Origin of the sequence: Methylobacterium sp. J-068 (assembly GCF_022829445.1) — a bacterium.
Taxonomy (GTDB): Bacteria; Pseudomonadota; Alphaproteobacteria; order Rhizobiales; family Beijerinckiaceae; genus Methylobacterium.
In genome coordinates this window covers 1-57671 of the sequence record NZ_JAKSXY010000120.1, presented here as the reverse complement: position 1 = coordinate 57671, position 57671 = coordinate 1, and the positions used below count along the sequence as shown (strand labels likewise).

Genomic DNA, 57671 nt, shown 5'->3' with positions numbered 1-57671 from the left:
CGGCGCGGCCTCGGTCTGCCCCAGCAACTCGGCGAGATCCTGCTCCGTCGGCACTCGGTCGGGCTCGGCGAAGGCGCGGTCCGTGAATCGCTCCCAGAAGGCGCGCCGGTCCGAGAAGCCGTGGAAGCGGGCGGTGACCTCTTCGCGCCAGTCGCGGGCGGCGCCGATCCAGGCCTTGAACCCGCGCGGCAGCATGCCCTCGATGCGCGCCCGCACGGTCTGGCCGAAGACCGGGGCGGCCCCCTCCGTCGAGATGCCGACCACCATCGGCGAGCGGTTGACGATGGCGCCGAACTTCACGTCGCAGAGATGCGGGCGGTCGACGGCGTTGACGATGGCCCCCGCCCGGCGGCCTGCCGCGACGAAGGCGATGCAGTCGGCCTCGTCCTCCATGGCGCCGATGACGAAGGCCGCACCCTGGAGGTCGGCCTCCTGCCACTGGCGTTCGTGCAGGGTGACGGAGCCGGCCACGATCTCGCCCGGCACGGCCCGCAACTCGTCGCTGGGCTCGGGCGCGTAGACGTCCACGTCGGCGCCGGCGGCGGCCAGCAGCTTCACCTTCCACGGGGCGCCGCCGTTGGAGCCTGCGAGCACCGCCCGCTTGCCCTGCAGCGGCACGAAGACCGGCAGGACGGCCAAGGGTTCGAGGCCGGCCGGGCCTGCACCGCGTGTGGATTCGGGGCTGGCGGGCCGGGTTTCGCGGGGCTGGCGGGGGCTGCTCATCAACGTGTCCGTTACGCGAATTCCTTCTCCCCTCTGCGGGAGAAGGTGGCCCGCGAAGCGGGTCGGATGAGGGGAGCGCCGTATCCGGAAGCGTCGCCCCCTCTCCCGGTCGCTCCGCGACCACCCTCCCCCGCAAAGGGGGAGGGTGAGGTTCTTCGTGAAAGTGAGCCTATGCTGCGTTGCGCGCAAGCACCTGCGGCAGCAGCTTGCGGATCTCTGGGATGCACGAGCCGCAATTCGTGCCGGCCTTGCAGGCCGCGCCCACCGCCTCGACGCTGCCCGCGCCTGCGGCGATGACGCCCGTGATGACGTCGAGCCCGACCCCGTGGCAGGCGCACACGGTGGGACCGGCCGAGGCGGTCTCGGCGCGACCGGTGAGGAGGGCGCGCCGGGCGCCGGGCTCCGGTTCGCTCTCCGAGAAGTAGGCCTTGGCCTCCTCCCAGGTCGGGCGCGCCTCGGCCGGCCCCAGGGCCAGGCAGGCGACGAGGCGATCCCCGTCATAGACGGCGCAGCGGTAGCGTCCGCGCGCATGGTCGGCGTACTCGGCGAGTTCGCAGCCCTGGAACAGGCCGCGCATCATTAGCGCCACGGCGCGGGAACTCTCCTGCGTGGCGAATTGCAGCCCCGAGCCGCCGGAAATCGTGGCGCGTGCCCACCACCAACCCTCCGGCAGCGCGTGCTCGCGGCGCGTCAACAGGAAGCCCCGGTTGCGATAGGACACGGGGGCGATGCCGGCCGGCGTCGCCTTCAGTTCGGGCTGGCCCGAGACCGGGTCGGGGATGCCGCGCACCAGGGCGCCGACGCGGGCATCCGAGGCGGTGGCCGCGCTCCAGTGGAAGGCGGCGAACAGGCTGCCCGGCCGCACGGCGTCGGTGATCATCGCCTCCAGGATCGCGGTGCCGTGCGGCGTGGCGATCCGGGCGAGGTCGCCTTCTTTCAGGCCGAGCGGCGCGGCATCGTCCGGGTGGATCTCCACGAAGGGGACGGAGCGATGCGCCGAGAGGCGCTGGCTCTTCCCCGTCCGCGTCATGGTGTGCCAGTGGTCGCGCACCCGCCCCGTGTTGAGGACGAGGGGGTAGTCGCCGCCCACCGCCTGCGCGAGCGCCGGGGGCTGCACGGCGACGAAGCGGGCGCGCTTGTCGAAGGTGTAGAACTGTCCGTCGGCGAAGAGCCGCGCCTTCGCCTTGCCCCGCTTCGGCAGCGGCCATTGCAGCGGCGGCGTGCCCGCATAGGTCGCGTCCGGCATGTCGCTCAGGGCCCCGAGGTCGAAGTCGCGGCTGCCGTTGTTCTCGAAGGCCGAGAGCGCCGCGTGCTCGCGGAAGATCGCGGCGGTGCCCGAATAGGCGAAGGCCTCGCCGTGGCCGAGCCGCTTGGCGACGTCCGCGATGATCCGCCAGTCGGCCCGCGCCTCGCCGGGCGCTTTCAGGAAGCTGCGCTGGCGCGAGACCCGGCGCTCGGAATTCGTCACCGTGCCGTCCTTCTCGCCCCAGGCGAGAGCCGGGAGCAGCACGGTCCGCTTGCCCAGCGCGCGGGCGCTGTCGCTGTCGGCGACCGCCTCCGAGACGACGTAGAGGTCGAGCTTGCGCAGGCTCTCGCGGATCCGGTCGGCGCGCGGCATCGACACGATGGGGTTGGTGCCCATCACCCACAGGGCCTTGATCTTGCCGCGTTCGATCGCCTCGAACAGGGCGACCGCCTTCATGCCCTCGCCGGTGATGATGTTGGGCGCGGACCAGAAGCGGCGCACCCGGTCCACCTCTTCGGGGGCGAAGTGCATGTGGGCGGCCAGCATGTTGGCCAGGCCCCCGACCTCGCGCCCGCCCATGGCGTTGGGCTGGCCGGTGAGCGAGAACGGCCCCGCGCCGGGCTGGCCGATGCGGCCGGTGGCGAGGTGGCAGTTGATGATCGCGTTGCCCTTGTCGGTGCCCTGCGCCGACTGGTTCACCCCTTGCGAGAACGCGGTGACGACGCGCTTCGTGCCGGAAAACAGCGCGAAAAACGCGGCGACGTCGGCCTCACTGAGCCCCGTGGCGTCGGCCGTGGCGGCGACGCTCGGCGCGATGGCGGCGGCGCGCTCCAGCGCGCCGTCGAAACCGCTGGTGTGGTCGGCGACATATCGCGCGTCGACGGCGCCCGTGGCGGCGAGGTGGACCAGCAGGCCCGAGAACAGGGCGGTGTCCGTGCCGGGCTTGAGGCCGAGGAAGAGGTCGGCCTCCTCGCCCGTCTGGGTGCGGCGGGGGTCGATCACCACCAGCTTGGTGCCGCGCCTGGCCCGCGCGTCGATCATGCGGCGGAACAGGATCGGGTGGCACCAGGCGGTGTTCGAGCCGACGAGCACGATCAGGTCGGCCTCGTCGAGGTCCTCGTAGCAGCCCGGCACGGTGTCCGAGCCGAAGGCGCGCCGGTGGGCGGCCACCGCGCTCGACATGCACAGGCGCGAGTTGGTGTCGACGTGGGGGGTGCCGAGGAAGCCCTTCGCGAGCTTGTTGGCGACGTAGTAATCCTCCGTCAGCAGCTGGCCCGAGAGGTAGAACGCGATGGCGTCCGGGCCGTGCGCCTCGGCCACCTTGCGCAGGCCGCCCGCGACCGTGCCGAGGGCCGATTCCCAGCTGACGCGGGTGCCGTCGACCTGCGGATGGAGCAGGCGGTTGTCGAGGGACAGGGTCTCGCCGAGCGCCGAGCCCTTGGAGCAGAGGCGGCCGAAATTGGCCGGATGCGCGGTGTCCCCGGCGATCTCGGCCCCGCCCTGCCCGTCCGGCGTGGCGAGCACGCCGCAGCCGACGCCGCAATAGGGGCAGGTGGTCTTCACGGCGGCGGCGGGTGCCTGGACGTGCGCGTTCATGGCGGGATCCTCGGCGGATTCTTTGTCATTACGGCTGAGAGCAAGAGTCGGGCCGGGCGAGACGGCATGCCCTCTCCCCTCTGCGGGAGAGGGTGCCTGCGGAGCAGGCGGGAGAGGGGCAGCGCAACGGTGTCGATCGAGGCGCCTGTCATCATGCGTGGGGACTTTTCGGAGAGCTCGCCCCCTCTCCCGGTCGCTCCGCGACCACCCTCCCCCGCAGAGGGGGGAGGGTTCTTCGCGCCCTCAGTACACGTCGGCCTGGTAACGCCCGGTCTTCTTCAGGTGGGCGAGGTAGGCCACGGCCTCGTCGGGATTCTTGCCCCCGTGCTGACTCGCCACGTCGATGATCGCCCGCTCCACGTCCTTGGCCATGCGCTTGGCGTCACCGCAGACGTAGAAATGGGCGCCGCCTTCGAGCCACTTCCACAGTTCCGCGCCGTTCTCGCGCATGCGGTCCTGCACGTAGGTCTTCTCGGCCCCGTCGCGCGACCAGGCGAGCGACAGGCGGGTGAGCCGCTTGCGGTCCTTCAGGCCGTTCAGCTCGTCCTTGTAGAAGAAGTCCGAGGCCTGCTTCTGGTGGCCGTAGAACAGCCAGTTGCGGCCCGGCGCCTGCGTGGCGTCGCGCTCGCGCAGGAAGGCGCGGAACGGCGCGATGCCGGTGCCGGGGCCGACCATGATGACGTCCTTGGAGAGGTCGTCGGGCAGGGCGAACCCGTGCGCCTTCTGCAGGTAGACCCGGACCTTCATGCCCTCGGGGATGCGCTCGCCGAGATGGGTCGAGGCGACGCCGAGGCGCAGGCGCGAGCGGTGGCTGTAGCGCACCGCGTCGACGGTGAGCGAGACCCGGCCCGGATCGGCCTTCGGCGAGGACGAGATCGAGTAGAGCCGGGGCTGCAACTCGTCGAGGGCCTCGAGGAAGACCTCCGCGTCGGGGCGCGCACCGGGAAACTTGTGGAGCGCGCCGAGCACGTCGAGATGGGCGGCGTCCCCGTCCGGGTCCTCGCCGGCGGCGAGCGCCTGCGCCTTCTTGCGGGCCTCGCCCGAGGTGAGGAGCGAGAGGAGCTGGTAGAGCCCGTCCGGTGCGCCGCCGAGGGCGTAATCCGTCAGCAGGCGGTCGCGCAGGGTCTTGGCCCCGATCCTGCGCTCGGGCCGGGCGCCGAGTTCGGCGATGACCGCGTCGACCAGGGCCGGGGCGTTGGCGGGGAACAGACCCAGCGAATCGCCGACCACGTACTCGATGGGCGTGCCGGTCAGATCGATCTCGACGTGCCAGGTTTCCTTCTCGCCGCCCGGCGCGTTGAGCCGGGTGCGCGAGACGAAGGTCGCCTCCACGGGGTTCTCGCGGCAGAAGCCGAGGGGGCCGAGCGCGACCGCGGCCTTGGGCGCGTCGTCCTCCGCCTTCTTCGGAGCCGCGCCGCCGGCGGCGCCGAACTCCTCGTCGAGCTTCTTCAGCATGCGGAGCGTGTCCTTGCCGCCGGGCTGGCACAGGTTCAGGCGCTCCTCGTTCTTGAGGAAGATGGCGTTGGCGTAGTCGGCGCAATTGTAGCCGCACTGGCCGCAATCCTGCTGGGCCATGGCGGCCATCAGCTTCTGCGCCTCGGGCCGGTCCTTGGCCATGTCCATGCGCTCGGGCAGCGGCAGGGACGGGTCGTGCCAGGGCGCGTCGTCGTTGTCGGCGAGCTTCGCGCCGGCGCCGGCGGGCGCATCGCCGGGCGCCAGGGCGGTGGCGCCCTCCACGGCGGGGCCGAGGAGGGCTGCGAAGTAGCCCGAGAGCCAGGCGCGCTGATCCGGGTCGAAGGGGGCGGTCTCGGGGATGAGAACCAGGGGGGGCGTCACGTGCTCGCTCATGCGGCGGCCTTCAGGATGGGTTGCTCTTCGGCGATGGTGCGCAGGGATTCCGGGCCGGTTCGGGCCGTGAAGGCCTGGAAGCTCTCGGCCGGGTCCTCGCGGCGGGCGAGGTAGGTCCGCAGCAAGGCCTCGATCCGGGTCGGGCAATCCTCGGCCCGCACGGCCTTCCAGATTTCGGTGCCGATCTTCGGGGAATCGCCGAAGCCGCCGCCGACGACGATGTCGTAGCCTTCCACCGTGTCGCCCTCCTCCGAGACGACGACCTTGGCGCCGATGAGGCCGATGTCGCCGATGTAATGCTGGGCGCAGGAATGGTGGCAGCCGGTGAGGTGCACGTTCACCGGAACGTCGAGCTCCTTCAGGTTCGCCTCGATGTAGTCGGCGATGACGAGGGCGTGGCCCTTGGTGTCGGAGGCGGCGAACTTGCAGCCCTGGTTGCCCGTGCAGGCGACGAGGCCGGCGCGGATGCTGGAGGCCTGCGTGGTGAGCCCGAGGGCCGCCACGCGCGACTGGACCTCCGCCACCTTCGCGTCCGGCACGCCCGAGAACAGGAAGTTCTGCCAGACGGTCATGCGGATGGCGCCGTCGCCGCATTCGGTGGCGATCTTGGCGAGCGCCCGCATCTGGTCGGTGGTGAGCTTGCCCACGGGCAGGATCACGCCGATCCAGTTCAGGCCGGGCTGGACCTGCTTGTGCACGCCCACATGGGCGAAGCGGTCCATGCCCCCGCGCGGGGCGACATGGGCGGGGTCGACCCGGTCGAGCTTGGTGCCCAGCACCTCCTCCACGGCGGCGAGGTACTTGTCGAAGCCCCAGGCATCGAGGACGTACTTCATCCGGCTCTTGTTGCGGTTGGTGCGGTCGCCGTTCTTGATGAAGACGCGCAGGATCGCGTCCGCGACCTTGTTACAATCCTCGGGCTTCAGCACGACACCGGTGTCGCGGGCCAGATCCCGATGGCCCGAGATGCCCCCCAGCACGAGGCGCATCCAGATGCCCGGCTCGACGGCCGCGCCGTCGAGGACCCGGATGGCCTGGAAGCCGATGTCGTTGGTCTCCTCCAGCACCGGCATCACGCCGCCGCCATCGAAGGCGACGTTGAACTTGCGCGGCAGGCCGAACAGCGAGCGGTCGTTGAGGATGTGGTTGTGCCACGATTTGGCCAGCGGGCGCGTGTCGAGCAGTTCCTGCGCGTCGATGCCGGCGACCGGCGAGCCGGTGACGTTGCGGATGTTGTCGGCGCCCGCGCCCCGCGCGGTCAGGCCGAGGTCGATCAGGCCGTCGAGGAAGGGCTGGCCGTGCTCAGGGCTGATCTCGCGGACCTGGAGGTTGGCGCGGGTGGTGACGTGGGTATAGCCGCCGCCATGCGCGTCGGCGAGATCGGCGATGCCGGCGAACTGCCAGTGCTGCAGGATGCCGTTGGGGATGCGCAGGCGGCACATGTAGGAGTTCTGGGCGGGCGCCACCCAGAACAGGCCGTGATAGCGCCAGCGGAAATTGTCCTCCGGCTTCGGCCCCTTGCCGGTGGCGGCCTCCGCGATCAGGCGGTTGTGGCCGTCGAACGGGTTCTCGGCCCGCTTCCACTTCTCCTGCTCGCAGAGCTTGCCGCCGCCCTTGATCGTGGCGTCCTGCGCTTTGACGTGGATGGCGTCGGGGCCGATCGGCTCGGCCGGCGGGGCGGAGGCACCCGGTCCCGAAGTCCCCTGCCCGAGCGCGAGGCCGCCGGTTAGGCGGGCGGCGGAGATGCCGGAGGCGAAACCTTCGAGGTAGCGCTTCTGCTCGGCGTTGAATGCGTCGGCCATGGCGTGGCTCCTCACGCTGCGAGGGGTTGGGGTGCGGACGCGGAGCGCCCGAACATGAGGTCGTCGCGATGGTCGGCGATCGAGGCGCCGGTGCGGATCAGGTCCTTGCACCAGCCCTGCTCGGCGATGTCGCCGACGAAGACCGCGCCGAGGAGCCGGTCCTCGGCGACGATGAGCTTGCGGTAGAGGCCGAGGCCGGGATCGGACATCAGCACGGTCTCGGCGCCCTCGGGCGCCTCGATCTCGCCGGCGGAGAACACCGGCAGCCCCGAGACCTTGAGGCTGGTGGAGAGGGCGGTGCCCAGATAGGCCGCCGCCTCGCCGACGAGGTGGCGGCTCAGGGTCTCGGCCTGCTCGTAGGCGGGCTCCACGAGGCCGTAGACCATGCCCCGATGCTCGGCGCACTCGCCGAGCGCGAAGATGCGGGCATCGGAACTCTGCATGCGGTCGTCGACCTTGATGCCGCGCGCCGTCTCGAGGCCGGCGTTCTGGGCGAGCGCCACGTTGGGGCGCACGCCCACCGACAGCACCACGAGATCGGCCGGCAGCACGGTGCCGTCGGACAGGACCAGGCGCTCGACGCGGCCCTCCCCCTCGATCGCGGCGGTGTCGGCCTTGAGCCGCACCGTGACGCCGCGCGCCTCCATGGCGCGCTTCACGAGGCCGGCGGCGGCGTGGTCGAGCTGGCGCTCCATCAGCCGGTCCATGACGTGGAGGAGCGTGGTGTCGACGCCGAGGCGCGCGAGGCCGACGGCGGCTTCGAGCCCGAGGAGGCCACCGCCGATGACGATGGCCCGGGCGTGCTCCACCGCCGCCCTGCGGATGGCGGCCACGTCCGCGAGGTCGCGAAAGGTCAGCACCCCGGGCAGGTCCATGCCGGGCTTCGGCAGCCGGATCGGCAGGGAGCCGACCGCCAGCACCAGCTTGTCGAAGGGCAGGACGTGGGTCTCGCCGACGATGACGAGGCCGTTCTCGCGGTCGACCTGGGTCACCGGCGCGCCGGTGATGAGGCGGATGCCGTGACTCTCGTACCAGTCGAGGCCGCGAAACGCGCAGCCGGCCTCGTCGACCTCGCCGCCGAGCAGCGAGGAGAGCAGCACGCGGTTATAGGCCGCCTGCGGCTCGGCCCCCACGACGGTGACGTCGTAGAGGCCGGGCGCGCGCTCGGTGAGGCGTTCGAGGAAGCGCAGCGACGCCATGCCGTTGCCGATCACCACCAGACGTTCCCGCATCGTCCGAGATCCGTCCTCAGGCCGCGATCGCGGGCTTGGCGTGGCGCGCGTAGAGGAATTCGAGCACCTCGGCGTGGGCATGGGTGTAGGTCGCGTCCTCCACGAGATCGAGGCGGCGGCGTGGGCGCTCAAGGTCGACCCGCAGGATCTCGCCCACCGTGGCCGAGGGGCCGTTGGTCATCATCACGATGCGATCCGAGAGCAGCACCGCCTCGTCCACGTCGTGGGTGATCATGATGACGGCGTTCTTGAGCCGCGCATGGATGTCCATGAGCGAATCCTGCAGATGGGCGCGGGTGAGGGCGTCGAGCGCCCCGAACGGTTCGTCCAGCAACAGCACCTTCGGCTCCATGGCCAGCGCCCGGGCGATGCCGACGCGCTGCTTCATGCCGCCCGAGATCTCGCTCGGGCGCCGGTCGGCGGCGTGGGTCATGTTCACGAGCGACAGGTTGTGGTCGATCCAGGCGCTGCGCTCGGCCCGCGATTTCCGGCCCTTGAAGACCTTATCGACGGCCAGCGCCACGTTCTCGCGCACCGTGAGCCAGGGCAGGAGCGAGTGGTTCTGGAACACCACGGCGCGATCGGGCCCGGGGCTGTTCACCTCCTTCTCTTCCAGCAGCACGCCGCCGGTCGAGGCCTTGAGCAGGCCGGCCACGATGTTGAGCACGGTGGACTTGCCGCAGCCCGAATGCCCGATCAGCGAGACGAACTCGCCCTTGTCGATCTTCACGCTGACATCGCGCAGCACCTCGTTGGTGCGGCCCGAGCGGGTGAACGAGATGCCGACGTTCTCGATGCTGAGATAGGTCATGAATGCTCCTCAGGCCGTCGCGGTGCCGCGGGTGACGAGGGTGCCGACGAAGGCGACGAAGCGGTCGAGGATGAAGCCGATGACGCCGACATAGACCAGGGCCACGATGATCTCGGAGATGTGGGAGGAGTTCCACGCGTCCCAGATGAAGAAGCCGATCCCGACGCCGCCGATCAGCATCTCGGCCGCCACGATGGCGAGCCAGGACAGGCCGACGCCGATGCGCAGCCCCGTGAAGATGTACGGGGCGGCCGAGGGCAGCATGATCTTGGCGAAGAACTCGAGCGGGTTGAGGCGCAGGACCGCCGAGACGTTGCGGTAATCCTGCGGGATGTTGCGGATGCCCACCGCCGTGTTGATGATGATCGGCCAGATCGAGGTGATGAAGATCACGAAGATCGCGGAGGGCTGGCCGTCCCGGAACGCGGCGAGCGAGAGCGGCAGCCAGGCCAGCGGCGGGATCGTGCGCAGCACCTGGAAGATCGGATCGAGGCCCCGCATGGCCCATTCGGATTGTCCGATCAGGGTGCCCACCAGGATGCCCGCCACGGTGGCGAGGGCGAAGCCGAGGGCCACGCGCTGGATGCTGGCGGCGATGTGCCAGAACAGGCCCTTGTCGGTGCCGCCATGGTCGTAGAACGGGTCGACGATGAGGTCCCAGGCTTCCGTGACGACGCGCGAGGGCGGCGGCAGGCCGGCGCCCGGACGCGAGCACAGCAATTCCCAGATCACCAGGAAGGCGATCATCACCACCACCGGCGGGATCAGGTTTTTCGCGATGGTGTTCAGGGTCGCCATGGTCACCAGGGGCGCGCGCTTCGGCTCGGACGCCTTGGCCGCGATGACGGGGGCGGCGATGGTGGAGGTGTTGGCCATCACGCGATCCTCTTGATGTCGAGGCTGGACAGGTAGGCGGCCGGATCGGCCGGATCGAAGACCTTGCCGTCGAAGAAGGTCTCCTTTCCGCGCGAGGTCGAGCCGGGGATCGTGGTGACGCCCAGCGCCTTCGCCGCCTCGCGCCAGAGGTCCTCGCGGTTCACCTTGGCGATGAGGGCCTTGGTGTCGGTCTGCGCGTCGAACTTGCCCCAGCGGATGTCCTCGGTGAGGAACCACAGGTCGTGGGACTGGTAGGGGTACGAGGCGTTGTCCGCCCAGAACTTCATGACGTGCGGGCTGTTCTCGACCACGCGGCCGTCACCGTAGTCGATGGTGCCCTTGATGCGCCCGGCGACATCCCCCACGGGCACGTTCATCCACTGGCGCTTGGCCGCGATGGCGGCGACCTCGTCCTTGTTCTCTGGCCTGTCGCACCATTGCTGCGCCTCCAGCACCGCCATCAGCAGCGCCCTCGTGGCGTTCGGGTACTTCTCCGTGAAGGAGGCCCGCATGGCGAAGGCCTTCTCGGGATGGTCCTTCCACAACTCGCCCGTGGTCAGCGCGGTGTAGCCGAGTCCCTGCTGCACGAGCTGCGCGTTCCACGGCTCGCCGACGCAGAAGCAATCCATCGTGCCGACCTTCATGTTCGCCACCATCTGGGGCGGCGGCACGACGATGGTCTCGATGTCCTTGTCGGGGTCGATGCCGCCGGCGGCCATCCAGTAGCGGATCCAGAGGTCGTGGGTGCCGCCCGGGAAGGTCATGGCCGCCTTCACCGACTTGCCGGCGGCCTTCTTCTTCTCGACCGCCGCCTTGAACACCCGGGCGTCGAGGGCGACCTTCTGGTCGAGGTATTCCTTGGCCACCGAGATGCATTGGCCGTTGGTGTTGAGTCGGGCCAGGATCTGCATCGGCACGGGCACGTTGTTCTGCGTCACCCGGCCGGCCGAGATCAGGTAGGGCATCGGCGTCAGGATGTGCGCGCCGTCGATGCCGTTGCCCTCGGAGCCGAGCACGAGGTTGTCGCGGGTGGTGCCCCAGCTCGCCTGCTTCAGCACCTCGACGTCGGGCATGCCGTGCTTGGCGAAGAAGCCCTTCTCCTTGGCCACGAAGAGCGGGCTCGCGTCGGTGAGGGCGATGAAGCCGAGCTTGGCGCCCTTCACCTCGGGGCCGGCCCCTTGCGCGAAGGCGCCGCCCGGCAGGGCGGTCCGCGCGAGGGCGGCCAGGGAGAGCGTCGCGGCGGCGCCTTTCAGCAGATCACGGCGGTTGTTGCGAACACCGTCAGTCATCGAACCCGAAACCCTTGAAAGCGATGGGAGTCCGCCAAAGAAAAAACCGCCGACCAAGTACATCCATCGAACGCGAAGCGATGCGTTCCGTGGGGGACTCGGGTCAGCGGCTCTGCCGACGGATAGGGCTCGTCTTCGTTGGCGAGCCCTTGGGGCCTTGCACGCCGCGTGCCAGGGCGATGCCGGGCCTGGGCGCAGATCGAGGCGTGCGGGCCTGGGACGATTCTAAGTTTCTCGAAACGCTGCGGTTTGTCCCGATTGCCTCAGAGCGAATCCGGCCGATCCCTTCGGGATGGCGGATCTGGGCTTCGGTCGGCCCGCTCGTCCGCTCGTCCGCCTTTTCCGTCCGACGAGCCGGTGCTGAAAGCCTGCCCGCGCGCCACCTGCCGCATTGCACAATCCGCGTGCAGATTGCCGGTGCGGGCGGCAGCGCGTCGTCAGTCCGCCAGGGCGGCCTCGTAGAGGTCGGGCCGGTAGATCGCCCGGGCGCGCGCGGCCAGGGCGGGGGTGGGGACGATCTGGCCCGCCTCCCCCATCCGGTCGAGGAGCCAGTCGGCCCGGGCGGGCTCCGGCCGCTCGGCCTGCGCGCCGAACACCACGAAGCGCTCGGCGCGCCGCGCGGTCCCGTCCGGGGCGACCACCACGGTGCCCTCGAGCGCCCGCCGGACGAGGGCCGGGTCGAGGCCGAGATGGTCCGGATGGGCGAGCAGGCTCGCGAGTTCGCGATGGTTCTCGGGCGCCGCGCACCAAAGCCCGGCCCTTCGCACGGCCCGCACCAGGGGGGCGCTGCCGGGGGCCGCATAGGCCGGCAGGGCCAGCACTTTTTCCGGGCAATCGGGCGCGAGTTCGCAGCCGAAGGCCGCGATGCGGCCGTAGCCCTCCGTCACCGCGACGCTGTTCCAGGGCGCGCCGACGCAGAAGCCGTCGACCTGCTCGGTGCGCAGGGCCTCGGCGATCCAGGGCGGGGGAATCACCACCAGGCGGGTCATCGCGTCGAGATCGAGGCCGCCGCGCGCCGCGAACAGCCGGAGCTGATAGGTGTGGCTGGAGAAGGGGTGCACGGTGCCGAGGGTGAGCGGGCGCCCCTGCCCGGCCCGCGCGGTCGCCACCCGCGCGAAGGCGCGCGCCACGGTGTCGAGGTCGTCCGCCTCCGGCGCCATCGCGGCCCAGAGCGGGCGCGCGAGCGTGACCGCGTTGCCGTTGAGGCTGAGCCCGAGGGGGATGGCGAGGTCGGTCTCGGGGCCGCTGATCCCGAGCGCGCTGGCGATGGCCAGCGGCGCGAGCATGTGCGCGCCGTCGAGATGGCCGAGCGCCAGCTTGTCGCGCAGGGTGGCCCAGGAGGGTTCCCGCACGAGGTCCACCGACAATCCCTCGGCGGCGGTGAAGCCGCATTGGACCGCGACGAGGAGCGCGGCCGCGTCGATGAGGGGAACGTATCCGAGCGCGAGTCTCATCCGAGAAGATCCGCCGCCGTGACGATGGCGCGGGCGATGTCGGCGATCTTGCGCTTCTCGTTCATCGCCTTGCGCCGCATCAGGCGGTAGGCCTCCTCCTCGGACAGGCCCTTGGCGGTCATGAGGATGCCCTTGGCCCGCTCGATGAGCTTGCGGTCGGCGAGTTCCCCGCGCGCCTCCGACAATTCGCGCTGCAGCCGTGCGAAGGCGTTGAAGCGCAGGATCGCCACGTCGAGGATCGAGCGGATGCGCTGCGGCTGCAGCCCGTCGACCACGTAGGCGGAGATGCCCGCATCCATCGCCGCCTGCATCATGGGCACGTCGGAGCGGTCGACGAACATCGCCACGGGCCGCTCCACGTGGCGGGAGAGGCCCGACATCTGCTCCAGGATGTCCCGGCTCGGGCTCTCCAGGTGGATGACGACCACGTCGGGGTTGAGGGCGGCGACCCGCGCCGGCAGGTCGGCGGTGTCGGGCAGGACCACGACGCGCGTGAAGCCCGACGCCGTGAGGCCCTCCTCGAGGATCGCGGCGCGGGCGCGGCTCGGGTCGATCACGGCGACGGTGAGGGTCGGCTCGGTCATCGGTGTCCGGGAACGGATCGAATCGGGATGGAGAAAAGGCTCCGGCTGGTCGCATGCCGGCCCGCGGGATGACAAGCTCCCGCGTCGGACGACCGCGATTCGGAACGCAAGCGGCGTGCCCGCACGAATCGTTACGATCGGGAGAGGAAACAGCCCAGGTTCCGCCGCAAACGACCCGGCTTATGGCGAAGGGAATGAAACCGACAGCGAGGTGGTCCGGATGGCAGCGCGCACTCACGCCGACGACGCCGCGTTCGGATCGGAGCCCGCGCGCGGCGTGACCCCGCCCCTCCTGCCGACCCTGATGATGGCGGCGATCCTCGGCGCGGCCTCCTATTTCTGTCATGAGCCCGCCGTGATCGAGGCGCCGGTGCCGGCGACCGCCGTCGCCAGCGCACCGGAGGCGGTGGCCGATGCGCCATTCATTCCGGCGCCCCTCGCCTTCCAGACGCAGTTCCCGATGATCGTCGCGGCGCGGGCCGAGGCCGTCGCCGTGGTCCAGCCCCACAAGGCCCCGGTTCGGTCGGCGCGCATCGCCGCGCCGCGCCGCGCCGACCCGCGCGTCGTCGCCAGGGCGACGGTGGAGAAGGCGCCAACCGACAAGGCGGCAACCGAGAAGGCGGCTCTTGCGCCCGAGAAGGCGCTGCCGTTCGCGGCGGAGGCCGAGGAGCCGGCCACCAGCGTCGCCGCGTCCGACGATGGCATCCTGCCCGAGATCGCCCTGCCCTTCGCGCCCACGATCCGGGCCGTGACGCGGGCGAGCGCCGCGGCCGGGGCCTTCATGGGCGCGAAGGGTGCTGCCCTGGGCACGTTCGTCGGCGCCAAGGGGGCGGTGCTCGGGACCGAGACGGCGACCCTGGGCGCGGCCGTCTCCGGTTGGGTCGACGGCCTGCGCTGACGTCCGGCCGCTCGGCCCGTACGCGCGGGCGCCGCAGGCCCGTTCACGTCACACAAGTCACGTCACACGGGTTCTCTTCACGCAAGTTCGTGACACGGGTCGGCAATTGCCGCGCTGACCCTGGACCCTGCCCGCTTCGAAGACTAGGTGGACGCTGAAGCGCCGATGCGCTGCCGGCGGGCCGTATCGCTCGACGGCGCGGACACGAGGACCTGGATGGCGGGACGGATCGAGGATTACGCGCTCGTGGGCGACGGGCGCACCGCCGCGCTCATCGGCCACGACGGCAGCGTCGACTGGCTCTGCTGGCCCCGCTTCGATTCCGCCGCCTGCTTCGCCGCCCTGCTCGGCACGGAGGATCACGGCTACTGGAAGCTCGGCCCCGCTGAGCCGGCCACCACCACGCGCCGGTATCGCGAGGGCAGCCTCGTCCTCGAAACCCGGCACGAGACCGCCACCGGCAGCGTGCTGGTGACCGATTACATGCCCGCCAACGACGGCTCGCACCTCGTGCGGATCGTCGAGGGCATCGAGGGCTCCGTGCCCATGCGGATGCGGATGCGCGTGCGCTTCGATTACGGGCTCGCGGTGCCGTGGGTCTCGCACAACGAACTCGGGGATCTCCGCGCCATCTCGGGGCCGCACAAGGTGGTGCTGCGCACCCTCGTGCCCACGCATGGCCAGGACCAGACCACCGTGTCGGCGTTCACCGTGGAGGCCGGCCAGAGCGTGGCCTTCACCCTGAGCTACGGCCCGTCCCACGAGGACGACCCGGCGCCGATCCAGCCGCGCAAGGTGCTGTTCGAGACCGACCGCTACTGGCGCGACTGGTCGAGCCGGGCGGCCTCGGGCACGCCGTGGGACGCGATCCTCAAGCGATCGCTCCTCACCCTGAAGGCGCTGATCTACCAGCCCACCGGGGGCATCGTCGCGGCGCCCACCACCTCCCTGCCGGAGGATCTCGGCGGCGTGCGCAACTGGGATTACCGGTTCTGCTGGCTGCGCGATTCCACTTTCACCCTGATCGCCCTGATGGATGGCGGCTACCTCGACGAGGCGCGGGCCTGGCGCGACTGGCTGGTGCGCGCGGTGGCCGGTAACCCGGAGCAGGCCCACATCCTCTACGGCATCGCGGGCGAGCGCATGCTGCCCGAGATCGAGCTCGACTGGCTGCCCGGCTACGAGAACTCGAAGCCGGTCCGCATCGGCAACGCGGCGGTGGAGCAGTTCCAGCTCGACGTCTACGGCGAGATCTTCGATGCGCTCTACCAGGCGCGCCAGCGCGGCCTCCAGGGCGACGCCGACGGCTGGCGGGTCGGCGAGGCGCTGCTGCGCCACCTGGAGAAGGTCTGGTGCACGCCCGACGAGGGCATCTGGGAGGTGCGCGGCGGGCGCCGCCACTTCGTGCATTCGAAGGTCATGGCCTGGGTCGCCTTCGACCGCGCCATCCGCTCCTTCGAGGAGGCCGAGACCCGCGAGCAGGACGAGATCCGCACCACCGGCCTCCACCACCGGCCGAAGGAGGCCCGCGACGTGCCCGTGGCGCGCTGGCGCGAGATCCGCGACCAGATCCATGCCGAGGTCTGCGCCAAGGGCTTCGATCCGGAGCTGAACAGCTTCGTGCAATCCTACGGCTCGAAGCGCCTCGATGCGAGCCTGCTGCTCATCGCCCATATGGGCTTCCTGGCCCAGGACGATCCCCGCGTGGTCGGCACCGTGGAGGCGATCGGACGGACGCTGATGCGCGACGGCTTCGTGCTGCGCTACGACACCGAGAACCAGACCACGGACGGGCTGCCCGGCGACGAGGGCGCGTTCCTGCCCTGCTCGTTCTGGTATGCCGACAATCTCATCGGCCTCGGCCGCTGCGAGGAGGCGCGTGCGCTGATCGAGAGGCTGATCGGCGTCTGCAACGATGTCGGATTGGTGGCGGAGGAGTATGATGTGAAGGCCAAGCGCCTCGTGGGCAACTTTCCGCAGGCCTTCAGCCACGTCACGCTGGTCAACACCATCCTCAACTACAGCCGGGCCAAGGGGCCGGCGAAGGAGCGGAGCAGCGGCTCCGCCGAGGCGTGATCCCCGGGCACGAACCCCTCCGCGCCCCAACGGCGCGACGCCCGTGCGCTGCAAGAGCGCCTGGCGAACAAGCCCCAGATGAAGGACGACGAGAGATGAGCGGAGCAGAGACCCAGCCGAACGCGGCCCTGAGCGAGATCGACAAGCTCAGCATCGACACGCTCCGGACCCTCGCCATCGACGCGGTGCAGAAGGCCAATTCCGGCCATGCCGGCGCCCCGATGGCGCTGGCGCCCGTGGCCTACACCCTGTGGAACCGCTACCTGCGCTACGACCCGGCGCATCCGCACTGGCCCAACCGCGACCGCTTCGTGCTCTCGGCCGGCCACGCCTCGATGCTGCTCTACGGCCTGATCCATCTCGCCGGCGTTGCCGAGAAGGATGGCGGCAACGCGCCCGCGCTGACCATCGACGACCTCAAGAACTTCCGCCAGCTCGACAGCCGCACCCCGGGCCACCCGGAATACCACTTCACCACCGGCGTCGAGACCACCACCGGGCCGCTCGGCCAGGGTGTCGCGAACTCCGTCGGCATGGCCATGGGCGGCCGCTTCCTCGGCGAGCGTCTGAACCGGCCCGACCTGCCGCTGTTCGACTACAACGTCTACGCCATCTGCTCGGACGGCGACCTGATGGAGGGTGTCGCCTCGGAGGCCGCCTCCATCGCCGGGCACCTGCGCCTGTCGAACCTGTGCTGGATCTACGACAACAACACCATCACCATCGAGGGCCACACCGAGCTCGCCTTCTCCGAGGAAGTCGCCGCGCGCTTCCTCGCTTATGGCTGGCAGGTGCTCCGGGTGGCCGACGCCAACGACGTGCACGCGATCGCCTCGGCCCTGGAGACCTTCCTCCAGTCGAGCGACCGCCCGACCCTGATCGTCGTCAACTCGATCATCGGCTACGGCGCGCCGACGAAGCAGAACACCGCCAAGGCCCACTCGGACGCGCTAGGCGAGGAAGAGGTCAAGGGCGCCAAGCGCGCCTATGGCTGGCCCGAGGACGCGCAGTTCCTGGTCCCCGACGGCGTCTACGACAATTTCCGCAACGGCATCGGCAAGCGCGGCGCCGAACTCTATGCCACCTGGGAAGGCTTCTTCCAGGAGGCCAAGGCGGCGGATGCGACGCATGCCGAGGAGCTCGACGCCTATCTCGAAGGCCGCCTGCCCGAGGGTTGGGACCGCGACATCCCGGTCTTCGAGCCGGACGCGAAGGGCCTCGCCACCCGCGAATCCTCCGGCAAGGTGCTGAACGCCATCGCCAAGCACGTGCCGTTCATGCTCGGCGGCTCGGCCGATCTCGCGCCCTCCAACAAGACCAACCTCACCTTCGAGGGCGCGGGCTCGCTCACCCCGTTCGAGCCGGGTGGCCGCAACATCCATTTCGGCGTGCGCGAGCACGCCATGGGCTCCATCGTGAACGGCCTCGGCCTCGTAGGCCTGCGCGCCTACGGCGCCACCTTCCTGGTCTTCGCCGACTACATGCGCCCGCCGATCCGCCTCGCGGCGCTGATGGAGGTGCCGGTCTTCCACGTCTTCACGCACGACTCGATCGGCGTGGGCGAGGACGGCCCGACCCACCAGCCGGTGGAGCAGATTCTCACCCTCCGCGCCATTCCGGGCCTCGTGACCCTGCGCCCGGCGGATGCCAACGAGGTCGCGGAATCCTATCGCGTCATCATGAGCCTGAAGGACCAGCCGGCGGTGCTGGCGCTGAGCCGCCAGCCGCTGCCGACCTTCGACCGCTCGCGCTATGCCAGCGCGGCCGGCACCGCCCAGGGCGCCTACGTGCTGGCCGATTGCGAGGGCACGCCCGAGGTGATCCTGATCGGCACCGGCTCCGAGGTGCAGCTCTGCGTCTCGGCCTACGAGGCCCTCAAGGCCGAGGGCGTGAAGGCCCGCGTCGTCTCGATGCCGTCCTGGGACCTGTTCGAGCGCCAGGACGAGGCCTACCGCAACAGCGTGCTCATCCCCGAGGTGCTGGCGCGCGTCGCCGTCGAGCAGGGCTCGGTCATCGGCTGGGACCGCTACGCGGGCTCGGCCGGCTCCATCGTCGGCATGCACACCTTCGGCTCCTCGGCGCCGATCAAAGACCTGCAGTCGAAGTTCGGCTTCACCCCCGAGAAGGTGCTCGCAGCCGCCCGCGACCAGATCGCGCGGCACAGGAAGTAGGCCGCGAGGGGGCCTATCCCCGACCGGAGCGCGTTCCTCCTCCCCCTCCTGGGGAGGAGGGCCACAGGATCGATGACGTGCGAGGCGCCGCATCTCCCGCGCGCGACTCGCCGATGACGGACGACGAGGAGTTTTCGCATGAACCCGCTCAAGTCTCTCTTCCCCGAACAGGGTCAGGCCGTCTGGCTCGATTTCGTCGCCCGCGGCTTCGTCGCCGACGGCAAGCTCAAGGCCCTGGTGGACGCGGACGGCCTGCGCGGCGTCACCTCCAATCCCTCGATCTTCGAGAAGGCCATCGGCGGCTCCTCAGAGTACGACGACGCCCTGAAGGCCGTGATGGACAAGGGCGACGCCCGGGTCATCGATCTCTACGAGGGCTGCGCGATCGCCGACATCCAGGCCGCCGCCGACGTGCTGCGCCCCGTCTACGAGGCCAGCGACGGGGCCGACGGCTATGTCAGCCTGGAGGTCTCGCCCTACCTCGCCCTCGACACCGAAGAGACCCTGGCGGAGGCCCGCCGCCTCCACGAGACGGTGGCGCGCGACAACCTGATGGTGAAGGTGCCGGCGACCCGGGAGGGCATCCCGGCGATCCAGGCCCTGACGGCGGACGGCATCAGCATCAACGTCACCCTGCTGTTCTCGGTGGACACCTACGAGGCGGTGGCGCGCGCCTTCATCGCCGGCCTGGAAGCCTTCTCCGCCAAGGGCGGCGACGTCTCGCGGATCGCCAGCGTCGCGAGCTTCTTCATCAGCCGCATCGACGTCGCCGTCGACAAGGCGCTCGACGACAAGGGCGGCTTCGACGAACTCAAGGGCAAGGTCGCGATCGCGAACGCCAAGCTCGCCTACCAGCGCTACAAGGCGATCCATGCCGAGCCGCAATGGCAGGCCCTGGCCGAGAAGGGCGCCAAGGCGCAGCGCCTGCTCTGGGCCTCCACGGGCGTGAAGAACAAGGCCTATTCCGACGTGCTCTATGTCGAGGAGCTGATCGGTCCCGACACCGTCAACACGATGCCGCCGGCCACCATGGACGCGTTCCGCGACCACGGCACCGTCAAGGCCGCGATCGAGAGCGATGTCGCGGGGGCCGAGCGCGTGATGGCGCGCCTCGCGGAGGCCGGCATCGACATCGAGACGATCGCCGACACCCTGGTGGACGAGGGCGTGCGGCTCTTCATCGACGCCGCCGACAAGCTGCTGGGCGCGGTGGCCGCCAAGCGCATCGACTTCCTCGGGCCGAAGCTCGACGCCCAGACCCTGGTGCTCGACGAGGCCTTGAGTGCCGCGGCGAAGAAGGCCGTCGAGGAGTGGCGCGCCTCGGGCAAGATCCGCCGGCTCTGGGCCCACGACAAGACCGTGTGGAGCGATGCTGACGAGGATCGCTGGCTCGGCTGGCTGCGCATCGTCGAGGACGAGTTGGAGCACGTCGCCGATTACGAGGCCTTCGCCGAGGAGGTGCGGGCCGGCGGCTTCTCCGACGTGGTCGTGCTCGGCATGGGCGGGTCGAGCCTCGGCCCGGAGGTGCTGGCCGAGACCTACGGCACCCGCGAGGGGTTTCCGACCCTGCGCATCCTCGATTCCACCGATCCGGATCAGGTCCGCGAGACGGAAGCCGCGATCACCTTGGCGACCACGCTCTTCATCGTGGCCAGCAAGTCGGGCTCCACGCTGGAGCCCAACGTGTTTCGCGACTACTTCCTCGGCCGGATGAAGGAGGTCGTCGGCGACAAGGCGGGTTCGCACTTCGTCGCCGTCACCGATCCGGGCTCGGCCATGGAGAAGGCCGCCAGGGCCGACGGCTTCCGGCGCATCTTCTACGGCGTGCCGCAGATCGGCGGCCGCTACTCCGTGCTCTCGGCGTTCGGCCTCGTGCCGGCGGCGGCCTCGGGGATCGACGTGAAGGCCTTCCTCGACAACGCCCGGATCATGGTGCGCTCCTGCGGCCCGGCCGTGCCGCCGGCCCAGAACCCGGGCGTGCTCCTCGGCACCGCCATGGGGGCCGCGGCCCTCACCGCCGGCCGCGACAAGGTCACGATCATCGCTTCGCCGGGGATCGACACCTTCGGCGCCTGGGCCGAACAGCTCATCGCCGAATCCACCGGCAAGGCGGGCAAGGGGCTGATCCCCATCGACGGCGAGCCCGTCGACGTGCCGGCCGTCTACGGCCGCGACCGCTTCTTCGTGTATCTGCGCCTCGACGGCCGGGCCGATGCCCGGCAGGACGAGGCCCTGCGCAACCTCGAGCGCGAGGGCCATCCGGTGGCGCGCATCACGCTCGCCAACGAGGAGCAGCTGCCGCAGGAATTCTTCCGCTTCGAGATCGCCACGGCGGTGGCCGGCGCGATGCTGGGCATCAACCCCTTCGACCAGCCCGACGTCGAGGCGAGCAAGATCGAGACGAAGAAGCTGTTCGACGCCGCCGAGGCCAGCGGCGCCCTGCCCGCGGAGACCCCGATCTTCGCCGACGACACGATCGCGCTCTACGCCGATGCCGGCAATGCGGGCGCCCTGCGCCAGACCGCCGAGGGCCTGGACGCGGCGATCGCCGCGCACCTGGCGCGCGCCAAGGATGGCGACTACGTCGCCCTCCTCGCCTACGTGGCCCGCAATCCCGGCCACCACGCGATCTTGCAGGAGGCCCGCGTGGCGCTCCGCGATGCGCGGCGCCTCGCGACCTGCCTCGAATTCGGGCCGCGCTTCCTGCACTCCACCGGACAGGCCTACAAGGGCGGCCCGGATACCGGCGTGTTCCTCCAGATCACCGCCGACCCCTCGGCCGATCTCGCCATTCCCGGCCGCAGCCTCGGCTTCGGCACGGTGGTGGCGGCCCAGGCGCGCGGCGATTTCGCGGTGCTGGCCGAGCGCGGGCGCCGGGCTCTGCGCGTCCACATCAAGGGCGGCGACGTCGAGGCCGGCCTGAAGCGCATCGCGGCCGCGATCAAGGCGGCCCTGTAGGGCCCTCGAACGCGGTTCGTTGCGCGTGACATGGCGTGTCCCGCCCTGTGATCCTGTCGCCGCCTGATCGAAGCGGAGACAGGATCGCCCAGCCCGCGCGGCGCCCGGGCGAAGCCCAGATCCGTTATCTCGAAGGGATCAACCGGATTTGATCCGAGGCCTCGATTTCCCGTACAATCTCTCCGTTCGTGCTAGGCTTCTCGAAACATCTCGGTGGCATGGCTTTGCACCATGCTTCGTGTCAATCAAATCGAGACAAGACCGGTCTCGCGTCATCGGGTCGTGCTTCCGGCCCATTGTTGGAGTGACGGGCGTTCGGACTTCTACGCGGTCACCCATGATATCTCGGTCGATGGGATTTGCTTTCGGTCTTCTATCGTTCCCGAGCGCGAGGAAAGGTTGACTTGTAGCATTCGTCACGTCGGTCAAGTGAATGGCGTCGTGACCTTTGCGGGCGCCGAGACGTTCGTCGTCAAGATCCACGCGCGGACGCCATCGATCGCAAGCATCGCGAAGGACCTGGTGGCCCTGGCGCGCCAGCAGTTCGTGCCCGATACGCCGTCTCGCGTGCATCGGCGGATCGTTCCGCTTCGCACGCAGGTCGCCGTCCATCTGCCGTGCGGCCGAACGATCCCGGGCAAGCTCCTCAATGTCTCCGCATCCGGCGCGGCGCTCTATGTCGGCGAGCCGATCGAACTCGGCACCCAGTTCAGGATCGGGGAAACCTGGGCCAGCGTCGTGCGACAGTTCGAGAGCGGCGTGGGCGCCGCGTTCCTGGAACCCCTGGACCCTCAGAGTGTCAGCGAGCACATCCAGCTATAGGAGACCCGCGGCTGTGAGACCGTCTCGGCTTCGATCAGGCGGAGACGGCATCAGGACGCGAAACCGTTCTCCCGGCCCCAGATGATCGCCTCGCCGCGCCGGTGGATCCCGAGCTTGCGGTAGAGGGCGGCGGCATGGTTGCGCACGGTGTTGGGGGTCAGCCCGAGACGCTTGGCGATGGCGGCGTCGCCGTGGCCCTGGCAGATCAGGCGCAGGACCTCGCCCTCGCGCCGGGTGAGGTCGGGCGTCGCCGGCCGGGATTCCGGCGTGCCGGGATGGCGCAGGCTACCCAGCTTCTCGATGAGGCCCCGGCTGAACCACGACGTATCGGCCATCACGGCCTCGATCGCGCCGAAGAGTTCGCGCTCGGAGCGCTTGCGGTCGCTGATGTCCTGGAGGACCGCGAGCAAGCAGGCCTCGTCGCCGATGGTGACGCTCTCGGCCGAGACGAGGCAGTCCAGATCGATCCCGTCCCGACTGCGCAGGCAGGCCTCGAAGGCCAGCACGCTGCCCTGCGCGGCGAGGTCCGCCCCGAAGCGCTCGCGCTGGGTGCGATCGCTCCAGAGGCCCACCGCGTCGAGGGACTGCCCCACCACGCCCTCCTCGGTGTGGCCGAAGACGCGGGCGAAGGCCTGGTTCACGCCGATCACCGCGAAGCCCTCGGCCCGGCACAGCAGCGTCGGCACCGGCGTCAGGCGAAAGGCCTTGGCGAAGCGCTCCTCGCTGTGGCGCAGGGCGACCTCCGCCTTCTTGCGCAGTTCGAGATCGGCGAAGGTGAAGAGCATGCAGGGCTCGTCGCCCATGTCGATGGGCTGGCCCGCGACGATGACGAAGCGGGTTCCGCCATCGGGCAGGCGCAGGCAGGCCTCCATCTGAGGGATCGTCTCGCCCGCGTTGAGGCGGCCGATGGCGAGGTCGCGGTTGCGCGCCTCGTTCAGCACGTCGATCTCGTAGACGCTGCGCCCGAGGACGTCGTCGCTGCGATAGCCCGTCATCTCGAGGAAGCCGAGATTGACCTTGACGTGGCGCAGGTCCGAGAGCCGGCAGATCAGGGCGGGCGCCGGGTTGGCGTTGAAGGTCTTCTCGAAGCGCGCCTCGGCCTCGAATTGCGCCGTCACGTCGGTCAGGATCAGGACGAGGCAATCCGGCGCGCCGGCCGAGTCCGTGATGACGAGACTGCGGATGCGCTGCATCACGTCGAAGTCCGGCCGGTCGGTCCGGCGCACGTTGACGATGACCTCGTCGAAGGTCTCGCCCGCCAGAACGCGCTCGATCGGCGTTCGGCTGATGACGTGATGGTTGCGGTAGCGCAGCACGAAGCGCTCGCGGTAGGCCGCGACGGTGCCGCCGAGCTCGGCCAGCTCGGCCGCCCCGTGCATGGCGAGGGCGGCCGCGTTGGCCCAGGCGATGCGCTGGTCGGGCTCGATCAGGATCACCCCCTCGGTGAGGCCGGCGATGATCTGGTGAAGCTGGGAGCGGTCGACACCCGTCGTCAAAGGTCGTGGCATCCTGCATGTGGCGCGGCGCCCGCCGAAACGGGCGCGCCCAGGGTGCGGTCGGCGCCCCTGACGCGAACATGGGTGTTCGCCGGGGAACGAACGCGGGAGCGGCCGAGTCGTTGCCGAAGGAGACCGGAAACGGAAAGCGCGGCCGCTCGATTGTATACAAAATTCCGACCGGCATCGGAATTCCCGCGCGGATCGGTGCCGGGACGGAGCGATGGACCGGCGTGTCGATCCGCTCCGAGGCCGAACCGCCTTCCGATCAGAGCCGGCCGGCCCGCACGGAGAGCGGCCAGCGCACGCTTCGCCGACGCTCGGGCTCGCCCCAGGCCTCGGCGAGAGCCGTCAGGAAGGTCTCCATCGGGGCACGTCCGGCCGCGCGCTCCAGCGCCCGCACCGCCGACCACGTCTCGGTGTAGCCGATGAGGTCGCCCAGGGACCACGAAACCGCGATCGCCAGCGGCGGCGTCGCGATCTCGGCGAACGGGAAAGCGAGGCCGCGATACCCGTCCTCGACGTGGCGGCGCTCCGGCGGCCAATAGGAGCCGAGCACGTCTCGATAGAAGCCCTGCACCACCGCCTCGGCGGCGGCATCCCCCACATGCGGCACGCCGTAGGTGACGAGGGCCAGGATCGCCCCGGGCCGGGCCACGCGGCGGGCCTCGGCGTAGAAGGCGTCGAGGTCGAGCCAATGCGCCGCCTGCGCCACGGTGACGAGGTCGGCGCTCGCATCCGGCAGGCCGCTCCGCTCCGCCGGCGCCGTCCGATAGGTCACCGACGGGTGTGGGCGCGCGTTGGCGATCTGCTGCGCGCTCGCATCCGTGGCCACCACGCGGGCGAAGCGGGCCGCGAGCAGCACCGAGAGCTGTCCCGTGCCGCAGCCGCAATCGAGGGCGAGGTCCCGCCCGGGCGCGGCCGCCGCCAGGGCATCCACGAGTGCCGCCGGATAGGTCGGCCGATGCGCCGCGTAGCCGGCCGCATGACTCGAGAAATGGTCCTTGAAGGTCGCCATGGGCGCTCCACACCTGTTCCCGAGGACCGGAGGCGGTCGATCCGCCGGCGTCAGCCGCCCACGATCCGCCCGTCGAGTCCGAACAGGCGGCCGAGGCCGCGCACCCGGTTGAGGATGCGGTCGCCCGGCAGGGCGTCCTGGCCGGGGGGGAGCGTCAGGGTCACGCGCCCGTCGGCGACGATGACGGGCAGGCCGCCCAGCGCCCCCTCCATGCCGGCCGAGAGCGGAAAGGCGAGGCGCAGCAGGGCGCCGAGCAGGCGCGCCCGCTCGAACAGGCGGGGACCCGCGAGGTTGCGCAGCATCGGGCTCGCCTTCTCCGGCGCGATGCCCTCGTGGCGGAAGTAGATGGCCAGCGCGAGGTAGGCCCGGCCCGGATGGTCGATGCCCACGAAGGCCGCGTGCGTGATGACGTTGACGCTCTGCTCGCCGCGGTAATCCGGGTGCGCCCGCCAGCCGATGTCGGACAGGAGGCAGGCGGCGTGGCGCAGGCGGCGCTCGTCGGCGGTCTCGGGCTGGTCGAGGCTGGCGATGAAGCGGTCGCTCCAGGCGATGAGGTCGCGGGCATGGCCCGGCGAGCGGGCGCGCAGCGCATTCAGCTCGGCCGCCGCCGTCAGCAGCGGGTCGGCGAGGCGGGCATCGCGGTCGAGCTGCTCGTAGAGCAGGCCCTCGCGCACGCCGCTGGCCGAGACCGCGAGTTCGCGCGGGCGCCCGATCCGGATGATCTCCTCCAGCACCACCGCCCCGTAGGCGAGGAGCGGGCGCCGGGCCTCCGAGACGCTCTCCACGTCCTGCAGCAGGGCCGCGTCGGTGCGCTCCACCACTTCGAGGAAGTTCAGCTCGTCGGAGGGTTCGACGCTGTAGCCGTGCATGACGTGGAGCGGGTAGCCCCGGGCCGATTGGTGCAGGCGGGCCAGGGCGCGCCAGGTCCCGCCGACGGCGTAGAAGCTGCGCCCGCGCAGGGTCTCCAGCTGCGGGGCCGCCTTCTTCAGGTTCTCGCGGACGATCTTGAGGGCCTTCTTGACCGAGCCGCCCGAGAGGTCCTGGAGGGCGAGGCCGCCGAGCGGCATGGTCACGCCCATGCCGACGGTGGAGCCGCGCACGTCCACGAGTTCGAGGGAGCCGCCGCCGAGGTCGCCGACGACGCCGTCGGGGGCGTGGAAGCCTGAGACGACGCCGAGCGCCGAGAGCTCCGCCTCGCGCCGGCCCGACAGCAGCTCGATCCGCTGGCCGCAGGCGGCCTCGGCCGCCGCGAGGAAGTCCGGCCCGTTCTCGGCGTCGCGCGCCGCCGCCGTGGCGAGCACGAAGACCCGGCTGACCCGCATGGTCTCGCAGAGCACGCGGAAGCGCGCGAGGGCGACGAGGGCGCGGCGCACCGCCTCCTCGTTGAGGCGCCCGGTGGTGAGCACGTTGCGGCCGAGGCCGCACAGGACCTTCTCGTTGTAGAGGGGGGTGGGCGCCCGCGTCAGCCCGTCATAGGCGACGAGCCGCACCGAGTTCGAGCCGATATCGATGATCGCCACCGGCTCGATGTGGTCACCGGTCCCTTGGAAGGATGTCCCTCGGAAGGGCATGTGGGCAGGGTCGAGGCCCATGCGGGCTCCTCTGGACAATCCGTAAAGCACGCTGCCGTCAGCCACGTTGCGCGCGCCGGCTCAGGGCGCGCGGGCTCGACTTCTTCGACGACTTGCCGCGCCCGGACAGGCTGGGATTCGTCATGAAATACTTGTGCGCGTTGAACGGCTCCTCGCCCTCGGCGGGCTGGATCCGCTCGCTGGCACCCGACGCCAGTACACGCCAGCTCTGGCGGTTGTCGAGGAGGTTGGCCAGCATGATCTGGTCGAGCACCTGCTGATGCACCGTCGGATTGGTGATCGGCAGAAGCGCCTCGACCCGGCGATCGAGGTTCCGGCTCATCAGGTCGGCGGACGAGATGTAGACGGTCGCCTTGGGGTGGGGCAGCCCGACGCCGTTGCCGAAGCAGTAGATGCGGCCGTGCTCCAGGAAGCGGCCGACGATCGACTTCACCCGGATCGTCTCCGAGAGGCCGGGGATTCCCGGCCGGAGGCAGCAGATGCCGCGCACCACGCAATCGATCTGCACGCCGGCCTGGGAGGCATCGTAGAGCGCGTCGATGATCTGCTGGTCGACGAGGGAGTTGCACTTGATCCAGATCGCCGCCGGGCGCCCCGCCTTGGCATGGGCCACCTCCGCCTCGATGTTCTCGAGAAGGCGCGGCTTCAGGGTCAGCGGCGAGACCGACATCCGCTCCAGTTCGGCGGGCTCCGCGTAGCCGGTGATGTAGTTGAAGATCCGGCTGACGTCGCGGGCCACCGCCGGGTCGGCGGTGAAGAAGGACAGGTCGGTGTAGATGCGCGCGGTGATCGGGTGATAGTTGCCGGTGCCGACGTGGCAGTAGGTGACGAGCCGGTCGCCCTCGCGCCGCACCACCATCGACAGCTTGGCGTGGGTCTTCAGCTCGATGAAGCCGAACACCACCTGCGCACCGGCCTTCTCCAGGTTGCGCGCCCAGCGGATGTTGGCCTCCTCGTCGAAGCGGGCCTTCAGTTCGACGAGGGCGGTGACCGACTTGCCGAGCTCGGCGGCCTCGGCCAAAGCCGCGACGATCGGCGAATTCGAGGAGGTGCGGTAGAGCGTCTGCTTGATCGCCACCACGTTCGGGTCGCGCGCGGCTTGCGCCAGGAACTGCACCACCGCGTCGAAGGATTCGTAGGGGTGGTGGACGGTGAAGTCCTTCTGGCGGATCGCCGCGAAGACGTCGCCGCCGCTCTCGCGGATGCGCTCGGGAAAGCGCGGGTTGTAGGATTTGAACTTCAGGTCCGGCCGGTCGATGCCGACGATCTGCGAGAGTTCGTTGAGGGCCAGCATCCCCTCCACGAAGATCACCGCGTCGCTGCCGATCTCGAGTTCGTCGGCCACGAAGGCGCGCAGGTCCTCGGGCATCCCGGCCTCGACCTCGAGGCGGATGACGACGCCGCGGCGGCGCTGCTTCAGGGCCGTCTCGAAATGCAGGACGAGGTCCTCGGCCTCCTCCTCGATCTCGAGGTCGGAATCGCGAATGACGCGGAACGCCCCCTGCCCGCGGAGCGAATAGCCGGGGAAGAGCCGCCCGGTGAACAGCACGATGGCCTGCTCGATGGCGATGAAGCGCGCGGTGGCGTCGTTCTCCGCGTCGGGCAGGCGCACGAAGCGGTCGAGCACCGCCGGCAGGCGGATGAGGGCGCGTAGCGCGCGGCCGTCGCGCGGGCGCACCAGCATCAGCGCGATGGTGGAGCCGAGGTTCGGGATGAAGGGGAACGGGTGGGCCGGGTCGATGGCCAGCGGCGTCAGCACCGGGAAGACGTGGTTGAGGAAGTAATCCTCCAGCCACGCCTTGTGCTCCGGGGTCAGGCCGGCGGGTTCCATGAGTTCGATGCCGGCGCCGAGGAGGTCGCGGCGCAGTTCGCGCCAGCGCGTCTGCTGGTCGAGGGCGAGGCGCGAGACCTCGGAGCCGACGCGGGCCAGCTGCTCGGACGGGGTCAGCCCGTCCTGCGAGGGCAGCACGAGGCCGGCGCGGACCTGATCGTGCAGGCCGGCGACGCGCACCATGAAGAACTCGTCGAGGTTGTTGGCCGAGATCGAGAGGAAGCGCAGCTGTTCTAGGAGGGGGTGGTTGGCGTTCGAGGCCTCCTCCAGCACCCGTCGGTTGAACTGCAGCCAGGACAGCTCGCGATTGACGAACCGCTCCGGCGAGTGACGCAGGGCGAGACCCGCCTCCATCACCGAATCGCGCGCCTCGGTGCCGGGCGTCACCTCGGGCGGCGGGGGCAGTTCCCCGGCCGGCGGCAGGTCGAGATCGGCGTCCGGCAAGGCATCGGGGACGGGCGCCCGAGCGGCCGCAGGCAACTCCTGAGCGGTCGCGGGCGACCCTTGAGGCGGTTGGGCGACGGCGGCGGCAATCCGGCGCGTGGCGGTGCGGGCGGGCCGGGCGCGGCCCCCCGTGCCACGCGGGGTGGCGGTCTCCGCTGCGGGCGCGTCCGAATCCATATCCGCCAAGAGTGTCTCTCCTATGGGTCGAGGGGCCGGCTTCCTAGCACGGGCCGGGGCGCCGTTATTGACAATTCGATGACAGGCGTCGGGTGACGCGGAGCCCTGGGAGGGCCTCAGGGGTCGTCGTCGGTCTCGGGTTCGTCGTCCTCCGGCTCGTCCGCCCCGAAACCGAGGCGCGCCAGCACCGCCAGGGCCAGGGGCCTGGTGATGCGCCGCCCCCGGCTGAGGGCGTCGCGGTCCAGCGCCGTCACCACGTCGCGCGCCCGCCCGAGGGAGCGGTCGATGCGCAGGGCCAGGGCCTCGACGATGGCGAGATCCACCACCAGTTGGCGGTCGACGAACAGCTTGACGAGGACCGCCCGCATCAGGGCGTCGTCCGGCGGCAGGATGGTGGCGCCGGGCGCGAGGCGCAGACGCGAGCGCAGGTCCGCGGTGGTCAGGGCGAGCGCCTCCACCGAGGCGGCGGAGGTGGCGAGCACGGGGCTGCCGCGCTCGCGGGCGAGGTTGAGGAGGTGGAACAGGGCCGCCTCGTCGCGGGGCTCCCGATCGAGGTCCTCGATCACCAGGGCGCCGTTGGAGACGAAATGCGGGACGGTGGCGGCGGTGATCTCCGAGGCCCGCGCCGTCCAGGCATGCGCGCGCGTCGCCCAGATCGAGGCGAGGTGGCTCTTGCCGCTGCCGGGCGGCCCGGTGAGCAGGCACACGGTGTCGGGCCAGTTCGGCCAGGCCTCGATCAGCGCGTAGGCCGACTCGTTGGCGGGCCCCACGAGGAAGTCCTCGCGGCCGTAGCGCGGATCGGCCGGCAGGTCGAAGGCGAGCTGCTTCGGGGGCGCGTTTTCGCGAGAGGCCATCTTAGGAATCGCCCCGGATCAGGAGCCTGGGAGCGTCCGCGTGGTAGAGCGGGCTCTGGAGATAACGCTCCAGGGCGAAGCGCACCAGAACGCCGATCGAGGCCGCCACCGGCACCGCCAGCAGCAGGCCGACGAACCCGAACAGCGATCCGAAGGCGAGGAGCGCGAACATCAGCCAGACCGGATGCAGGCCGACCGATTCGCCGACGAGCTTGGGCGAGATGATGTTGCCCTCCAGGAACTGCCCGACCACGAAGACCCCGATGGTCAGGCCGATATGCAGCCAGTCGGAATCCGGCCAGAACTGCGCCAGGGCCACGCCGGCCGAGAGCAGGAAGCCGGTCAGCGTGCCCACATAGGGGATGAAGGTGAGGAAGCCCGCGATCAGCCCGATCAGGACCCCGAAGTTCAGGCCGACGAGGAACAGGCCGACCGCGTAGAAGGTGCCGAGGATGAGGCAGACCAGGGTCTGCCCGCGCACGAAGCCCGTCACCGCGCGGTCGATCTCGCGGCCCAGGCGCCGCACCACCGGCCGATGGCGCGGGGGCACCCAGCCGTCGACGGCCGCGACCATCCGGTCCCAGTCGACAAGGAGGTAGAACGCCACCACGGGCGTCACCACAAGGAGCGAGGCGATCGAGACCAGGGCCTGGCTGCCGGACCACAGGGACTTGAGGAAGGCCAGGAACCAGGTTCCGCCCTGCCCCACCAGGGCGCCGACCTGGGATTGCAGGTCGGTGAGCACGTCGGCGCCACCCACCCGCTGCAACAGCGGCCCGACCCGATCGGCGAGAATCCCCTGCAGGCGCGAGACCATGCCGGGCAGGGTCGCGACGAGCGCCGAGACCTGGCTGGCGGCGAGCGGCACCACCAGGAGGAGGGCCACCACCAGGCCGACCACGAACATCGCCAGGATGAGGAGCGAGGCCGTGAGGCGCCCGAGCCCGAGGCGCTCCAGCCGGTCGGCGATGGGGTCGAGCAGGTAGGCCAGCGCCAGGCCCGCCACGAAGGGCAGCAGCACGTCGGCCAGCAGGTAGATCAGAAGGGCGAGGCCCACGAGGGCCAGCAGCCCGATCATCGCCCTGCCGCGCATCGGCCGTTCCCCGTCCCAATCGTCGTCCGCGGCTCAACAGTGGGAACGCGGCGGGGGACGGTCAAGGCTGCGGGGCGTTTATGTCGGTCCGATCCCGTCACGCCACCGGCTCGGCGCCCGCCGCCGAGGAATGGCGGCCCCTCGCGCGCCGGACTCGCGAAGGCGCCCGCAAGCGGTTAGAGGTCGCGGAACGATGACCTTGAAAAAGAGCGGCGCGGATGACGGCTGAGCCAAAAAACGGAATGACCTACGCGGAGGCGGGCGTCGACATCGATGCCGGCAACGCCATGGTCGAGACGATCAAGCCGCTGGTGCGTGCCACGCGCCGGCCGGGCGCGGATGCCGAGATCGGCGGCTTCGGCGGCTTGTTCGACCTGAAGGCCGCCGGCTTCAAGGACCCGATCCTGGTGGCGGCTAATGACGGCGTCGGCACCAAGGTGAAGATCGCCATCGAGACGAACCGCCACGACACGATCGGCATCGACCTCGTGGCGATGTGCGTCAACGACATCATCGTGCAGGGCGCCGAGCCCCTGTTCTTCCTCGACTACTTCGCCACCGCCAAGCTGGTGCCGGGGGTCGGCGCCGACATCGTGCGCGGCATCGCGGCGGGGTGCCGGATCGCCGGCTGCGCCCTGATCGGCGGCGAGACCGCCGAGATGCCCGGTCTCTACGACGGCTCGGACTACGATCTGGCGGGCTTCAGCGTGGGGGCGGCCGAGCGCGGCACCCTGCTGCCGCGCGGCAACATCGTGCCGGGCGACGTGGTGCTGGGCCTGCCCTCCTCGGGCGTGCATTCCAACGGGTTCTCGCTGGTGCGCCGCATCGTCGAGAAGAGCGGCCTGTCCTACGACGATCCCGCCCCCTTCGAGCCCGCCCGGACGCTGGGCGAGGCCCTGCTGGAGCCGACCCAGATCTACGTGAAGCCCTTGCTCGCGGCCCTGCGGACCACGGACGGCATCAAGGCGCTTGCCCACATCACCGGCGGGGGCTTTCCCGACAACCTGCCCCGCGTGCTGCCCGACGGCGTCGGCATCAGCATCGACCTCGACGCGATCATCCCGCCGCCGGTCTTCGGCTGGCTCTCGTCCGTGGGCGGCGTCGCCGAATCCGAGATGCTGCGCACCTTCAACTGCGGCATCGGCATGGTGGTGGTGGTGTCGCCCGAGAGCGTCAGCGCCGTCTCGAAGGCCCTCGACCTCGGCGGCGCCTCGCCGGTCCGCCTCGGGCGGATCACCCCGCGCGGCCCCGAGCCCGTGACCTTCGAAGGCCGGCTCGCTTTTTGATGGCGGTCGTCCGAAAGACTCGGGTCGCGATCCTGATCTCGGGACGCGGCTCGAACATGGCCTCGCTGATCGCGGCGGCCGAGGCGTCGGATTTCCCGGCCGAGATCGTGCTGGTGGCGGCCAACCGCCCCGAGGCGCCCGGCCTCGCCTTCGCGGCGGCGCGCGGCATCCCCACCCGTGCCCTCGACCACAAGGCCTATCCGAGCCGGGAGGCCTTCGACGGGGCGCTCCAGGCGGAACTGGCTGCGGCGGGCATCGACCTCGTGTGCCTGGCCGGTTTCATGCGGATCTTTTCCGCCGGTTTCGTCGAGGCCTGGGCCGGGCGGATGATCAACATCCACCCCTCCCTGCTGCCGCTGTTCAAGGGGACGCACACCCACGAGCAGGCGCTCGCGGCGGGGGTGCGCCTGCACGGCTGCACCGTGCACTACGTCGTGCCGGAGCTCGATGCCGGCCCGATCATCGCGCAGGCCGCCGTGCCGGTCCGCCCCGGCGACGATGCCGACACGCTCGCCGCCCGCATCCTGGTGCAGGAGCACCGGCTCTACCCGCAGGCCCTGGCGCTGGTCGCGGGCGGGCAGGTGCGGCTGGAGGGGGAACGGGTGGTCTTTTCGGACGACGTGGTGCCGGCGGACGGGGCGCTGCTCAGCCTGTAGGCGGGACGCTCGCCGCAGCGCCTCACGCGTTCGGCAGATGCGTCGCCAGCGCTTCCAGCACCGCCATGCGCACGGCGACGCCCATCTCGACCTGCTCGCGGATGAGGGACTGCGCCCCGTCGGCGATCTCGGACGAGATCTCGACGCCCCGGTTCATCGGGCCGGGATGCATCACCACGGCGTCGGGGGCGGCGAGCCGCAGCTTGTCGGCATCGAGGCCGAAATAGCGGAAATACTCCTTCACGGAGGGCACGAAGGAGCCGTTCATGCGCTCGCGCTGGAGGCGCAGCATCATGACGATGTCGCAGCCCTCCAGGCCCTTGCGCATGTCTGTGAAGACCTCGACGCCGAAGCGCTCGATCCCGGTGGGCAGCAGGGTCGAGGGGCCGATGACGCGCACGCGCGCACCGAGCGCCTGGAGCAGGATGAGGTTCGAGCGGGCGACCCGGCTGTGCAGGACGTCCCCGCAGATCGCGACGCGCAGGCCCTCGATCCGGCCCTTGTTGCGCCGGATCGTCAGCGCGTCGAGGAGGGCCTGGGTCGGGTGCTCGTGGGCGCCGTCGCCGGCATTGACCACGGCGCAATCGACCTTGCGGGCGAGGAGATGCACGGCGCCGGCCGCGTGGTGGCGCACCACGATGATGTCGGGCCGCATGGCGTTGAGGGTGGCGGCCGTGTCGATGAGGGTCTCGCCCTTCTTCACCGAGGACGAGGCCACAGACATGTTCATGACGTCGGCGCCGAGGCGCTTTCCCGCGAGCTCGAACGAACTCTGGGTGCGCGTCGAGGGCTCGAAGAACAGGTTGATCTGGGTGCGCCCGCGCAAGGTCGTGCGCTTCTTCTCGACCTGCCGCGACAGCGCGACGGCGTCCTCCGCCCGGTCGAGCAGGATCTCGATGTCGGGTCGGGAGAGCCCCTCGATCCCGAGCAGGTGCCGGTGGGGGAAGCTGGGAGGCGCGGCTGTCATGCTGGGTCCAGGGCTATAGGCCGGGCCGGTCGGACCGGCAAGGCGGGCGCAGCGCCTCGCAAGGCGAAGTGCCCCGCAAGGAAGGCGCTGCGCCCGCCGGGAACCGTCACGTGCCCGGCGCCACCAGCGGGCGCAGGGATTCGGCGAGATCGGTGAGGCTCAGGCCCCCCTTCTGCAGCACCCGGTCGGCGCGGCCGGCGAGGCGCCGGCGGTCGTCGGCGGTGATGTCCTTGGCGGTGAGGACCACGACGGGAATGTCGCGCCACTCGGCCCGCTCGCGCAGGGCCCTCAGGAAGCCGAAGCCGTCCATCTCGGGCATCATCAGGTCGAGGAGGATGAGGCAGGGCTTCTTGGCCGCCGTTGCCTCCAGGCCGGCCACGCCGTTCTCGGCCGAGGCGACGCGCCAGCCCTCGCGGGTCAGCATCGCGGAGAGGCGTTCGCGCGCATCCGGGTCGTCGTCGATGATGAGGACCGGGCCCTTGTGCTCGGAGGGCTTGAACCGCTCCATCGCGGATTTGAGCTGGCCCCACTCGATCGGCTTCTGCAGGTAGTCGGTGGCTCCCAGCGAGAAGGCGAGGTTCTGCTCGTCGAGCACCGTCACCATGATGATCGGCGTCGCGCCGAGTTCGGGGTCGGCCCGCAGGGTGCGCAGCACCGACCATCCGTCCATGCGCGGCATGGTCACGTCGAGGAGGATGACGCGGGGCTTCAATTCGCGCGCCCGCTCGACGCCCTCGCGTCCGTCGCGGGCGGTGGCGACGGTGAAGCCGTCCTTCTCCAGGAAGCGGGCGAGGAGGTCGCGGGTCGAGGCGTCGTCGTCGATGATGAGGACGTGGCCGCCGGGGATCGGCCGCGCCTCGCCGGTCCGGTGCAGGGCGTCGTGGTCCTGCCGGATCGCCTCCGTCGGGTCCGGGGCCACGTAGAGCGCCGGCACCGTCAGGGTGAAGGTGGTGCCGGCCCCCTCCTGGCTCTCGACCTCGATGCGTCCGCCCAGCATCTCCGCGAAGGCCCGGGTGATGGCGAGGCCGAGGCCGGTGCCGCCGAAGCGCCGGGTGGTCGAGGCGTCGGCCTGGGTGAAGCGCTGGAACAGCCGGGCCTGCTGCTCCGGGGTCATGCCGATGCCGGTGTCGATGACCCGGAAGCTCAGCCAGTCGGCCCCGTCGCGCGGCGCGCGCGAGACCGCCAGCACGATGCGACCGCCCTCGGTGAACTTTGCCGCGTTGCTCAGGAGGTTGATCAGGCACTGGCGCAGCTTGGTCTGGTCGGTCCGGGCCTCGCCGAGATCGTCGCCGATCTCCAGGGCGAGGCTGTTGCCCTTCTTGTCGACGAGGGATTCCACGGTGGCGGCGACGTCGCGCACGGTCTCGGCGACGGGGAAGGCCTCGGCGTAGACCTCCATGCGCTCGGCCTCGATCTTCGAGAGGTCGAGCACGTCGTTGATGAGGCCGAGGAGGTGGCGGGCATTCGCCTCGATCTTGCGCATGTCGGCGAGCAGACCCTCCTCCCCGAGGTCCTCGATCTCCTCCTGCAGCATCTCGGCATAGCCGATCACCGCCGAGAGGGGCGTGCGCAGCTCGTGGCTCATGTTGGCGAGGAACTGGCTCTTGGCGCGGTTGGCCTCCTCCGCCGCCTCCTTGGCGGCTTCCAGCGCCTGCTCGGCCTCCTTGCGCGCGGTGACGTCGGAATGGGTGCCGACCCATTCGCGGATGCTGCCGTTCTCCTCCAGGATCGGCACGGCGCGCGCGGACATGATCCGCATAACGCCGTCCTGGCGCCGGACGCGGTGCTCGATCTCGTAGGGCGCGAGGCTTTCCAGCGCGGACAGCCAGGCCGCGTTGGTGCGCGCGCGATCCTCCGGATGGATCGCTTCCAGCCAGCCGGCCCCGGCGGCGGCCTGCGGGGTCTGTCCGGTGAAGCGGGTCCATTCCGAGGGCGTCGGCTCCATGGTGCCCTCCGGGTTCGTCGTCCAGACGATGGCGGTGGTGGCCTCGGTGAGGGAGCGGAAGCGTTCCTCGCTGTGGCGCAGGCGCTCCTCGGAGAGCTTGCGCAAGGTCTCGTCGGAGACCACGAGCCCGACGCCGTCGGCCTGCGCCTCGCCCGTCCGCGACGTCCCGGCCCGTCCGCGCAAGGGATAGAAGCTCATCTGGAAATGGCGCACCCCGCGCGGGGCGCTCGGCGTCGGCACCGCCACGTCGACGTTGTTGGTCACCAAGCCCTCGTCGCGGGCGGCCCTGAGCTTCGGGATCAGCTGCTCCTGCAGCGTCGGCACGTTCGCCCAGATCGGCGCGCCGAGATCGGCGCCGAAGCCCCGCTGGTTCATGGTGGCGAGCGCCCGGTTCATGTGCTGGATCGTCAGGTCGCGGTCGAGGAAGCCGAGGCCCACGGGGGCGTTGGCGAACACCCCGTCGAGGAGGGCGGCCGTGCGCTGCTCGTCGCGCCGGCGCACCAGGGCGAGGCGCCCGAGCAGGCCCACCGCGCCGAGCGCCGAGGCGATCGAGACCAGCAGCAGCACGAGGGAGAGCGCGCGGTCCCGCGCCTCGTCCGTCGCGAGCACGGCGTTGGCGTGGTCCTGCACGGCCTTGGCCGCCGACCGCACCCCGTCCATGGTGCGCTTGCCCTCGCCCATCCGGGCCACCGCCACGGCGGCATCGTAACCCTGGTCCCGGCGCAGGGCGATGACCCGCGCGGCGTAGCTGCGCTTCGCCTCGACGTCGCGGCGCAGGTCGCGGATGTGCTCCGGTCCCTGCGCATCCGTCTCCCGCGTCAGCGCCTCGATGGCGTTCAGCTGGCCGTCGAGGGTGTTCTGGGCCGCCTGATAGGGCTCCAGGTAGGCCTCGTCGCCGAACAGCACGTAGCCGCGCATGCCGGTCTCGAGCTCGACCATGTTCGAGAGCAGGCGCTCGCTCTGGGTCAGGATGGCGTGCTGGCGGGCGCCCTGCGCGCGGCTCGCCTCGCCCGCGAGGTAGTTCCCGACCCCCGCCGCCACCGCGACGCCGATCAGCACCAGGGCCAGCGGCGAGCTCGGCAGGCCCGCGAGGAGGCGCGGCTTGCGCCAGCCACGGTTGAGTGGGGAGGTGCTGGTCATGCGATGGGGTTCACGGTTTTCGTCGGCCCTGGGGCGGGAGAGGTCGGGGTCGGCGGGGCGATCCCGCCATGGCGGGCCGCAGGCCGACGCTCGCAAACGCGCCGGCCCCGGTTCCGTTCATCGCGCGGCGTTCGCGGTCCCGGGCTCAATCGCCGCCCTCGTCGGGGATCGCGAGGCGCGTGGCGCAGGCCTTGCAGTGGACGGCATCGCTCTCGTGGCGCTGCAGGCCGCATTCCGGGCAGGGGAAGCGCACCTTGGGCGGGCGGAACAGCACCTGGGCGAGGCGTAGGAACAGCGTCACCCCGAAGATCATCACCGCGACCGAGATCAGGCGGCCCGAGGTGCCCGGCAGGGTGATGTCGCCGTAGCCGGTGGTCGTCAGGGAGGTCACGGTGAAGTAGAGCGCATCGACGGCGTTGCCGATCGCCGGGTTGCTGCCGTGCTGGGTCGCGTAGACGATCCCGGTCATCACGAAGACGAAGACCGCGAGGTTGGTGCCCGCCAGGATCGCGTCCTCGTTGGCGCGGAACACCGTGCTGTCCGCGCGCATCCGGTCGAGGAGCTGGTAGGTGCGCAGCAGGCGCAGGGTGCGCAGGATGCGCAGGAAGCCGACCCCCTCCCCCACCACCGGCGCCAGGAACGAGACTACCGCCGCGATGTCCGCCCAGGTCGAGAGGTGCAGGAACTCCCCGGCCCGGTTCCGGCTGATGGCGAGCCGCGCCAGGAAATCGAGGAGCACGACGACGCCGAGGGCGACGTCGATCCCCTCGATCCAGGCGTGGCGCGGCAGGAACGAGGTGACCATGACGTAGCCCACGGTGGCCACGTCGAAGACGAGGAGGCCGTAGCGGAAGCGGTGGGCGCGGTCGGACCCGCCCTCGTAGAGTCCGGCGAGGCGGGCGGTGAGCGTGGTCATGATGGCGGCGGGGCGCGCGCGGAAAGGCCGGTCAGCGCCGGAGGCGGTTGCCGAGGACGAAGCCGAACAGGCCCATCAGGATGATGCCCGCCGCCCCCTCGATGCCCACCAGCAGATTCGTCACCCGGCCCACGGGCTTCACGCCGATCTCGGGCGGGTTGGCGGTCATCATGTTGAGGGCGCTGTAGCTCACGAGATCGAGGGGGTTGTAGGTCGGACGCCCGTCGCCGCCTTCCGGGATCAGGCCGCCGGTGAGGCCGTAGAGCGCGGCGAACACGAAGATGAGAATGACGAAGGCGCGGGCGATGCGCGACAGGCTCTCGCCGTAATCGCAGAGCCACTCGACGAAGCGGTCGGCGACCCACTGGTATCCGTGCCGCGCCAGGTCCGGACCGGAGCGGGTCTCCCAGGCCGCGCGGGCCTGGGCACCGGCGTGGAACCGGCCCATCCGGCGCCCGCGCTTGTAGGCCCAGCTCGCCGCGTCCTGGCTGCCGATGCTCTTGAAGTTCTGTTCGAGGGCGAGGTAGCTCGCCTGGGCGGCGGGGTAGTCGCGGGCGACCTCTTCGCCGACCGCGCCGCCGAGCTGGTCGACCCGCATCCGGGTGCCGTTGAGCCAGGCCCCGGCGAAGCGCGCGTGGCGCAGGTCGCAGGTGGAAAGGTTGAGGCGCACGAGGCTGGTCTCGGAGAGGTCCGCCCGCGTCAGGATCGCTCCGTCGAGCTTGGCCCCGGTGAGGTTGGCGCCCTTCAGGCGCGAGCCGGACAGCTGCGCCTTCTTCAGGCTGGCGCCCTCGAAATCCGCGTAGGTCAGGTTGACCTCCACGAGCTTGGCCTCGTCGAGGCGGGCACCCCGGAAATGCGTGTAATCCGCGTCCGCGCCGGTGAAGTCCGCGCCCCAGAGGTCGGCCCCGTCGAAATTGGCCCCGTCGAGGAGGGCCCGGCGGAACTTGGCGAAGCGCATGGCGGCGCCCCCGAAATGCGCGTCCTCCAGCATCGCGTCGTCGAAGCTGGCCTCGCCACCGGCAATGCCCGAGAAGCGCGCGCCACTGAGATCGGCCTCGGAAAAGTCCGCCTCCTCCACGGTGGCGCCGGCAAAGCGCGCGGAGCGGCCGAGCACGCCCGCCAGCGTCGCGCCGGAGAGGTTGGCGCCCGCGAGATCCGCATCCTCCAGGTGCGCGCCGGTGAGGTCCGCGCCCGCGAGCGCGAGGCCGGCCTGCTTGGCATCCCACCAGACCGGGAGGTCCGCGCGATCGCCGAGCCGCGCCGTCAGGGCGTCGCGGCCGAGGGACAGGCCCCCGAGATCGCGCGCGTCGGCGTCGATCGTGAAGGGCGTGCCCGCGAGGGCTTCGAGGCGCGCCAGCAGCGCCTCGGTGCGGGCCTGCACGGCGACCTGATCCGCCTCAGGCTGCATGACGGACCTCCCCGCGTGTCGCGCGGGCACCATCGAGGGTGTCGGGCGTTGCGGAAGGCTCGGGCACGGCGTGCCGTCGGGAACAGGGGGAGCGGCGTGTGGCGGTGACGTGGGTGACGATCGGCCTGAAGACCACCGGGGCTCTCCTCGTGGTGGCGACCCTGCTGCCCTTCATACCCAGCAATTCCGGCTTCATCCGCACCTTCGACTTCCCGCGACTGCAGATTGCGGCCCTGATCGTGCCGGTGGCCCTGGGGCTGCTCATCGTCGCCCGCGACGCCACGGGACTCACGCTCGCGGCGGGCCTCGGCGCAGCCCTAGCCTACCAGGTGGCGTGCATCTACCCGTTCACGCGGCTGGTCTCGCCGCAGGCGGTCGCGGCCCGGCCCGGGGCCTGCCGTTCCGAGGCCGGCGTCTCCATCATGATCGCCAACGTGCTCGAGTCCAACCGCGCCTACGCCCCCCTCCTCGAACTCGTGGCGGCCGAGGATCCCGACCTGCTGCTGCTGGTCGAGACCGATGCCGGCTGGGCCGAGGCGCTGGAGCCCCTGCGGGCGCGCTATCCCCACGTGGTGGCCCAGCCGCAGGACAACACCTACGGGCTGATGTTCTACGCGAAGCTGCCGCTGACCGACCCGCAGGTGCGCTTCCTGTTGCAGGACGACGTCCCGTCCGTGCGGGCCGGCGTGACCCTGCGCTCGGGTCAGAGCTTCACCTTCTTCGGCGTGCATCCGCGCCCGCCCCATCCCGGACAGAGCAGCGCGCCGCGCGATGCCGAACTCGTGATGGTGGCGCGCGAGGTGAAGGCGGAGGGACGCCCGGCCGTGGTGGCGGGCGACCTCAACGACGTCGCCTGGTCGAAGACCAACGACCTGTTTCAGAGCATCAGCGGTCTTCTCGACCCGCGCATCGGGCGCGGCCTCTACCCGACCTTCAACGCCAAGTGGCCGCTGCTGCGCTGGCCCCTCGACCACATCTTCTTCAGCGACGATTTCCTGCTCGGACGCATCGAGCGGCTGCCCCACATCCAGTCGGACCACTTCCCGATCCTGATCCGTCTCTGCCGCACCGAGGCGGCGCCGCGCCTGCAGGAGGCCCCGGAGGCCACGGCGGAGGATCACCGGGACGCCCGCGAGGCGGTGGAGGCCGCGCGCTGACGCGCGTTCGGCCGCGCGCCGCTCAGTGCTGCGCGACGCTCGCCGCCATGTTGATCGCCAGCGCCAGCACGCTGGTGTTGAAGACATAGGCGTAGATCGTCTGCACCGTCGCGACGCGGCGCATCGCCTTGCTGGTGATGTCGGTGTCCGAGGTCTGCGACGTCGCCCCGATGGTCACGGAGAAGTAGAAGAAGTCCCAGAAATCCGGGTTCTCGTCGCCGTTGAAGTCGAGGCCGCCGCGCGCGGCATCCGCCTCGGTGCCGTAATAGAGGTGCGCGTAGTGCACCGTGAACACCACCTGCACGAAGAGCCAGGCGCAGATCATGGTCGCGGCGGCGAGCGCGAGGTGACTCAGGCGATCGGCCTCGCTGCCGTTGCCGCCGAGGACCAGCATCGCCACGGCGCCGCAGCTCGCGGCCGCCGCCAGGATCGCGAACAGCGAGACCGCGAAGGCGCTGTCGTCGAGGCGCGTGGCCTCGGCCCGAAGCGAATCCTGCGACTGCCCCGCCGCCTTGCCCACGATCAGCCCGCAATAGACCGGCACCCCGAGGCACCAGCCGATGAGGAGGCGCACCGAGAGGTCGGCGAAGGGCAGCACTAGGGCGAGGGCGAGGGTGAGCCCGACGCAGGCGAGGAGGCGCGGACGGAGCCAGAAGGCCTGGACCGGCAGGGTCCGGATCGGATTCAGCATGGCGGGGGCCTCGACCGGCTGGGAGCGTCGCCGGATCTCTGCGCGCCGAGGCGGCCTATCCGCAAGCCTTGTCGCAGCGTGCTCCACCGCTCGGCACGAGGCGGGCGATCCACGGCCGCCACGGCAGGAACAGCCGGTAGGCGGCCTCGCCGAGCCCGGTCACCCCGGGCAGCCCGGCGATGCGCGCGAGGATGCGCCAGCGCGGCAGCACGGCCCAGAGCGCGGCGAACCCCGCCGCGCCCGAGACCAGCGTCCCATCCGGCCGGCGCAGGTGGAATCGGGCACGGGCGGCGCTCCGCGTGAGGTCCGCCCCCGGATCGGCCGATCCCTCCGCGCCGACATCGATCCAGGCGATCCGCGCCGCACCGGCCGAGCGCCGGTAGAGGCGGATCTCCGCGGCGCAGAGAGGACAGGCGCCGTCGTAGTAGACGGTGAGATCGGGGTTCGCGGAGGTCGTCATTCCGATGAGATAGGGCGCGCGTCGGCGAACCATCATCCTGTGCCGTCCGGAGCCGCCGGAGAACGGAGCCGCGTGGGACCGGGCATGGTGAACCAGGCACGCCGAGCGGACCGACCGCGCAGGCACCCAGGCCGCACGGCTCCGACGCCGGATTTTGGAATTGATGAGATCGATATGGGGTATTGAAAACATCTGTTTGAATGATGGTGCGCTGCAAAACATATTCCGCTCATGCCGCGGGGCACGGGCCCCGAAACATCGAAGGAATCGCAGTCATGACCATGCGCACGCTCGTTCTCGCCGTCCTCGCCTCCGCAACGCTGACCGGCAGCGTCAAGGCGGATGACCGCACCTACCTCACGCCGCCGCTCTACCGGGAGCAGGCCCGCGCCACTGCCGCCGTGCGCCCGGCCTCCGAACTCACCACCACGCCGTCCCTGACGCCCCGTGGGGCTCCGAGCCGGCGCATCGTTGCCGGGACGATCGACCTGACGGTCCGTTAGGGCGTGCTCGCCGGGTCCGCGCCGACCACAACGGAAAACGGCCGCGAATCGCTTCGCGGCCGTTTTCCATCGATCGAGCGCGCGTCGCCGTTGGGCTCAGCGGCGGGCGAGCGCCTTGAGGGCGTTGCGTCCGGCATAGAGGGCCTGGGAGCCGAGGCCCTCCTCGATGCGGATCAGCTGGTTGTACTTGGCCAGTCTGTCGGAGCGGGCGAGGGAGCCGGTCTTGATCTGCCCGCAATTCGTCGCGACCGCCAGATCCGCGATTGTGGAATCCTCGGTCTCGCCGGAGCGATGGGACATCACGGCCGTGTAGCCGGCGCGCTGAGCCATATCGACGGCCGCCAGCGTCTCGGTGAGCGAGCCGATCTGGTTGACCTTCACCAGGATGGAATTGGCGGTCTGCTCGGCGATCCCGCGCGACAGGCGCGTCACGTTGGTGACGAAGAGGTCGTCGCCGACGAGCTGGCAGCGGTCGCCGACACGCTCGGTCAGGAGCTTCCAGCCCGCCCAGTCATCCTCGGACATGCCGTCCTCGATGGACAGGATCGGGTAGCTGTCCACGAGCTTGGCGAGGTAGCTGACCTGGGCCTCGATATCGCGGGTCTGGCCCTCTCCCTCGTACTGGTAGGCGCCGTCGTGGAAGAACTCGGTCGCCGCGCAATCCAGGGCCAGCACCATGTCGGTGCCGGGCTTGAAGCCGGCGGCCTGGATCGACTGCATCACGAAGTCGAGGGCGGCCTCGGCCGAGGGCAGGTTCGGGGCGAAACCGCCCTCGTCGCCCACGTTGGTGTTGTGGCCCGCCTTCTTGAGGGCCCCTTTCAGGGTGTGGAACACCTCGGCGCCCATGCGCACGGCCTCGGCGAGCGAGGAGGCGCCCACCGGCATGATCATGAATTCCTGGAAGTCGATCGGGTTGTCGGCATGCGCGCCGCCGTTGATGATGTTCATCATCGGCACCGGCAGTACGCGGCCTTGCGTGCCGCCGATGTAGCGGTAGAGCGGCAGGCCGGCGGTCTCGGCGGCCGCCTTGGCCACGGCGAGCGAGACGCCCAGGATGGCGTTGGCGCCGAGCCGGCTCTTGTTGGGGGTGCCGTCGAGTTCGATCATCGCCTCGTCGATGGCGATCTGGTCCTCGGCATCCATGCCCCCGATGGCGTCGAGGATGTCGGACTGCACGGCGTTGACCGCCTTGCGCACGCCCTTGCCGCCGTACCGGCCCTTGTCGCCGTCGCGCAGTTCCATCGCCTCGTGCGCGCCCGTGGAGGCGCCCGAGGGCACGGCGGCGCGGCCGAAGGAGCCGTCCTCGAGCAGCACGTCGACCTCGATGGTCGGGTTGCCCCGGCTGTCGAGGATCTCACGGGCGGCGATGTTGGTGATCGCGGTCATGGAAGCGCCTTTGCGGACGGTACGGCGGGTCGAGGCCTCGTGGCGCGAGGCCGGGTCCACGCCCGGAACGATGCCCGAATGGCATCACGCCGGGGGCGGACGATTCCGCCGAGGCTTATCCGTCAACGCTTCGCGTCCGGCAAGCGTCCTGTCACGCTCGGAACACCGACGAAGCCGACCGCAGGCCGGTAAGTCTGGTATTCCAGCACTCCGCCGATTCACCGTCCCAATGCCAAGACCGAATCATCGTCCTCGGACCGGATTCGCTCCCGTCCAGGTCGCGATCGGCGCAGCGCCCGAACCCGGCGGCGCGCTCGTGCGTCCGCGGAGGGCGCCTCAGCGGTCGCCGGCGCCGGACAGGAGGAGTTCGATCTGGGCCATGCCGTTCTCGCGCGCCTTGGCTTCGGTCGGGTGATTGCGGTCGGACCGCTGGATCAGCTTCCCCTTCCGGCGAATCGCCCACTGATATGGGCTGCCCGGGGCCTTGGGCGGCTGGATCTCCAGGGTGTAGGGATAGGTAGCCGTGTTTTCGTCGCTCATGGCCCCCATATGGCACGCGGTGTCCGCGTCGGCCACTCACCGTCGCCACTTGGGCGGCAATTTGATTGTTTTCGACGCCGGCCCCGTGATTTTCGATGCCGGTCCCGAGAGATTTGACGCATGACGCATCCGCCATCCGCGCCCGAGGGCCTGCAACTCGGACAGATGAGCCCCCTGCCCGACTCGCCGGGGGAAGCCCGGCTCGACCGGGTGCCGAACCCGCATCCGGGCACCGATTACCTCGCCCGTTTCACCGTGCCGGAATTCACCTCGCTGTGCCCGGTCACCGGACAGCCGGACTTCGCGATCCTGGTCATCGACTACGTGCCGGACCAGTGGCTCGTGGAATCGAAGTCGCTGAAGCTCTACCTCACGGCCTTCCGCAACCACGGGGCCTTCCACGAGGATTGCACGGTGGGCATCGGTCTGCGCCTGACCGAATTGCTGGCGCCGCGCTACCTGCGCATCGGCGGCTTCTGGTACCCGCGCGGCGGCATCCCGATCGACGTCTTCTGGCAGACCGGCGAGCCGCTGAAATCCGTCTGGCTGCCGGACCCCGGCGTGCCGCCCTACCGCGCGCGCTGACGTCCGGTCCATTTCCCTGCGGTTCGGACGGTCTACCGATCCTCGTGCAGCGCGCGCTGGACCTGCTCGATGAAGCGCTCCTGCGCCTCGGTCGGGCCTTGATGCACGGCCGCCACCGCCCCAAGCATCCGGGACAGGTCGTTCCGCTCGGCGCCGGTGAGGCGATCGCGCAGGAGCGGTGCCAGGACCCGGACGGCGGCATCCGCCTCGGGGGCCTGCTCGGCGGCATGGCGGATCACCGCCATCCGTGTGGCGAGATCGTCGCCCGGTTCCGTCACATCGCGCATCTGCGTCAGAACCTCGCTCTCCTGCTCGGGGGTCGGCAGCCCGCGCTGTCGCGCCACCAGCATCAGCAGCACGCCGGCCGCATCCGCCGGATGCCGGAGGGAGCGCAGCGGCGCCGCGCGGATCTGGAGTTCGCTGGCCCTGCGCCGCCGCCCGGCGCGCCAGTCACGCAGGGCGTGATCGAGATGCTCCAGACCGTTCCCGTACCGGACCCAGTAGATCAGCCCCGTGAGGAACGCCCCCGCCAGGGCAATCAGGATCGGCATCGAAGAAAGGCCCCGGAAGGTCGAAGGGGCACCTCATGCAATCCATGCGCGCATTTTGCAATCGAATCGCCCACAGGCCGTGCCTGGAACGGCGAAGGGCCGAGCGCCCTTCCCGGGTTCCGTCCGGTTCCGGAATTCTCCGCTTCGATCGGGCGGAGACGGTATCAAACCACCAGCTCCTTTTTCGTTCCGGGCTGCGGACCGGAGAAGCCTGATCGTAAGCGCACGATCAGCGCTTCTTATGGACGGCACGCATTCCGTCGAGCGCCGATCCGACCGCTCGGGCCGAGCCGTCGCGGCATGAGGCGATCCCACCCGGTGAGATCAGGGGCCACGAAGGGGAGAGCGGCTTGTATGCGGGGGCTCGGACTGCCCTTCCCGCTCATTGTCCGGACCGCCGGCAAACGACCGGGAGCGGTCCGGCCAGGAGGTCGGGACGCCGCGCCGCCGGTCCGGAGGCGCCGTCTCGCACGATCCTCCTCTCCTTCGTCCGGCAGGGATCCTGTTTCGATCAAAGGGCCACCGAACGCATGGTCACGACAAGGGTGAATTGACGTGACCCTCGCGTGGACACGGAGCCGAAGATTTCCCGGTTTCGAAATGTAAGACAATATCCCTACAGCAGGGCTGTTGTTGCAACGGGAATCTGGGATATAACGACCCCGAACGTTCATTCTACGTTCCATTTGAGCGGGGAACAAATTTGGCGCGGCTGGCGGATATGACCTTGCGGACCGAGCGATTGGTTCGCGCAACGCCTCATCACGTGGGAGCATCGCCGGCCGATCCGAGCGTTCTACAAGAAAGCAAGCTGACCGTCAGCGAGCTTCTGACATGTGTCTACGACGGCAACTTTTCGATTCAGCCGGACGGGACGCTCGTCGTCTCCGAGTCCCTGCTGGACGACACGTCGCTGACGGAGCAGAATCCCGAAATCAAGGTCGAAGCGCACGCCGCCGCGGTTCCGGACGGGTCGGAAACGATCTTGCCCGAAACGATCTGCATCCCGCTGTTTCGACCCGGATATAAGATCTACGGGCATTGGCTGATCGATATCCTGCCGCGCATCACGACGTTCAGGGACGCGTTCCCCGGCACGCCTTTTTCGCTTCTCGTTCTGGATTCGACCCCGGCCTGGGCGGATCGGCTGATCGACTTCTTCTTCGGTCAGGAGGCGCCGGTCATCAGGGTCGGGACGGATCGCTCCTACACAGGGCGCCTGTTTCTCTCATCGCCGTCACGACGTCACGACGCCCTGTCGGCCCGATCCGTCGCGCTCGCCCACGTCGCGGTGAACGTCGACAAGCCGAGTTCCGGCCATGAGAAGATCTACGTCGCGCGACGGGCCGAGCACGCATGGCGCGTGATGAAAAACAAGACGGATCTGGACTTGTTCTTGGATAGTCTCGGATTTCTTCGCGTTTATCCTGAGGATTATAGCATTGGCGAGCAGATCGGCATCTTCAGGGCCGCCAAGTACATTGTCGGAGAAGCGGGTTCAGGCCTGCACAACAGTATCTTCGCCAACGGCGACGCCGAATTCTTTGTCATCCAATCGGCCCAGCAACCGCATCTGATTCAATCCGGCCTCTGTCACCATCTCGGTCAGAGCGTCACCTATCTCTGGGCCACGGCGGAGAAGCCGGACTGGTTCGCTCCATTCAGCGTCGATCTGGAGACGCTCAGGACGGCGATGAGCCATTTTTTGCCTGAGCCTCAGTCGCCCGAGCCCGCGAAGCAAGAGACAGAAGAGGAAAAACCCGTGCTCTCATACAAAGACAAGGACTTGTCGTTCGGTCCGGTCCATTACATCGACTTCATGAAAAATCTGGATATCCATTCGAGCCCGAGGAACTATTTCGAGATCGGCACGGAAACAGGACGGTCAGCCGCCGCTTTCTCCTGCGCCACGGTCTGCGTCGACCCCAATTTCAAGATTTCCGTCGATGTCATCGGCGCCAAGGAGAGCGTTCAGTTCTTTCAAATGCCGTCCGACAAGTTCTTCGAGAAATTCGATTTGAACGAAATGACGGCTGGTGGTCCCGATCTGTGCTTCCTGGATGGCATGCATCGTTTCGAATACCTGTTGCGTGATTTCATCAATGTCGAGCAAGCTTGCCATAGCCGATCGACGGTGATGATCCACGATTGTTTTCCCCTGAACGAGCGCATGGCACGCCGGCAGCATGTCATCGGCGATGAGGACGAAAGCGAGGCCACCCGCTTTGGCTGGACGGGAGATGTCTGGAAAATCATTCCCATCCTGAAGAAGTACAGAAGCGACCTGTCGGTGCATATCGTCGATGCGCCTCCCTCCGGCCTGGTCATCATCAACAACCTGAATCCGGCCTCGACCGAGCTGTCGGACAACTATTTCAAGATCATTGAAGAGTTCCGGGCGGTTTCGCTGCAGGAATACGGACTGGAAAAACTCTGGAACCTATTCCCTTTCATCAACGCGCAGAAGTTGATCGAAAGCCCGGATGAAATCACCACCTTCTTCGCGCACGGTTGAGCCCGTCGAGAGGAGGACGAAAAGAAGACGGAACGCACGGTGTCTTCGTTTTCTGAAGCAAAGACGTTTCTTCGGGAGCGAAGACACATTCGCTGCGTTTCGAGAAAGAGCGTGGCCCGCGGTCGATTCCCCGGCTGCGGGCGCCGCGCCGCATAGGCCCTGCGAGACGTGCCGCGGCGGCCCGGATCGACGATCCGACCGGCTCCCCTCGCGGGTCTCGCGGGCCACCTCGAGCACGTCCGTCGTCGTCGTCGCACGGCCGCCGATGGCACCTCGCCGATGCGTGGTCCTTCGTCTATAGGATCGGCCATGGACAACATCATCCGCCCGACCTTCGGCGCTCCGCGTCGCCGGGAACAGCCCGATGCCCAGCGCGTCCAGGTTCTGACCCAGCGCGTCTACGGGGAGGCGAATGGCTGCCGCGTCTGCCTCGTCCACGACGAGGATGCCCCCGAGGGCGACGTCTACAAGGTGGTCGTGGGCTTCCTGACCGACGACGAAGTCAGCACCGTGGCGATCCTGCCGGCAACGCCGGAGGGAGAGACCGATTCCGAGATCGTGGCCCTCGCGATCCTGCGGACCCTCGGCATGATCGAGGCGCGCCCGGAAGCGCCCACCAGCGCCTGAAGGCCATCATGGGGCGCCTGCGCCGATCGCATGCCAACCGGACTTGCCTCCGCCCGGATTGCCATGCTATCGCCCCTGCACCGGAACGGACCGGGTCCGAAACGGTCGATGCAGAGCACCGGCCCATCGGAAACAACCGAATCCATCCTCGAGCCACGCGAGGATTTTGGGGGATAGTTTAACGGTAGAACAGTGGACTCTGACTCCTCTAGTCCAGGTTCGAATCCTGGTCCCCCAGCCACTGTCAGAACTAAACCTTTCCGTTCGTTGAGCCACTCCGCGGAGTGAGCCCGTTGCCATCATCCGCTGCTATGCGGGTCGCCTCTATGGGCGCCGATGGTACGGAGTCTGCACGTGCTCGCACGTAGTCCCGAAGCCGTAGCCGACGACATCGAAGCCTGGTTGCCGGGCCGGAGCGGCCGACGGCTTCAACCCGATACCCGACGTTCCGCCGGACGGCCTGGAGGCCTCCGTGGCGCCGATTCTCCAGAGGCGCGGCCTGTTCCGCACCGCCTCTGCGGGGACCACGCCGAGGAATCATCTGGGCCTCCCCCGGCCGGAAAGCCGCTTCGCGGACCGGCCCGCGCGATCCGGGTCTCCGCCTGAGCATACGCCGCCGGTCGCCCGCATGCGCGTCGCGACAGGGGGCCGCCGCACCATCCGCGTGGCCCATCGCGGTCACGCGCTCAGGCAGCCCCGTGGGGGCCGGGAACTCCGATGGGTGTCAGGCGCGGCAGGGGAATGCCGGAGGGCTCGGCGTGCAGGAGCGTCAGGCAATGCCGCTTGAGGGTTGTGAAGCGCGGATCCGCGATCAGGTCGCGCCGGCGCGGGCGCGCGAAGTCGATCGCAAGATCGTCGAGGATGCGCCCCGGACGCGGGGTCATTACGACGATGCGGTCGGCCAGGAAGAGCGCCTCGTCGATGTCGTGGGTGACGAAGAGGATCGTCGTCCGGTTCCGGCTCCAGACCTTGAGGAGGAGTTCCTGCATCGTCAGGCGCGTCTGTGCGTCGAGGGCGCCGAAGGGCTCGTCCATCAGGAGAACGCGGGGCCGATTGATCAGCGCGCGGGCGATCTCGACGCGCTGCTGCATGCCGCCCGACAGTTCCGCCGGATAATGATCCGCGAAGTCGGCGAGGCCGACCTGATCGAGGAAATCGCGCGCCGCGGCCAAGCGCTCGCCCTTCCCCACACCCTTCATCTTCGGGCCGAAGGCGACGTTGTCGAGGACGCTGCGCCAGGGAAACAGCGTGTGCTGCTGAAATACGATGCCCCGATCGGGATGCGGGCCGGCGATGTCCCGGCCATCGAGGCTGACGCGGCCGCGTTGCAGGGACAGGTGCCCGGCGACGGCTCCGAGCAACGTCGACTTTCCGCAGCCCGAGGGGCCGAGGAGGCAGACGAACTGTTCGGGCGCGATGTCGAGGTCGATGTCCTCGACGACGTCGAAGGCGGCCGAGCCCCGGCCGAGCCGGATCGCTCCGCCCTCCACGGCGACGCGGCCGCCGCTGGAACCTACAGACCTGCTCATCGCGCGCCTCCCGGGGCGGCCCAGGGGGTCAGCAGGGCGCCGACCCGGCGCACCAGCAGGCTGGAGCCCATCCCGAGCAGACCGATCAGCAGCATGCCGACGACGATGTCGTCGTAGTTCTGCAGCGTGTAGGATTCCCAGGTGAAGTAACCGATCCCGTACTGGCCGGAAATCATCTCGGCGGTCACGAGGCAGAACCACGCCGTGCCCATGCCGATGGCGGCCCCCGTGACGATGCTGGGCGTCGCGCCCGGCAGGATCACCTCGCGCAGGATCGCCGCCCGGCCTGCGCCCAGGCTGCGGGCGGAGGCCACGAGGCGCGGATTGACGGTCTCGACCCCGTGGACGGTGTTGAGGAGGATCGGAAACAGCGCGCCCGTGAAGGTGATGAACGCCATCGACAACTCGGAGGATGGAAACATCAGGATCGCCAGGGGAATCCAGGCGACGGCGGGGATCGGCCGCAGCACCTCCAGGGGCGGCAGCAGGAGGTCGCGAGCCAGGCGGAAACGGCCGATGGCGACACCGAGGCCGATTCCGGCTGCGAGGGCGGCGAGGAAACCTGACAGCACCCGCGCGAGGCTGGCGCCGAGATGGGGCCAGAGCGTCGGCGACTGGATCAGGGCGAGGGCCGCCCGCGCGGCATCGGCGGGGGTCGGCACGTTGCGGAAGCTGACCATGCCGAGATCGACCTTGCCGCTCGCGGCGAGATGCCAGGCGGCGAGGCTCGCGGCGAGGGAGGCCGCCCGCAGGAGGAGAGGCCGTCCGGGCAGGAGGCGCAGGAGCGCGAGACGCCCCGGAGCGCGCCCCCCTGCGCTCACCGGCGCGAGGGCGGCCGTCACGGCGGCGCTCATCGGGCGCTCACCTGCGTGCCCCCGGTGCGCGCCGATACGAAGTCGATGACCTCGCCGCCGTGCCTGGCCGCATGGGCCTCGGCGTCGCCCTTGAGCAGGAACGCATCGAGGTGCCTGTCCCGGTCGCGCACGAACCAGGCCTGCGTGGCGAGGAGCTTGATTCCCAAGCGGTGGTCCTGCGCGTAGAGGGCGCGCGCCGCGTGCCCCTCGCGCTCCAGCGCGGCGAGCCCCGCGAAGGCCGCTTCCGGCGAGGCGTAGTGCCGGACTTTCGGCTCACCCCGGACCCAGATCTCGGCCACGCGGCTGACATCGGTGATCGGCTGGCCGGTGCCCGCATCCGTCGCGACGAGGGGCGTCGGGGCGTAATCCTTGAGGCGGCCCTCGTAATCGAGGCCCGCCTGCGCGGAGGCCGCGCGGATGAAGCGGTCGTCGACGAAGCGGTCGAGGTCGATGTCGGAATCGGCCTTCTTGAGCAGCTTCAGGGTCTCGAAGGAGGTCTTCACCGCCTGCCGGTATTCGGGCTTCCAGGTCACGTCACGGGTCTGGAGCCCGAGGGGGCCGTGGAACAGGTAGGCGACCTCCGCCTCGATTCCCGTGACCTTCTCGATGAGCTCGGCGTATTTTTCGGGCTCGGCGGCGACGAGACGGTCCGCCTCGATGGCCGCGCGCAGATAGGCCGTGACGATCTCGGGGTACTTCTCGGCGTAGTCCGCATCCACCAGGGTGCCGTGGAAGGTGGGAGCGGCGGCCTGGGCGCCGTCGTAGATCTTGCGGGCGAAGCCCCGGAACGGGAAGAGGTCCGCGAAGGGCACGAAGTCGGCATGGGCGTCGATCTTGTTGGCGAGCAGCGCCGAGCCCGCCACTTCCGGCGCCTGGGTGATGATGGTCACGTCGCGCGCCGGGTCCCAGCCCTGCGCCTTCACCGCCCGGAGCAGCAGCCCGTGCGCGGTGGAGGCGAAGGGCACGGAGATGGTCTTGCCCTTCAGGTCGGCGAGCGACTGGACGGGCGAATCCTTCGGCACCACGATGCCGTTGCCGCTGCCCTGCACGCTGCCCGAGAGCACGCTGACGAAGAGGCTCCGGCGCCCCGCCTTGGCGAAGGCATAGCCGTTGAGCGAACCGGGAAAGTCGGCCATCGCTCCGAGGACGAGCTTGCCCGCGACCATCTCGTTGGTCAGGGGCGCACCGCTGGTGAAGTTGCGCCACGTGATGTCATAGGTCGCGTCCTTGTACTTGCCGTCATGCGGCAGGAACTTCTCGAGGAGCTTCAACTCGCGGATCAGCAGGCCGCCGGTGGCGCAGTTGATCGTGGTGTCCTGCGTGCCGATGGCGATCCGGATCGTCTCGGCCCGGGCCGCGCCGAGGACCGTCCCCGTGAGCAGGAGCGCCGCGACCGCGCGGGCGAGGGTGCGGGCAAGCGGACGAGATGGGATCACGGGCATGTCTCCTTCGGGCCAAGCGGATCGCCGCAACGCGGGTTCGGCGCCGGAAGCCGGACGGCGCACCGAGGTTTCGGCGATGGGCCCATTAAGGAGCGCCGTCACGCAATGCGGCGAGCAATTAATTTCATTTCCCGCTGAAGACCTCCGAAGGTTCGCAGACAAATTGCTGTCGAGGAAGTAAAGTCTCTCCATATTCGATCAAAGAGGAAATCGTCTTAGCGGCATGGCTGAATTTGGAATTGCTCCAGATGGCTCAGGCGGGATAATCGTGGCTTGGCGGAGCACGCCTCGCCGTGCGCGAAACGCGCGTATGCCTGCCCCTGTCGGAAGCGAGTTCCCCCTATGTCGTCGGCGACGCTCGCCCATCTCGAGTCCCGCAGGCCGGCGCCCCTGATCGCCAGCGCGCTCTTCCTCAGCGAGACCACGGACGGCCTCGACGATGGCGCGAGCTTCCTCGACGGATTGACCGCGGGGGAGATCGCCCGGGTTCGGGCGGCCGGCCGCACCGTGACGCTGGCTCCCGGCGAGACCGTGTTCACCCAAGGCGAGCCCCATACGGGCATCTTCCTCATCGAGGCGGGACGGGTGCGGGTGTTCTATTCCGGCCCGTCTGGCCGGCAGGTCACCCTCGCCTACTGGACGCCGGGCCATTTCATCGGCGGCCCAAGCATCTATGGCGGCGGCGCGCACCAATGGTCCGGCGTCGCGATCGAGCCGGTGCGGGTCACGGTGCTGTCGAGTGCGACCCTGCGCAGCCTGATCCGCCAGATGCCGGGCTTCGCCCTCTGCCTGATCGCGGCCCTGGAGGCCAAGGGCCGCTGCTACACGGCGATGGCGCAGATGCTCGGCACCCGCTCGGTGATCGAGCGCCTGGCGCAGTTGCTGCTCAACCTCGGCGATCTCTACGGGACGCCGGACCAGGGCGCCGTGGTGATCCATCGCCGCATCACTCACGACGAGATCGCCGCCCTGGTCGGCTCGACCCGGCAATGGGTGACGATGATGCTCAAGCGCTTCCAGCGCGAGGGGATCGTCGCGGTCGACAAGGCGCATATCCGCCTGCTGCGTCCGGGACGGCTGCAGGAGATCGTGCTGACCGAGGGCTGAGCGGCCGCCGGTTGCCTTGACGGTGGACGGTCTTTCACGCCGGCAGCCGGTCGAGCGCCCAGCGCGCGGTCTTGCGGACATCCGGGTCGGTATCGTCCGCGATCGCCGCGAGACCCGCGCGCGCCTGCGGAGCGGCGATCTCGCCCAGTGCGGCCGCAGCCTCCTTGCGCAGGGTCGGACGCGCGTCGGCCAGCACCAGCAGGAGGGCGGGGACGGCCTCGTGCGCCTTCAGCTGGCCCAAGCTGCGCAGAGCCTTCTGGCGCACCTGCCAGTACGGGTCGTCGAGGGCCACGATCAGGGCGGCGCTGCCCGTCCCTTGTCCGGCGCGACCCAGGGCATCCGCCGCGATCTCGCGCACGCCCCAATCGTCGTCGTGGAGGGCGTGGCCGATGGCCTCGCCGGCATGGCCATGCCGGGAGAAGGCCAGGGCCCCAACGGCCGCCCGCCGGACCTCGGCATCCGGATCGCGGGTGGCGCCGATGAGGGACGGCAGGGCTTCTTCGGACTTCAGGTAGGCGATCACACCAACGGCCTGAGCCCGCACCGCCGGCTCGGGATCACCGAGCGCACCGACAGCTGGCCCGAGGGAGGTCGCGAGGCGCAGGTTGCGCAGGCCGCGCAGGGCGGCGGCCCGCACGAAGGCATCCGCATGGGCAACGAGGGGAAGAATCGGGGCACCGGCGGCCGGGTCCTTCAACTCGGTCAGGCTCTCTGCCGCCGCCGCCGCTACGCCGGGATCGGCATCCGCCAGGGCGGCGCAGAGGGCTGCGGCGGTGCCGGGGCCGTCGAAGCCGCCGAGGGCTTCGGCCGCCTGGCGGCGCACGCCGGCATCCGGGTCGGCCACCGCGCCGCCGAGGTGCGGGATCGCCTCCGGGTCCGCCGTCTCGGCGAGTGCCAGGACCGCGACCCGGCGCACCGCCGCATCGGGATCGGCGAGGTCGAGGGCGAGATCGGCGACGTCGCCGAACGCCTCGAAGGGATCGGTCACGGCCATCGTGCTCACCGCAGGAGATAGGGAATCTGGACGCTGACGGCGCCCGTCGGGCAGTCCGTCTCGCAGGGCATGCAGTACCAGCACTCGTCGTACTTCATGTAGGCCTTGCCGGTGAGGTCGCTGATCCGCAGGACGTCGAGGGGGCAGACGTCGACGCAGACGGTGCAGCCCTTGTCGGCGATGCACTTGGCGTCGTCCACGGTGACGGGCACCGTGCTCGGGGTATGGGCGAGGGGCATCGCGATGGTCCTTGTTCAGGCCTGCCTGCGGACGCGCTGGCGGTCGTAGGCGCCGCGCTCGTCCTCGGCGATGGGCACGATGTAGGGGGTGACGGGGCGCTTCTCGCTGATCATGCGGCCCGCCTCCTTGCGCAGGATGGTGTGGCAGAACCAGTCGGAATCGTTCTTGGCCGGATGGTCCGTGCGGTTGTGATAGAGGCCCCAGCGGCTCTCGGTGCGGTAGAGCGAGGCGGCGGCCGCCATGTCGGCGCAGTCGAGGATCGAGGAGGCCTCCAGGGCCCGCATCAGCTCGTGGCTGTCGCGCGCCACCATGCGGGTCTCCAGGTCCTCGCGAACTTCCGCGAAGCGGCGCTGGCCGATCTCCATCTTGGCCGTCACCTTGGGTGGCTGCAGGTAGTCGTTCACGAAGCGCCGGGTCTTGTACTCGATCTGATTGGGTGGAATGCCGTCCTCGCGGCGGGTCGGGGCAAGGACCCGGTCAAGCTCGGCCGCGACGTCCTCCTGTGAGATCTCGGGCCAGTCGATCTCGCCCGCCCGGTCGACGGCGTGCTCGCCCGCGATGGCCCCGTTGGTGAAGGCGCCGAGCATGTAGCTGTGGGGGACGTTGGCCATGTCGCCGGCGGCGTAGAGTCCCGGCACGGTGGTGCGGGCGAATTCATCCACGAAGACGCCGGACGCGCTGTGCCCCGAGCAGAATCCGACCTCCGAGATGTGCATCTCGATCATCCGCTCGCGGTAGTTCGTGCCCCGGTTCTCGTGGAAGCGCCCGCGCGAGGGCCGCTCGACCTTGTGCAGGATGGTCTCGATCTCCGACACGGTGTCGGCGTGGAGATGGTCGAGCTTGAGGAAGACCGGACCCTTGCCGCTCTGCAATTCGTTGTAGAACTCCTGCATCATCTGGCCCGACCAGTAGTCGCATTCGATGAAGCGCTTGCCCGCGCTGTTGGCCGTGTAGGCGCCGAACGGACCCGCCACATAGGCGCAGGCCGGGCCGTTATAGTCCTTGATCAGCGGGTTGATCTGGTAGCATTCGAGGTTCGCGAGGCCGGCGCCCGCGTGATAGGCCATGCTGTAGCCGTCACCCGAATTGGTGGCGTTCTCGTAGGTGCCCCAGAGATAGCCCGATTGCGGCAGGCCGAGGCGACCGGCGGCACCCAGGCACAGGATCACCGCCTTGGCGCGGATCACCAGGAACTCGGCGGTGCGGGTGTTCACCGCGACCGCCCCCGCGATGGCGCCATCGGGGGCGTTGAGGAGGCGGGTCGCCATGAAGCGGTTCGAGATCAGTACCTGCGCCTTGCGCAGCTGCCGGTAGAGCGCCTTCTTCACCGTCTCGCCGTTGGGCATCGGCAGGACGTAGGTGCCGAGATGGTGCACCTTCTTGACGTCGTACTCGCCGTTGCCGTCGCGCTGGAAGCGGATGCCGAAGCGGTCGAGCTCCTGGATGATCTCGTAGCAGCGCTCCGCATATTTGTAGACCGGCGCCTGATCGCAGATGCCGTCGTTCGCGATGGTGATTTCCTTGGTGTACTGCTCCGGCGTCGCGTAACCCGGGATGACGGCGTTGTTCAGGCCGTCCATGCCCATACTGATCGCGCCCGAGCGCTTCACGTTGGCCTTTTCCAGGAGCACGACCCGGGCCGCCGGGTTGCGCAGCTTCGCCTTCAGGGCGGCCATGGGGCCGGCCGTGCCGCCGCCGATCACCAGCACGTCGCAGGCGACCTCGGAGGTCGCGTCGTGGATCTCGTCCATGGCCAACCTCAGAGGCGCGCGTCGGCGCGCTCGGCCAGCGCGCGCAGGTAGGGCCACGGGAAGATCCCCCGGTCGTGGCCGTCGGAGAACACGAGGTTCACCGCGTAGGCGCCGACGGCCCGGACATCGCGGATGGCGAGATCACCCGGCAGGGCCGGCGGGAGGGCATCGACGGCGGCCCGCACGGAATCGGCGCTGCGGCTCTCGGCGCGCAGGGTCGCGACCGGCAGGTGGGAGACGGTGCCGTCCGCCCAATGCACATCGAGGCGCCTGGCTTCGTCGGTCACCCTGATCTCGCGCGGGACGTCCAGCATCGCTTCCTCCTCGTCGGGCCGAAGACCCAACGAGGCCGGCGGCACCGGACGGTTAGAGCGGAGGCAGCGCCGGGTTGTTAAGAAACTAATTGCCTCGGCGGCGCACTGTTGATCGACGGATCGGACGAAGAAGCGGTTGGCCGGGCGCGGCGGGCCGTGGTGATCGCGCACGGTCGTCGAGGCGTGCCTTCCTGCCCCGGCCTTCCGCCTCGGTCTCGCCCAGGACCATGAAGGCGCCGCGGCGGTTCGATGATGTCGTCGCGACTACCCGGCAGGGGCGCCGGCATGATGTCGATGTCGTCGGCCCCGCCGGCGCGGAAGCGTTCCTCCATCGCGTCGACGATCTGCGCGGGTAGGCCGACGATCTGCGCGTGGCCCCGGGGTCCTGCGATCCGCGCGGGCCGGCGTGACCGCAGTGATGTATGAGAGCGCCTCACAAGCGCCCGACCATCCTTGGTTCTTGCTTCGGGCACCACGGCGCAGCAGACGTTTCGTGAGAGACGCGGGGCGCTGGCACAAGGAGCTTGGCGGCCCGACGTCGTATCAGATGAAACGGGTGAAGGATTTCGAGACGAAGAACCGACGCTTCAGGAGAGCCAGCATCGCTCGACACAGCGCAATGTGTCGCGCGGAAGCAGGACGACGAAGGAGCAAGGCCGGTTCCCCTCCTCGCGGCGGTGGAGCGATCTGGTCGCACCGGCTCTCGCACCGGCGGCGCTCCATCGCGCGATCCGGGCTGGTTGCTAAAGGAATATCTATTGCGGTAGAAATCCCGCTATTAGCGAAGGCGTTTTGTCATGTCACTGTAAATTTTGTGTTACCCAAAAATCTCAGCTTAGAGAACCCCATTCAATACGAATCTTTCGTACGGAAAGAAACTAACTCGATGCAAGATTTGCCAGGTAATGACGTTGCAGCTGAGGATTTCGATCCAGCTCTTTATCTGGCCGCCAATCTGGACGTCGCCGCGTCCGGCGTGGACCCGCTCGGGCATTACCTCGAGTTCGGTCGGGTGGAAGGGCGCCCGCTGCGGCCGCCCGAACCCGAGCCGGCTCCACTCGACTTCGATCCGGCACTCTATCTGGCCGCCAATCCGGACGTCGCCGCGTCCGGCCTGGACCCGCTCGGGCATTACCTCGAGTTCGGTCGGGTGGAAGGGCGGCCGCTGCGACCGCCCGAGCCCGAGCCGGTTTCCCCCGACTTCGATCCGGCCTTC

General features: G+C 69.7%; 45 protein-coding genes, 1 tRNA gene and 1 pseudogene (1 of these 47 running past the window's edge). 15 read left to right on the top strand and 32 right to left on the bottom strand.

The features are described 5' to 3' along the window. The 10 genes from cysG to MKK54_RS20140 form a co-directional block, all read right to left on the bottom strand. Positions 1-723, bottom strand: the 5' end (the start) of a protein-coding gene (gene cysG, locus MKK54_RS20185; protein WP_244013548.1) for a siroheme synthase CysG. The gene continues 771 nt to the left of window position 1, outside the view; the window shows 723 of its 1494 coding nt (coding positions 1-723); it begins with the start codon at positions 721-723; its stop codon lies beyond the left edge, outside the window. Between the two features lie 169 nt (positions 724-892). Next, positions 893-3565 carry a nitrate reductase gene (locus MKK54_RS20180; RefSeq protein ID WP_244013546.1) on the bottom strand — a complete coding sequence of 891 codons (2673 nt, stop codon included), beginning with the start codon at positions 3563-3565 and terminating at the stop codon, positions 893-895. A 243-nt stretch (positions 3566-3808) separates the two neighbouring features. Beyond that, positions 3809-5413, bottom strand: coding sequence for a sulfite reductase subunit alpha (locus tag MKK54_RS20175; protein ID WP_244013544.1), 1605 nt, complete (start codon positions 5411-5413; stop codon positions 3809-3811). Continuing rightward, positions 5410-7215, bottom strand: coding sequence for a NirA family protein (locus tag MKK54_RS20170; RefSeq protein WP_244013541.1), 1806 nt, complete (start codon positions 7213-7215; stop codon positions 5410-5412). Before MKK54_RS20170 ends, MKK54_RS20175 begins: the two co-directional genes overlap by 4 nt. Positions 7216-7226: 11 nt before the next feature. Continuing rightward, positions 7227-8447: an NAD(P)/FAD-dependent oxidoreductase gene (locus MKK54_RS20165; protein WP_244013539.1), complete on the bottom strand. Its 1221-nt coding sequence runs from the start codon at positions 8445-8447 to the stop codon at positions 7227-7229. 16 nt (positions 8448-8463) lie between these two features. After that, positions 8464-9258 carry an ABC transporter ATP-binding protein gene (locus MKK54_RS20160; protein ID WP_244013537.1) on the bottom strand — a complete coding sequence of 265 codons (795 nt, stop codon included), beginning with the start codon at positions 9256-9258 and terminating at the stop codon, positions 8464-8466. 9 nt (positions 9259-9267) lie between these two features. Continuing rightward, complete coding sequence (gene ntrB, locus MKK54_RS20155; RefSeq protein ID WP_244013535.1) at positions 9268-10134, bottom strand: nitrate ABC transporter permease; 867 nt, start codon at positions 10132-10134, stop codon at positions 9268-9270. Further along, on the bottom strand, positions 10134-11423 hold the full coding sequence (locus tag MKK54_RS20150; RefSeq protein WP_244013533.1) for a CmpA/NrtA family ABC transporter substrate-binding protein: 1290 nt from the start codon (positions 11421-11423) through the stop codon (positions 10134-10136). The genes ntrB and MKK54_RS20150 overlap by 1 nt, the downstream gene beginning before the upstream one ends. Before the next feature lie 437 nt (positions 11424-11860). Next, positions 11861-12877: a CmpA/NrtA family ABC transporter substrate-binding protein gene (locus tag MKK54_RS20145; RefSeq protein WP_244013531.1), complete on the bottom strand. Its 1017-nt coding sequence runs from the start codon at positions 12875-12877 to the stop codon at positions 11861-11863. Further along, complete coding sequence (locus MKK54_RS20140; protein WP_244013529.1) at positions 12874-13461, bottom strand: ANTAR domain-containing response regulator; 588 nt, start codon at positions 13459-13461, stop codon at positions 12874-12876. Before MKK54_RS20140 ends, MKK54_RS20145 begins: the two co-directional genes overlap by 4 nt. Positions 13462-13681: 220 nt before the next feature. Here MKK54_RS20140 and MKK54_RS20135 point away from each other — a divergent pair, with 220 nt between their 5' ends. The 5 genes from MKK54_RS20135 (at position 13682) to MKK54_RS20110 (ending at position 22386) form a co-directional block, all read left to right on the top strand. Further along, a complete protein-coding gene (locus MKK54_RS20135) occupies positions 13682-14359 on the top strand; it encodes a hypothetical protein (RefSeq protein WP_244013527.1) in 678 nt (225 codons plus the stop codon). Between the two features lie 216 nt (positions 14360-14575). After that, on the top strand, positions 14576-16435 hold the full coding sequence (locus MKK54_RS20130) for a glycoside hydrolase family 15 protein (RefSeq protein WP_244013525.1): 1860 nt from the start codon (positions 14576-14578) through the stop codon (positions 16433-16435). A 95-nt stretch (positions 16436-16530) separates the two neighbouring features. Continuing rightward, positions 16531-18606, top strand: a complete 2076-nt coding sequence (tkt, locus tag MKK54_RS20120) for a transketolase (RefSeq protein WP_409564214.1) — start codon at positions 16531-16533, stop codon at positions 18604-18606. Positions 18607-18744: 138 nt separating this feature from the next. Beyond that, positions 18745-21564 (top strand): bifunctional transaldolase/phosoglucose isomerase, encoded by a 2820-nt coding sequence (locus tag MKK54_RS20115; RefSeq protein ID WP_244013523.1) that lies wholly within the window; start codon positions 18745-18747, stop codon positions 21562-21564. A 441-nt stretch (positions 21565-22005) separates the two neighbouring features. After that, complete coding sequence (locus MKK54_RS20110; protein WP_244013521.1) at positions 22006-22386, top strand: PilZ domain-containing protein; 381 nt, start codon at positions 22006-22008, stop codon at positions 22384-22386. A 50-nt stretch (positions 22387-22436) separates the two neighbouring features. On the opposite strand, the gene MKK54_RS20105 is transcribed toward MKK54_RS20110, so the two are convergent. The 6 genes from MKK54_RS20105 to MKK54_RS20080 all read right to left on the bottom strand — a co-directional run bounded on the left by MKK54_RS20105 (position 22437) and on the right by MKK54_RS20080 (position 30891). Then, positions 22437-23882 (bottom strand): helix-turn-helix transcriptional regulator, encoded by a 1446-nt coding sequence (locus MKK54_RS20105; protein WP_244013519.1) that lies wholly within the window; start codon positions 23880-23882, stop codon positions 22437-22439. Positions 23883-24150: 268 nt separating this feature from the next. Further along, on the bottom strand, positions 24151-24900 hold the full coding sequence (locus MKK54_RS20100; protein ID WP_244013517.1) for a class I SAM-dependent methyltransferase: 750 nt from the start codon (positions 24898-24900) through the stop codon (positions 24151-24153). Between the two features lie 50 nt (positions 24901-24950). After that, entirely contained in the window at positions 24951-26492 is a 1542-nt protein-coding gene (gene ppx / locus MKK54_RS20095) for an exopolyphosphatase (protein ID WP_409564213.1), read from the bottom strand. A gap of 37 nt (positions 26493-26529) precedes the next feature. After that, positions 26530-28944, bottom strand: a complete 2415-nt coding sequence (locus tag MKK54_RS20090) for an RNA degradosome polyphosphate kinase (protein ID WP_244013575.1) — start codon at positions 28942-28944, stop codon at positions 26530-26532. A gap of 116 nt (positions 28945-29060) precedes the next feature. Then, a complete protein-coding gene (locus MKK54_RS20085) occupies positions 29061-29798 on the bottom strand; it encodes a hypothetical protein (RefSeq protein ID WP_244013515.1) in 738 nt (245 codons plus the stop codon). Position 29799: 1 nt separating this feature from the next. Then, the gene (locus MKK54_RS20080; protein ID WP_244013512.1) at positions 29800-30891 is read right to left on the bottom strand and encodes an AI-2E family transporter; all 1092 of its coding nucleotides are present in this window, start codon (positions 30889-30891) and stop codon (positions 29800-29802) included. A 218-nt stretch (positions 30892-31109) separates the two neighbouring features. Here MKK54_RS20080 and purM point away from each other — a divergent pair, with 218 nt between their 5' ends. Both purM and purN read left to right on the top strand, forming a co-directional pair. After that, positions 31110-32177, top strand: a complete 1068-nt coding sequence (purM, locus tag MKK54_RS20075; protein ID WP_244013510.1) for a phosphoribosylformylglycinamidine cyclo-ligase — start codon at positions 31110-31112, stop codon at positions 32175-32177. Next, positions 32177-32833, top strand: coding sequence for a phosphoribosylglycinamide formyltransferase (gene purN, locus MKK54_RS20070; protein ID WP_244013508.1), 657 nt, complete (start codon positions 32177-32179; stop codon positions 32831-32833). Before purM ends, purN begins: the two co-directional genes overlap by 1 nt. Positions 32834-32855: 22 nt before the next feature. On the opposite strand, the gene MKK54_RS20065 is transcribed toward purN, so the two are convergent. From MKK54_RS20065 to MKK54_RS20050, 4 genes are all read right to left on the bottom strand, one after another. Continuing rightward, entirely contained in the window at positions 32856-33800 is a 945-nt protein-coding gene (locus MKK54_RS20065; protein ID WP_244013506.1) for an aspartate carbamoyltransferase catalytic subunit, read from the bottom strand. Positions 33801-33906: 106 nt separating this feature from the next. Beyond that, complete coding sequence (locus MKK54_RS20060; RefSeq protein WP_244013503.1) at positions 33907-36885, bottom strand: response regulator; 2979 nt, start codon at positions 36883-36885, stop codon at positions 33907-33909. Positions 36886-37030: 145 nt separating this feature from the next. Next, positions 37031-37801, bottom strand: a complete 771-nt coding sequence (locus tag MKK54_RS20055; protein WP_244013500.1) for a potassium channel family protein — start codon at positions 37799-37801, stop codon at positions 37031-37033. Between the two features lie 31 nt (positions 37802-37832). Continuing rightward, positions 37833-39209: a pentapeptide repeat-containing protein gene (locus tag MKK54_RS20050; RefSeq protein WP_244013498.1), complete on the bottom strand. Its 1377-nt coding sequence runs from the start codon at positions 39207-39209 to the stop codon at positions 37833-37835. Between the two features lie 104 nt (positions 39210-39313). On the opposite strand from MKK54_RS20050, the gene MKK54_RS20045 reads away from it, so the two are divergent. Next, positions 39314-40366: an endonuclease/exonuclease/phosphatase family protein gene (locus MKK54_RS20045; RefSeq protein WP_244013495.1), complete on the top strand. Its 1053-nt coding sequence runs from the start codon at positions 39314-39316 to the stop codon at positions 40364-40366. A 22-nt stretch (positions 40367-40388) separates the two neighbouring features. On the opposite strand, the gene MKK54_RS20040 is transcribed toward MKK54_RS20045, so the two are convergent. Together MKK54_RS20040 and MKK54_RS20035 are read right to left on the bottom strand one after the other, a co-directional pair. Continuing rightward, positions 40389-41057 carry a DUF1345 domain-containing protein gene (locus MKK54_RS20040; RefSeq protein ID WP_244013493.1) on the bottom strand — a complete coding sequence of 223 codons (669 nt, stop codon included), beginning with the start codon at positions 41055-41057 and terminating at the stop codon, positions 40389-40391. 55 nt (positions 41058-41112) lie between these two features. Next, positions 41113-41553 (bottom strand): DUF393 domain-containing protein, encoded by a 441-nt coding sequence (locus tag MKK54_RS20035; protein ID WP_313898403.1) that lies wholly within the window; start codon positions 41551-41553, stop codon positions 41113-41115. A gap of 239 nt (positions 41554-41792) precedes the next feature. Here MKK54_RS20035 and MKK54_RS20030 point away from each other — a divergent pair, with 239 nt between their 5' ends. After that, complete coding sequence (locus tag MKK54_RS20030) at positions 41793-42020, top strand: hypothetical protein (protein ID WP_244013491.1); 228 nt, start codon at positions 41793-41795, stop codon at positions 42018-42020. A 96-nt stretch (positions 42021-42116) separates the two neighbouring features. Here the strand turns inward: MKK54_RS20030 and eno are convergent, their stop codons facing one another. Next, positions 42117-43406 (bottom strand): phosphopyruvate hydratase, encoded by a 1290-nt coding sequence (gene eno, locus MKK54_RS20025; protein ID WP_244013488.1) that lies wholly within the window; start codon positions 43404-43406, stop codon positions 42117-42119. Positions 43407-43742: 336 nt separating this feature from the next. Then, entirely contained in the window at positions 43743-43946 is a 204-nt protein-coding gene (locus MKK54_RS20020; protein WP_056183260.1) for a hypothetical protein, read from the bottom strand. Positions 43947-44066: 120 nt separating this feature from the next. On the opposite strand from MKK54_RS20020, the gene queF reads away from it, so the two are divergent. Next, positions 44067-44531, top strand: a complete 465-nt coding sequence (gene queF / locus MKK54_RS20015) for a preQ(1) synthase (protein ID WP_244013486.1) — start codon at positions 44067-44069, stop codon at positions 44529-44531. A 32-nt stretch (positions 44532-44563) separates the two neighbouring features. Here queF and MKK54_RS20010 read toward each other — a convergent pair whose 3' ends face one another. Then, entirely contained in the window at positions 44564-45082 is a 519-nt protein-coding gene (locus MKK54_RS20010; RefSeq protein WP_244013484.1) for a hypothetical protein, read from the bottom strand. 703 nt (positions 45083-45785) lie between these two features. Between MKK54_RS20010 and MKK54_RS20005 the strand changes: the two genes are divergently transcribed. From MKK54_RS20005 to MKK54_RS19995, 3 genes are all read left to right on the top strand, one after another. Next, on the top strand, positions 45786-47597 hold the full coding sequence (locus tag MKK54_RS20005; protein ID WP_244013481.1) for a glycosyltransferase 61 family protein: 1812 nt from the start codon (positions 45786-45788) through the stop codon (positions 47595-47597). A gap of 309 nt (positions 47598-47906) precedes the next feature. After that, positions 47907-48224, top strand: coding sequence for a hypothetical protein (locus MKK54_RS20000; RefSeq protein ID WP_244013479.1), 318 nt, complete (start codon positions 47907-47909; stop codon positions 48222-48224). A 167-nt stretch (positions 48225-48391) separates the two neighbouring features. After that, positions 48392-48465: transfer RNA gene (locus MKK54_RS19995), tRNA-Gln, on the top strand. A gap of 445 nt (positions 48466-48910) precedes the next feature. Here MKK54_RS19995 and MKK54_RS19985 read toward each other — a convergent pair. From MKK54_RS19985 to MKK54_RS19975, 3 genes are read right to left on the bottom strand one after another with little or no spacing between them, the layout of a single operon-like run. After that, positions 48911-49753 carry an ABC transporter ATP-binding protein gene (locus MKK54_RS19985; RefSeq protein WP_244013477.1) on the bottom strand — a complete coding sequence of 281 codons (843 nt, stop codon included), beginning with the start codon at positions 49751-49753 and terminating at the stop codon, positions 48911-48913. Next, positions 49750-50607 (bottom strand): ABC transporter permease, encoded by an 858-nt coding sequence (locus tag MKK54_RS19980; RefSeq protein WP_244013474.1) that lies wholly within the window; start codon positions 50605-50607, stop codon positions 49750-49752. Before MKK54_RS19980 ends, MKK54_RS19985 begins: the two co-directional genes overlap by 4 nt. Further along, positions 50604-52049 (bottom strand): ABC transporter substrate-binding protein, encoded by a 1446-nt coding sequence (locus MKK54_RS19975; protein ID WP_409564212.1) that lies wholly within the window; start codon positions 52047-52049, stop codon positions 50604-50606. Before MKK54_RS19975 ends, MKK54_RS19980 begins: the two co-directional genes overlap by 4 nt. Before the next feature lie 342 nt (positions 52050-52391). On the opposite strand from MKK54_RS19975, the gene MKK54_RS19970 reads away from it, so the two are divergent. Continuing rightward, positions 52392-53156: a Crp/Fnr family transcriptional regulator gene (locus MKK54_RS19970; RefSeq protein WP_244013470.1), complete on the top strand. Its 765-nt coding sequence runs from the start codon at positions 52392-52394 to the stop codon at positions 53154-53156. Positions 53157-53190: 34 nt separating this feature from the next. Here MKK54_RS19970 and MKK54_RS19965 read toward each other — a convergent pair whose 3' ends face one another. The 4 genes from MKK54_RS19965 to MKK54_RS19950 are packed head-to-tail and all read right to left on the bottom strand — an operon-like array spanning position 53191 to position 56455. Next, positions 53191-54150, bottom strand: coding sequence for a HEAT repeat domain-containing protein (locus MKK54_RS19965; protein WP_244013468.1), 960 nt, complete (start codon positions 54148-54150; stop codon positions 53191-53193). A 5-nt stretch (positions 54151-54155) separates the two neighbouring features. Then, the gene (locus MKK54_RS19960) at positions 54156-54389 is read right to left on the bottom strand and encodes a ferredoxin family protein (protein WP_244013466.1); all 234 of its coding nucleotides are present in this window, start codon (positions 54387-54389) and stop codon (positions 54156-54158) included. A 15-nt stretch (positions 54390-54404) separates the two neighbouring features. Beyond that, positions 54405-56141 carry a fumarate reductase/succinate dehydrogenase flavoprotein subunit gene (locus tag MKK54_RS19955; protein WP_244013464.1) on the bottom strand — a complete coding sequence of 579 codons (1737 nt, stop codon included), beginning with the start codon at positions 56139-56141 and terminating at the stop codon, positions 54405-54407. Between the two features lie 8 nt (positions 56142-56149). Then, on the bottom strand, positions 56150-56455 hold the full coding sequence (locus tag MKK54_RS19950; protein WP_244013462.1) for a gamma-butyrobetaine hydroxylase-like domain-containing protein: 306 nt from the start codon (positions 56453-56455) through the stop codon (positions 56150-56152). 886 nt (positions 56456-57341) lie between these two features. Here MKK54_RS19950 and MKK54_RS19945 point away from each other — a divergent pair. Continuing rightward, positions 57342-57671: pseudogene (locus MKK54_RS19945) on the top strand (hypothetical protein); the annotation flags it as partial.

Bases quoted from the DNA above. Each gene is read 5' to 3' on its own strand.
- MKK54_RS20150 (WP_244013533.1), bottom strand. From the start codon at position 11,423: ATGACTGACGGTGTTCGCAACAACCGCCGTGATCTGCTGAAAGGCGCC.
- MKK54_RS20100 (WP_244013517.1), bottom strand. From the start codon at position 24,900: ATGGCGACCTTCAAGGACCATTTCTCGAGTCATGCGGCCGGCTACGCG.
- MKK54_RS20060 (WP_244013503.1), bottom strand. From the start codon at position 36,885: ATGACCAGCACCTCCCCACTCAACCGTGGCTGGCGCAAGCCGCGCCTC.
- MKK54_RS20165 (WP_244013539.1), bottom strand. From the start codon at position 8,447: ATGCGGGAACGTCTGGTGGTGATCGGCAACGGCATGGCGTCGCTGCGC.
- tkt (WP_409564214.1), top strand. From the start codon at position 16,531: ATGAGCGGAGCAGAGACCCAGCCGAACGCGGCCCTGAGCGAGATCGAC.
- MKK54_RS20135 (WP_244013527.1), top strand. From the start codon at position 13,682: ATGGCAGCGCGCACTCACGCCGACGACGCCGCGTTCGGATCGGAGCCC.
- MKK54_RS20085 (WP_244013515.1), bottom strand. From the start codon at position 29,798: ATGGCCTCTCGCGAAAACGCGCCCCCGAAGCAGCTCGCCTTCGACCTG.
- MKK54_RS20050 (WP_244013498.1), bottom strand. From the start codon at position 39,209: ATGCAGCCTGAGGCGGATCAGGTCGCCGTGCAGGCCCGCACCGAGGCG.
- MKK54_RS20140 (WP_244013529.1), bottom strand. From the start codon at position 13,461: ATGACCGAGCCGACCCTCACCGTCGCCGTGATCGACCCGAGCCGCGCC.
- MKK54_RS20170 (WP_244013541.1), bottom strand. From the start codon at position 7,215: ATGGCCGACGCATTCAACGCCGAGCAGAAGCGCTACCTCGAAGGTTTC.
- MKK54_RS20040 (WP_244013493.1), bottom strand. From the start codon at position 41,057: ATGCTGAATCCGATCCGGACCCTGCCGGTCCAGGCCTTCTGGCTCCGT.
- eno (WP_244013488.1), bottom strand. From the start codon at position 43,406: ATGACCGCGATCACCAACATCGCCGCCCGTGAGATCCTCGACAGCCGG.
- MKK54_RS19960 (WP_244013466.1), bottom strand. From the start codon at position 54,389: ATGCCCCTCGCCCATACCCCGAGCACGGTGCCCGTCACCGTGGACGAC.
- MKK54_RS19980 (WP_244013474.1), bottom strand. From the start codon at position 50,607: ATGAGCGCCGCCGTGACGGCCGCCCTCGCGCCGGTGAGCGCAGGGGGG.
- MKK54_RS19975 (WP_409564212.1), bottom strand. From the start codon at position 52,049: ATGCCCGTGATCCCATCTCGTCCGCTTGCCCGCACCCTCGCCCGCGCG.
- MKK54_RS20145 (WP_244013531.1), bottom strand. From the start codon at position 12,877: ATGAGACTCGCGCTCGGATACGTTCCCCTCATCGACGCGGCCGCGCTC.
- MKK54_RS19985 (WP_244013477.1), bottom strand. From the start codon at position 49,753: ATGAGCAGGTCTGTAGGTTCCAGCGGCGGCCGCGTCGCCGTGGAGGGC.
- MKK54_RS20130 (WP_244013525.1), top strand. From the start codon at position 14,576: ATGGCGGGACGGATCGAGGATTACGCGCTCGTGGGCGACGGGCGCACC.
- MKK54_RS19965 (WP_244013468.1), bottom strand. From the start codon at position 54,150: ATGGCCGTGACCGATCCCTTCGAGGCGTTCGGCGACGTCGCCGATCTC.
- purM (WP_244013510.1), top strand. From the start codon at position 31,110: ATGACGGCTGAGCCAAAAAACGGAATGACCTACGCGGAGGCGGGCGTC.
- MKK54_RS19955 (WP_244013464.1), bottom strand. From the start codon at position 56,141: ATGGACGAGATCCACGACGCGACCTCCGAGGTCGCCTGCGACGTGCTG.
- MKK54_RS20180 (WP_244013546.1), bottom strand. From the start codon at position 3,565: ATGAACGCGCACGTCCAGGCACCCGCCGCCGCCGTGAAGACCACCTGC.
- MKK54_RS20080 (WP_244013512.1), bottom strand. From the start codon at position 30,891: ATGCGCGGCAGGGCGATGATCGGGCTGCTGGCCCTCGTGGGCCTCGCC.
- purN (WP_244013508.1), top strand. From the start codon at position 32,177: ATGGCGGTCGTCCGAAAGACTCGGGTCGCGATCCTGATCTCGGGACGC.
- MKK54_RS20020 (WP_056183260.1), bottom strand. From the start codon at position 43,946: ATGAGCGACGAAAACACGGCTACCTATCCCTACACCCTGGAGATCCAG.
- MKK54_RS20115 (WP_244013523.1), top strand. From the start codon at position 18,745: ATGAACCCGCTCAAGTCTCTCTTCCCCGAACAGGGTCAGGCCGTCTGG.
- queF (WP_244013486.1), top strand. From the start codon at position 44,067: ATGACGCATCCGCCATCCGCGCCCGAGGGCCTGCAACTCGGACAGATG.
- MKK54_RS20030 (WP_244013491.1), top strand. From the start codon at position 41,793: ATGACCATGCGCACGCTCGTTCTCGCCGTCCTCGCCTCCGCAACGCTG.
- MKK54_RS20065 (WP_244013506.1), bottom strand. From the start codon at position 33,800: ATGACAGCCGCGCCTCCCAGCTTCCCCCACCGGCACCTGCTCGGGATC.
- MKK54_RS19950 (WP_244013462.1), bottom strand. From the start codon at position 56,455: ATGCTGGACGTCCCGCGCGAGATCAGGGTGACCGACGAAGCCAGGCGC.
- MKK54_RS20035 (WP_313898403.1), bottom strand. From the start codon at position 41,553: ATGATGGTTCGCCGACGCGCGCCCTATCTCATCGGAATGACGACCTCC.
- ntrB (WP_244013535.1), bottom strand. From the start codon at position 10,134: ATGGCCAACACCTCCACCATCGCCGCCCCCGTCATCGCGGCCAAGGCG.
- MKK54_RS19970 (WP_244013470.1), top strand. From the start codon at position 52,392: ATGTCGTCGGCGACGCTCGCCCATCTCGAGTCCCGCAGGCCGGCGCCC.
- MKK54_RS20000 (WP_244013479.1), top strand. From the start codon at position 47,907: ATGGACAACATCATCCGCCCGACCTTCGGCGCTCCGCGTCGCCGGGAA.
- MKK54_RS20090 (WP_244013575.1), bottom strand. From the start codon at position 28,944: ATGGATTCGGACGCGCCCGCAGCGGAGACCGCCACCCCGCGTGGCACG.
- MKK54_RS20160 (WP_244013537.1), bottom strand. From the start codon at position 9,258: ATGACCTATCTCAGCATCGAGAACGTCGGCATCTCGTTCACCCGCTCG.
- MKK54_RS20055 (WP_244013500.1), bottom strand. From the start codon at position 37,801: ATGACCACGCTCACCGCCCGCCTCGCCGGACTCTACGAGGGCGGGTCC.
- MKK54_RS20175 (WP_244013544.1), bottom strand. From the start codon at position 5,413: ATGAGCGAGCACGTGACGCCCCCCCTGGTTCTCATCCCCGAGACCGCC.
- MKK54_RS20010 (WP_244013484.1), bottom strand. From the start codon at position 45,082: ATGCCGATCCTGATTGCCCTGGCGGGGGCGTTCCTCACGGGGCTGATC.
- ppx (WP_409564213.1), bottom strand. From the start codon at position 26,492: ATGGGCCTCGACCCTGCCCACATGCCCTTCCGAGGGACATCCTTCCAA.